The 54,164-nt window shown below is 67.1% G+C and carries 57 protein-coding genes (1 of these 57 running past the window's edge); 32 read left to right on the plus strand and 25 right to left on the minus strand.

The features are described 5' to 3' along the window. Together QYL93_RS04780 and QYL93_RS04785 are read right to left on the minus strand one after the other, a co-directional pair. Positions 1–65, minus strand: partial view of a PepSY domain-containing protein gene (locus QYL93_RS04780; protein ID WP_305742582.1) — the 5' end (the start) only. It extends 1,069 nt beyond the left edge of the window; only the first 65 of its 1,134 coding nucleotides appear in the window; its start codon is at positions 63–65; its stop codon lies off the left edge, out of view. 25 nt (positions 66–90) lie between these two features. Beyond that, on the minus strand, positions 91–2,268 hold the full coding sequence (locus tag QYL93_RS04785; RefSeq protein WP_305742583.1) for a TonB-dependent siderophore receptor: 2,178 nt from the start codon (positions 2,266–2,268) through the stop codon (positions 91–93). A gap of 454 nt (positions 2,269–2,722) precedes the next feature. On the opposite strand from QYL93_RS04785, the gene QYL93_RS04790 reads away from it, so the two are divergent. Further along, a complete protein-coding gene (locus QYL93_RS04790; RefSeq protein WP_305742584.1) occupies positions 2,723–3,817 on the plus strand; it encodes a hypothetical protein in 1,095 nt (364 codons plus the stop codon). A 230-nt stretch (positions 3,818–4,047) separates the two neighbouring features. On the opposite strand, the gene kefC is transcribed toward QYL93_RS04790, so the two are convergent. After that, positions 4,048–5,931, minus strand: a complete 1,884-nt coding sequence (gene kefC / locus QYL93_RS04795) for a glutathione-regulated potassium-efflux system protein KefC (protein WP_305742585.1) — start codon at positions 5,929–5,931, stop codon at positions 4,048–4,050. Positions 5,932–6,098: 167 nt separating this feature from the next. On the opposite strand from kefC, the gene QYL93_RS04800 reads away from it, so the two are divergent. The 4 genes from QYL93_RS04800 (at position 6,099) to QYL93_RS04815 (ending at position 8,993) form a co-directional block, all read left to right on the plus strand. Next, positions 6,099–6,737: a LysE family transporter gene (locus tag QYL93_RS04800; protein WP_305742586.1), complete on the plus strand. Its 639-nt coding sequence runs from the start codon at positions 6,099–6,101 to the stop codon at positions 6,735–6,737. Positions 6,738–6,846: 109 nt separating this feature from the next. Then, on the plus strand, positions 6,847–7,464 hold the full coding sequence (locus tag QYL93_RS04805; protein ID WP_305742587.1) for a ParA family protein: 618 nt from the start codon (positions 6,847–6,849) through the stop codon (positions 7,462–7,464). A 75-nt stretch (positions 7,465–7,539) separates the two neighbouring features. Further along, entirely contained in the window at positions 7,540–8,004 is a 465-nt protein-coding gene (locus QYL93_RS04810) for a MaoC family dehydratase (RefSeq protein WP_305742588.1), read from the plus strand. 47 nt (positions 8,005–8,051) lie between these two features. Beyond that, positions 8,052–8,993, plus strand: coding sequence for a LysR family transcriptional regulator (locus QYL93_RS04815; RefSeq protein WP_305742589.1), 942 nt, complete (start codon positions 8,052–8,054; stop codon positions 8,991–8,993). Here the strand turns inward: QYL93_RS04815 and QYL93_RS04820 are convergent. Then, the gene (locus tag QYL93_RS04820; RefSeq protein WP_305742590.1) at positions 8,981–9,496 is read right to left on the minus strand and encodes a tRNA (cytidine(34)-2'-O)-methyltransferase; all 516 of its coding nucleotides are present in this window, start codon (positions 9,494–9,496) and stop codon (positions 8,981–8,983) included. The two genes, QYL93_RS04815 and QYL93_RS04820, sit on opposite strands and share 13 nt — an antisense overlap. A gap of 52 nt (positions 9,497–9,548) precedes the next feature. After that, positions 9,549–10,343, minus strand: a complete 795-nt coding sequence (locus tag QYL93_RS04825) for a phosphoribosyltransferase family protein (RefSeq protein WP_305742591.1) — start codon at positions 10,341–10,343, stop codon at positions 9,549–9,551. 55 nt (positions 10,344–10,398) lie between these two features. Here QYL93_RS04825 and QYL93_RS04830 point away from each other — a divergent pair, with 55 nt between their 5' ends. The 8 genes from QYL93_RS04830 (at position 10,399) to QYL93_RS04865 (ending at position 16,790) form a co-directional block, all read left to right on the plus strand. Continuing rightward, positions 10,399–11,307, plus strand: coding sequence for a biotin synthase (locus QYL93_RS04830; protein ID WP_305742592.1), 909 nt, complete (start codon positions 10,399–10,401; stop codon positions 11,305–11,307). Between the two features lie 149 nt (positions 11,308–11,456). Continuing rightward, the gene (locus tag QYL93_RS04835) at positions 11,457–11,933 is read left to right on the plus strand and encodes a DUF2244 domain-containing protein (protein ID WP_305742794.1); all 477 of its coding nucleotides are present in this window, start codon (positions 11,457–11,459) and stop codon (positions 11,931–11,933) included. Between the two features lie 60 nt (positions 11,934–11,993). Continuing rightward, complete coding sequence (coxB, locus tag QYL93_RS04840; protein WP_305742593.1) at positions 11,994–13,163, plus strand: cytochrome c oxidase subunit II; 1,170 nt, start codon at positions 11,994–11,996, stop codon at positions 13,161–13,163. A 30-nt stretch (positions 13,164–13,193) separates the two neighbouring features. Further along, the gene (gene ctaD / locus QYL93_RS04845; protein ID WP_305742594.1) at positions 13,194–14,828 is read left to right on the plus strand and encodes a cytochrome c oxidase subunit I; all 1,635 of its coding nucleotides are present in this window, start codon (positions 13,194–13,196) and stop codon (positions 14,826–14,828) included. Positions 14,829–14,839: 11 nt separating this feature from the next. Then, positions 14,840–14,953, plus strand: coding sequence for a cytochrome oxidase small assembly protein (locus tag QYL93_RS04850; RefSeq protein ID WP_218885856.1), 114 nt, complete (start codon positions 14,840–14,842; stop codon positions 14,951–14,953). A gap of 24 nt (positions 14,954–14,977) precedes the next feature. Further along, on the plus strand, positions 14,978–15,610 hold the full coding sequence (locus tag QYL93_RS04855; RefSeq protein ID WP_305742595.1) for a cytochrome c oxidase assembly protein: 633 nt from the start codon (positions 14,978–14,980) through the stop codon (positions 15,608–15,610). Then, positions 15,607–15,846 (plus strand): DUF2970 domain-containing protein, encoded by a 240-nt coding sequence (locus tag QYL93_RS04860; RefSeq protein ID WP_305742596.1) that lies wholly within the window; start codon positions 15,607–15,609, stop codon positions 15,844–15,846. Before QYL93_RS04855 ends, QYL93_RS04860 begins: the two co-directional genes overlap by 4 nt. 62 nt (positions 15,847–15,908) lie before the next feature. Further along, positions 15,909–16,790, plus strand: coding sequence for a cytochrome c oxidase subunit 3 (locus QYL93_RS04865; RefSeq protein WP_179683597.1), 882 nt, complete (start codon positions 15,909–15,911; stop codon positions 16,788–16,790). 63 nt (positions 16,791–16,853) lie between these two features. On the opposite strand, the gene QYL93_RS04870 is transcribed toward QYL93_RS04865, so the two are convergent. Continuing rightward, positions 16,854–17,087, minus strand: coding sequence for a twin transmembrane helix small protein (locus tag QYL93_RS04870; RefSeq protein WP_305742597.1), 234 nt, complete (start codon positions 17,085–17,087; stop codon positions 16,854–16,856). Positions 17,088–17,102: 15 nt separating this feature from the next. On the opposite strand from QYL93_RS04870, the gene QYL93_RS04875 reads away from it, so the two are divergent. From QYL93_RS04875 to QYL93_RS04895, 5 genes are read left to right on the plus strand one after another with little or no spacing between them, the layout of a single operon-like run. Continuing rightward, complete coding sequence (locus QYL93_RS04875) at positions 17,103–17,870, plus strand: SURF1 family protein (RefSeq protein ID WP_305742598.1); 768 nt, start codon at positions 17,103–17,105, stop codon at positions 17,868–17,870. Next, a complete protein-coding gene (locus tag QYL93_RS04880; RefSeq protein ID WP_305742599.1) occupies positions 17,812–18,564 on the plus strand; it encodes a hypothetical protein in 753 nt (250 codons plus the stop codon). Before QYL93_RS04875 ends, QYL93_RS04880 begins: the two co-directional genes overlap by 59 nt. After that, the gene (locus tag QYL93_RS04885; protein WP_305742600.1) at positions 18,561–19,751 is read left to right on the plus strand and encodes a heme A synthase; all 1,191 of its coding nucleotides are present in this window, start codon (positions 18,561–18,563) and stop codon (positions 19,749–19,751) included. Before QYL93_RS04880 ends, QYL93_RS04885 begins: the two co-directional genes overlap by 4 nt. Then, a complete protein-coding gene (gene cyoE / locus QYL93_RS04890) occupies positions 19,748–20,647 on the plus strand; it encodes a heme o synthase (RefSeq protein WP_305742601.1) in 900 nt (299 codons plus the stop codon). The genes QYL93_RS04885 and cyoE overlap by 4 nt, the downstream gene beginning before the upstream one ends. Before the next feature lie 11 nt (positions 20,648–20,658). Next, positions 20,659–21,267 carry an SCO family protein gene (locus QYL93_RS04895; RefSeq protein WP_305742602.1) on the plus strand — a complete coding sequence of 203 codons (609 nt, stop codon included), beginning with the start codon at positions 20,659–20,661 and terminating at the stop codon, positions 21,265–21,267. Positions 21,268–21,333: 66 nt separating this feature from the next. Here QYL93_RS04895 and QYL93_RS04900 read toward each other — a convergent pair whose 3' ends face one another. From QYL93_RS04900 to QYL93_RS04910, 3 genes are all read right to left on the minus strand, one after another. Then, entirely contained in the window at positions 21,334–22,371 is a 1,038-nt protein-coding gene (locus QYL93_RS04900; RefSeq protein ID WP_305742603.1) for a tripartite tricarboxylate transporter substrate binding protein, read from the minus strand. Positions 22,372–22,492: 121 nt separating this feature from the next. Continuing rightward, the gene (gene rpoH / locus QYL93_RS04905) at positions 22,493–23,434 is read right to left on the minus strand and encodes an RNA polymerase sigma factor RpoH (protein WP_305742604.1); all 942 of its coding nucleotides are present in this window, start codon (positions 23,432–23,434) and stop codon (positions 22,493–22,495) included. A 285-nt stretch (positions 23,435–23,719) separates the two neighbouring features. Continuing rightward, the gene (locus QYL93_RS04910; RefSeq protein ID WP_305742605.1) at positions 23,720–24,685 is read right to left on the minus strand and encodes a GlxA family transcriptional regulator; all 966 of its coding nucleotides are present in this window, start codon (positions 24,683–24,685) and stop codon (positions 23,720–23,722) included. Positions 24,686–24,782: 97 nt separating this feature from the next. Between QYL93_RS04910 and QYL93_RS04915 the strand changes: the two genes are divergently transcribed. Further along, positions 24,783–25,421 carry a cysteine hydrolase family protein gene (locus tag QYL93_RS04915; protein ID WP_305742606.1) on the plus strand — a complete coding sequence of 213 codons (639 nt, stop codon included), beginning with the start codon at positions 24,783–24,785 and terminating at the stop codon, positions 25,419–25,421. An 8-nt stretch (positions 25,422–25,429) separates the two neighbouring features. Here QYL93_RS04915 and QYL93_RS04920 read toward each other — a convergent pair whose 3' ends face one another. Both QYL93_RS04920 and QYL93_RS04925 read right to left on the minus strand, forming a co-directional pair. After that, positions 25,430–26,887 carry a TIGR01777 family oxidoreductase gene (locus tag QYL93_RS04920; protein WP_305742607.1) on the minus strand — a complete coding sequence of 486 codons (1,458 nt, stop codon included), beginning with the start codon at positions 26,885–26,887 and terminating at the stop codon, positions 25,430–25,432. A 5-nt stretch (positions 26,888–26,892) separates the two neighbouring features. Then, positions 26,893–27,546, minus strand: a complete 654-nt coding sequence (locus QYL93_RS04925) for a DUF4166 domain-containing protein (protein WP_305742608.1) — start codon at positions 27,544–27,546, stop codon at positions 26,893–26,895. A gap of 188 nt (positions 27,547–27,734) precedes the next feature. Between QYL93_RS04925 and QYL93_RS04930 the strand changes: the two genes are divergently transcribed. Further along, positions 27,735–29,549: a HAMP domain-containing sensor histidine kinase gene (locus tag QYL93_RS04930; protein WP_305742609.1), complete on the plus strand. Its 1,815-nt coding sequence runs from the start codon at positions 27,735–27,737 to the stop codon at positions 29,547–29,549. Then, the gene (locus tag QYL93_RS04935) at positions 29,533–30,921 is read left to right on the plus strand and encodes a sigma-54 dependent transcriptional regulator (protein WP_305742610.1); all 1,389 of its coding nucleotides are present in this window, start codon (positions 29,533–29,535) and stop codon (positions 30,919–30,921) included. Before QYL93_RS04930 ends, QYL93_RS04935 begins: the two co-directional genes overlap by 17 nt. Positions 30,922–30,936: 15 nt before the next feature. Here the strand turns inward: QYL93_RS04935 and QYL93_RS04940 are convergent, their stop codons facing one another. After that, positions 30,937–31,839 carry a LysR family transcriptional regulator gene (locus tag QYL93_RS04940; RefSeq protein ID WP_305742611.1) on the minus strand — a complete coding sequence of 301 codons (903 nt, stop codon included), beginning with the start codon at positions 31,837–31,839 and terminating at the stop codon, positions 30,937–30,939. 107 nt (positions 31,840–31,946) lie between these two features. Here QYL93_RS04940 and QYL93_RS04945 point away from each other — a divergent pair, with 107 nt between their 5' ends. Together QYL93_RS04945 and QYL93_RS04950 are read left to right on the plus strand one after the other, a co-directional pair. Next, the gene (locus QYL93_RS04945; protein ID WP_305742612.1) at positions 31,947–33,215 is read left to right on the plus strand and encodes an SGNH/GDSL hydrolase family protein; all 1,269 of its coding nucleotides are present in this window, start codon (positions 31,947–31,949) and stop codon (positions 33,213–33,215) included. A 76-nt stretch (positions 33,216–33,291) separates the two neighbouring features. Next, the gene (locus tag QYL93_RS04950) at positions 33,292–33,513 is read left to right on the plus strand and encodes a hypothetical protein (protein WP_305742613.1); all 222 of its coding nucleotides are present in this window, start codon (positions 33,292–33,294) and stop codon (positions 33,511–33,513) included. A gap of 43 nt (positions 33,514–33,556) precedes the next feature. On the opposite strand, the gene QYL93_RS04955 is transcribed toward QYL93_RS04950, so the two are convergent. Beyond that, the gene (locus QYL93_RS04955) at positions 33,557–35,425 is read right to left on the minus strand and encodes a diguanylate cyclase domain-containing protein (RefSeq protein WP_305742614.1); all 1,869 of its coding nucleotides are present in this window, start codon (positions 35,423–35,425) and stop codon (positions 33,557–33,559) included. Positions 35,426–35,524: 99 nt separating this feature from the next. Next, on the minus strand, positions 35,525–36,925 hold the full coding sequence (gene ftsY, locus QYL93_RS04960; protein ID WP_305742615.1) for a signal recognition particle-docking protein FtsY: 1,401 nt from the start codon (positions 36,923–36,925) through the stop codon (positions 35,525–35,527). A gap of 27 nt (positions 36,926–36,952) precedes the next feature. On the opposite strand from ftsY, the gene QYL93_RS04965 reads away from it, so the two are divergent. The 4 genes from QYL93_RS04965 to coaD all read left to right on the plus strand — a co-directional run bounded on the left by QYL93_RS04965 (position 36,953) and on the right by coaD (position 41,182). Further along, entirely contained in the window at positions 36,953–38,431 is a 1,479-nt protein-coding gene (locus QYL93_RS04965; protein ID WP_305742616.1) for a pitrilysin family protein, read from the plus strand. A 20-nt stretch (positions 38,432–38,451) separates the two neighbouring features. After that, positions 38,452–39,798: a pitrilysin family protein gene (locus QYL93_RS04970; RefSeq protein WP_305742617.1), complete on the plus strand. Its 1,347-nt coding sequence runs from the start codon at positions 38,452–38,454 to the stop codon at positions 39,796–39,798. Continuing rightward, on the plus strand, positions 39,795–40,520 hold the full coding sequence (gene rsmD, locus QYL93_RS04975; protein ID WP_305742618.1) for a 16S rRNA (guanine(966)-N(2))-methyltransferase RsmD: 726 nt from the start codon (positions 39,795–39,797) through the stop codon (positions 40,518–40,520). The genes QYL93_RS04970 and rsmD overlap by 4 nt, the downstream gene beginning before the upstream one ends. Positions 40,521–40,678: 158 nt before the next feature. Next, the gene (coaD, locus tag QYL93_RS04980; RefSeq protein WP_305742619.1) at positions 40,679–41,182 is read left to right on the plus strand and encodes a pantetheine-phosphate adenylyltransferase; all 504 of its coding nucleotides are present in this window, start codon (positions 40,679–40,681) and stop codon (positions 41,180–41,182) included. A 176-nt stretch (positions 41,183–41,358) separates the two neighbouring features. On the opposite strand, the gene QYL93_RS04985 is transcribed toward coaD, so the two are convergent. The 6 genes from QYL93_RS04985 to QYL93_RS05010 all read right to left on the minus strand — a co-directional run bounded on the left by QYL93_RS04985 (position 41,359) and on the right by QYL93_RS05010 (position 46,209). Then, on the minus strand, positions 41,359–42,102 hold the full coding sequence (locus QYL93_RS04985; RefSeq protein WP_305742620.1) for an alpha/beta fold hydrolase: 744 nt from the start codon (positions 42,100–42,102) through the stop codon (positions 41,359–41,361). A 64-nt stretch (positions 42,103–42,166) separates the two neighbouring features. Further along, positions 42,167–43,294: a putative zinc-binding metallopeptidase gene (locus tag QYL93_RS04990; RefSeq protein ID WP_305742621.1), complete on the minus strand. Its 1,128-nt coding sequence runs from the start codon at positions 43,292–43,294 to the stop codon at positions 42,167–42,169. Between the two features lie 165 nt (positions 43,295–43,459). Next, the gene (locus QYL93_RS04995) at positions 43,460–43,777 is read right to left on the minus strand and encodes a BON domain-containing protein (protein WP_057201860.1); all 318 of its coding nucleotides are present in this window, start codon (positions 43,775–43,777) and stop codon (positions 43,460–43,462) included. A gap of 170 nt (positions 43,778–43,947) precedes the next feature. Beyond that, on the minus strand, positions 43,948–44,337 hold the full coding sequence (locus tag QYL93_RS05000) for a hypothetical protein (protein WP_305742622.1): 390 nt from the start codon (positions 44,335–44,337) through the stop codon (positions 43,948–43,950). Positions 44,338–44,392: 55 nt separating this feature from the next. After that, complete coding sequence (locus tag QYL93_RS05005) at positions 44,393–44,557, minus strand: DUF1328 domain-containing protein (RefSeq protein ID WP_305742623.1); 165 nt, start codon at positions 44,555–44,557, stop codon at positions 44,393–44,395. A gap of 278 nt (positions 44,558–44,835) precedes the next feature. Next, complete coding sequence (locus QYL93_RS05010; RefSeq protein ID WP_305742624.1) at positions 44,836–46,209, minus strand: CHASE3 domain-containing protein; 1,374 nt, start codon at positions 46,207–46,209, stop codon at positions 44,836–44,838. Positions 46,210–46,333: 124 nt separating this feature from the next. On the opposite strand from QYL93_RS05010, the gene QYL93_RS05015 reads away from it, so the two are divergent. Beyond that, the gene (locus tag QYL93_RS05015; RefSeq protein WP_057201863.1) at positions 46,334–46,966 is read left to right on the plus strand and encodes a response regulator transcription factor; all 633 of its coding nucleotides are present in this window, start codon (positions 46,334–46,336) and stop codon (positions 46,964–46,966) included. 115 nt (positions 46,967–47,081) lie between these two features. Here QYL93_RS05015 and QYL93_RS05020 read toward each other — a convergent pair whose 3' ends face one another. The 4 genes from QYL93_RS05020 to gpmA all read right to left on the minus strand — a co-directional run bounded on the left by QYL93_RS05020 (position 47,082) and on the right by gpmA (position 50,806). Then, positions 47,082–47,498 carry a response regulator gene (locus tag QYL93_RS05020; RefSeq protein ID WP_305742625.1) on the minus strand — a complete coding sequence of 139 codons (417 nt, stop codon included), beginning with the start codon at positions 47,496–47,498 and terminating at the stop codon, positions 47,082–47,084. A gap of 111 nt (positions 47,499–47,609) precedes the next feature. Next, positions 47,610–48,359 (minus strand): molybdopterin-synthase adenylyltransferase MoeB, encoded by a 750-nt coding sequence (locus QYL93_RS05025; protein ID WP_305742626.1) that lies wholly within the window; start codon positions 48,357–48,359, stop codon positions 47,610–47,612. Positions 48,360–48,497: 138 nt separating this feature from the next. After that, positions 48,498–49,934, minus strand: a complete 1,437-nt coding sequence (locus QYL93_RS05030; protein ID WP_305742627.1) for a S41 family peptidase — start codon at positions 49,932–49,934, stop codon at positions 48,498–48,500. Between the two features lie 128 nt (positions 49,935–50,062). Continuing rightward, positions 50,063–50,806, minus strand: coding sequence for a 2,3-diphosphoglycerate-dependent phosphoglycerate mutase (gene gpmA / locus QYL93_RS05035; RefSeq protein WP_305742628.1), 744 nt, complete (start codon positions 50,804–50,806; stop codon positions 50,063–50,065). A 72-nt stretch (positions 50,807–50,878) separates the two neighbouring features. On the opposite strand from gpmA, the gene QYL93_RS05040 reads away from it, so the two are divergent. The 4 genes from QYL93_RS05040 to QYL93_RS05055 all read left to right on the plus strand — a co-directional run bounded on the left by QYL93_RS05040 (position 50,879) and on the right by QYL93_RS05055 (position 53,260). Further along, entirely contained in the window at positions 50,879–51,286 is a 408-nt protein-coding gene (locus QYL93_RS05040; protein ID WP_305742629.1) for a rhodanese-like domain-containing protein, read from the plus strand. A gap of 69 nt (positions 51,287–51,355) precedes the next feature. Continuing rightward, positions 51,356–51,616, plus strand: coding sequence for a glutaredoxin 3 (grxC, locus tag QYL93_RS05045; RefSeq protein WP_305742630.1), 261 nt, complete (start codon positions 51,356–51,358; stop codon positions 51,614–51,616). Positions 51,617–51,741: 125 nt separating this feature from the next. Beyond that, the gene (gene secB, locus QYL93_RS05050; protein ID WP_057201869.1) at positions 51,742–52,200 is read left to right on the plus strand and encodes a protein-export chaperone SecB; all 459 of its coding nucleotides are present in this window, start codon (positions 51,742–51,744) and stop codon (positions 52,198–52,200) included. Positions 52,201–52,249: 49 nt separating this feature from the next. Beyond that, entirely contained in the window at positions 52,250–53,260 is a 1,011-nt protein-coding gene (locus QYL93_RS05055) for an NAD(P)H-dependent glycerol-3-phosphate dehydrogenase (protein WP_305742631.1), read from the plus strand. Between the two features lie 113 nt (positions 53,261–53,373). Here the strand turns inward: QYL93_RS05055 and QYL93_RS05060 are convergent, their stop codons facing one another. Beyond that, positions 53,374–54,060 (minus strand): long-chain N-acyl amino acid synthase, encoded by a 687-nt coding sequence (locus QYL93_RS05060; RefSeq protein ID WP_305742632.1) that lies wholly within the window; start codon positions 54,058–54,060, stop codon positions 53,374–53,376. Between the last annotated feature and the right edge of the window lie 104 nt (positions 54,061–54,164).

Consider the following 54,164-nt stretch of genomic DNA (forward strand, 5'->3'; position numbering starts at 1 on the left):
CCCGTGACGATGCCCGCCCACGAGTGCAGGACGAACAATCGGTTCAGGGTGCGCTGGCTGGTCATGTCGGCTGGCTGGTGGGGCGCCAGGTCAGAAGAAGTACGTCAGCCCCAGGCTGAAGTTGCGCGGCAGCGCTGGCGAGACCACGTTGGCGTTGATCGCGCCGTCGTAGTAGGCCTTGTTGAACAGGTTCTTCACCCCGGCCGTCAGGCGGTAGTTCTCGCCCGCGTAGCTGATGGAGGCGTCGGCCACCACGTACGAGGGCAGGGTGAAGGGGTACGAGCCGATCTGCTCGCTCACATAGCGCCCGCCCAGGCCCAGCGTCACGCGCTGGTACTGCGGCAGCTTGTAGGTGGCCCAGGCCGTGAGCGTGTGGCGCGGCGTGAGGTTGAGCGGCAGGCCCACGATGGCTGCGTTGTTGTCGCGCGTGACCTTGGTCTGCGTGTAGGTGTAGGCGCTGGTCAGCTTCCAGCCGTTCTTGAGGTCAGCGCCCAGCTCCACCTCCAGGCCGCGCGCACGCTGCTGGCCGGTCTGCACGCTGAAGCCGGTGTTCACCGGGTCGGCGGTGGTCACGTTCTCGCGCACCAGGTCGAAGATCGCCAGCGCACCCGTGAGCTGGCCGCCCGGGGCCTCGTACTTCAGGCCCGCCTCCCACTGCTTGCCCGTCTCGGGCACGAAGGGCCTGCCGTTGAACGCCAGGCCCGAGGTGGGCAGGAACGACTCGCCATAGCTCCCATACGCGGCCCAGCCGGGCGTGAACTCGTAGACCAGGCCGGCCGACAGCGTGGTGGCGCTGTCCTTTTGCTGCGTCTGCACGCGCGTGACGCGGTTGTCGATGTCGTTGGTGGACCAGTCGCGGCGCAGGCCCACCAGGGCCGTCCAGCCCTGGCCGAACTTGATCTGGTCCTGCGCATACAGGCCCGCCACGGTGAGCTTGCCGGGCGCGTCGCTGGTCAGCGCCGCAGGGCAGTTGGCTTGCACGCCGTAGGCCGGCGCGAACAGGTCGAGCGCGGCAATGGAGCAGGTGCGGCTGGCCAGCAGGCTGTGGCCGCTGCGCAGATCCAGGCCCGTGACGAGCTGGTGCTTTGCGCCCAGCGCCTCGAAGCGCGTGAGCAGCGAGGTGTCGGTGGCCAGCAGGTCGTAGTCCATGTACTGGCGCGAGGCGCTGCGGTTCTGCAGCCGCTGGTTGGCCTGCAGCGCCTGGTTCGAGACAAAATTGCCCGTGCCCTTCTCGGTCTCGTAGCGCACGTTCTGGCGGAAGCTCATCGCAGGCGAGACCTGGTGCTCCAGCGCATAGCCCAGCGTGGTGCTCTCCACGTCGTACACGCCGAACGCCGGCTCGCCGGTGAACAGCGTGCGTGACAGCGTGCCGTTGCGGTTGGGCAGCAGCGTGCCATAGGGCGTGATGCCCTGCTGGCGCATCCACTCGCTGCGGCTGTAGGTGGCGAACAGCACCAGGTCGGTCTGCGCACCCAGGTCGATGGACAGCGAGGGCGCGAACCACCGGTCCTTGCGGTAGACGAACTGCGTCGGATCATCGGCATCGGACACCTGGGCGTTGATGCGCAGCGCCGTCTTTCCCGATTCGGACAGCGGCCGGTTCACGTCGGCCTGCAGCGTGCGCTGGCCGAAGCTGCCCACCTCCACGCCCACCTCGTTCAGCGGCTCCTTGCGCGGGCGCTTGCTCACCGCGTTGACGATGCCGCCCGGCTGCACCTGGCCATACAGCACCGAGGCCGAGCCCTTGAGCACCTCGAAGCGCTCATACCCATAGGGCTGCAGCTTGGCCCACATGCCGGGGCTCTGCACCAGGCCATCGACGAGGATCGATTCGGTGGAGCGAAAACCGCGGATGTTCAGGTCGTCGAACCCCCGGCGGCCAAAGTTCACGGGGCTCACCCCCGCCACCGTCTGCAGCGCCTGCTGCACATTGGTGATCTGGCGCGACTCCATCTGCTCGCGCGTCACCACGCTGACGGACTGCGGCGTCTCCAGGCGCCGCATGGGCGCCTTGCCTGCCGTCTGGGCCTCCACCGGGGCAAAGCCCATGTCCTTTTCGGTGCTGGCGTTGATGCGCACTTCCTGCAGCTGCGGGGCGGTGGTGGTAGCCGGGGCATCGGCGGCAGCTTGTGCAAAGGCGGACTGTGCCAGGCACAAGGCCAGTGGGGTCAGAGCGAACAGGCCTGCGGTGCGTGCGGGCGAGAGGGCTGGGCGTGGTGCGGCGGTCGCGCGCAGGCGCAGCGCTGCGCGTTGGTGCAGGGTGTGCATGGAAAGGGTCCGAGACAGGAGAAGCGGCGGGCGCTGGCGGGCATCCTGGCGGGACACGTGGCTTGCTTGAGGTATGGATTGTAATGCGAATGAATCTTGTTTGTGAATATTTTGTCAAACCGTAGACGCTTTTGATGAATTGTGGATAGTGGTTGCAAGTAGTTCTTTTGAAGGCCATGGCGCTTAGGTGCAATCCGGCATGGCTTGATAGCTGGGGCAAGCGTGCGGTTCCGCTCTGATTCGGCAATGACACGTGATTGACCCCCCTTGTATAGAGTAGTTGCTAATGCGATTTGCTGCACAATGTTCCGCTTGTGGCCAAGTTCCGCTTGTGGGAGGAGCTGCAAAAATTTATTTAGCCTCGTCTTCGCCTCGTTGGAATCAGTGAGTCTTGCACGTGCCTGAGTCGAAAAGCGAGAATTGCAGACCATTTATAGGCTTCGAAAAGGAAATTATGCCAAGCCCCTCCCAAATGCCTTTTTTTGCTGCACCAGAGAACTTGGAAGCGCTTCGGCATTACTCCAGAATACTCCGTGGGATCGCGTCCGCGTCAGAATCAAATCAAATTGCAAAGTCGCTATTGCAAATTGTAGAATTGATGATCGCAAATGCTGATCGATTTGATGAGTACAGCGCATCGAACATCGAATGGATTGGTAGCTCCTTTATGAGCCAGGTGCGAGATTTTCCAGAGCTATCAGAGGAGAAGAGGCTTGAATTGATCGTTCCGACCTTCACTATGGCATTTCGATTTTTGTGCGAGCTAGAGTTTACTCAGCCCTCAGAGCCTAGCTTTGATGTTCGTCGAGTGGGTATTTTTGTTGACGAAAATCTTGAGTTGTTCGATGCGCGCGACCGGCAACAAATCACATTCGCCAGGTATTCAATGCCTATTCAGGTGGCAAAAAAGCTGCTTAACGACCCATCAATTGCTGAGTTTCGCCGATTTTCACAGACGGTTGAGGCGGCAAAAAAGCTCAAAGCAGACTGGGATGTCGAACTCAATGATAGGCAGGCGCATGTCAACGCTCTCAAGGATGGATTGAAGGGAGTAACTTCATCCTATAATTTTGTTGGTCTAGTTGATGGATTTCGTCAGCTGGCGGCCGTAAAAATTATAGAGCGACGAGTGGCATTCTGTTCGCTTATAGTGCTTGCTTTTCTGATGATCACTCCACCCTTTGTTCAAATTTTTTATGTGCTTGATCATATTGATGTGGTTGATTCAAAAAAGGGGGTGCTGCTATACATTCTCCCAACAGTTGTTGCAATTGAAGTTATATTGATATACTTCTTTCGAGTCGTTCTCGGTCAGTTCAGGTCCGTCAAAGCCCAAGTTCTTCAACTCGACCTTCGAATCGCCTTGTGTCAGTTTGTGCAAAGCTACGCTGAATATTCTGCAAAGGTAAAGAAGGACGATCCAAATGCCCTGGCCAAATTCGAAGCGCTGGTGTTTAGCAGTCTTGTCCCAGATAGTGAGGGCATCCCGTCAACGTTTGATGGTGCTGAACAGCTTACAAAGCTAATCCAGAGCATCCGAGGAAAGTAGCGTGCTGCCGCGCGACTAGCAAGCTGAAGAAATACCTCCAGGCAAGCGTTTTCCAAGAATCTTCGACCTCGTAGAACGCGCTACAAGCGACTATTTGACTTTGGCAAGTGGTATGGCACCCTCGAATCGAGCAAATTTATGATCCGAAATCAGTATTTCTTCAGCCTGCTAGGCTGGCTCCAGCGGCTCCCTGCTTGGTCTGTGCAAATGCCACGGCTTGTCGGCGATCTTTACAGCGGTGGCGGTTTTCTTTCTGCCTCGCCCTTACCCTCTTCCACCCCATACCCCGGGTACGCCCCGCCATCCCCCGCAGCCGCAGCTTCCTGCCGCTCCCGCGCCATCTGCTCTGCCAACTGGCTGCGCCCCTCGCGCGCCACGGCGATCATCTTGGCGCGGTCGCGGTGGTGCGGGTACATGCGGTCGGACAGGGCGATGTTGTGCTCCCTGAAGCGCCGGGTCATCTCGGCGGCCTGGTTGGGTGGCAGGCCCATGAGCTCCAGCACCGTGCGGGCGCTGTGCATGCTCGACTCGAACAGCTCGCGCTGCACCAAGGTAACGCCCGCGTCGCGCAGGTTGTTCCAGTGCGTAATGTCGCGCGCCCGGGCCACCACCGTGAGGTGCGGGAAGTGCTTGCGCGCCAGCTCGGCGATCTTCACCGACTGCTCGGGGTCGTCCACCGCGATCACCAGGATGCGCGCCTGGCCGGCGCCCGCGATGCGCAGCAGGTCGAGCCGGGTGGCGTCGCCATAGTGCACGCGGTAGCCGAAGGTGCGCGCCACCTCCAGCATCTCCACGCTGTGGTCGAGCACGGTGGTGCGAATGCCCTGCATCAGCATCACGCGCGCCACGATCTGGCCGTAGCGGCCGAAGCCGGCGATCACGATGGGAGCCTCCTGCGGCTCCGAGATCTCGTCGGCCTCGGGCGCCTTGACGTGCGCATAGCGGCGCAGCAGCACGCGGTCCAGCACCACCAGCAGCAAGGGGCTCGCCAGCATCGACAGCGCCACCGCGCCGATGAGCAGTGAGGCAGTCTCGGCGGGGAACACCTGGGCGCCGGCGGCGGCCTGGAACACCACGAAGGCGAATTCGCCGCCCTGGGCCAGCAGCAGCGTGAACACGGGGCGCTCCTGGTAGGGGATGCCCACCGCGCGCGCCAGCGCATAGATCACCACCGCCTTGCAGGCCAGAAAGCCCAGCAGGATGCCGGCCATGAGCCAGGGTGAGCGCATGAGCACGCCGAAGTCGATGCTCATGCCCACGGCAATGAAGAACAGGCCCAGCAGCAGGCCCTTGAAGGGCTCGATGTCGGCCTCCAGCTCGCGCCGGTACTCGCTGTCGGCCAGCAGCACGCCGGCCAGAAAGGCGCCGAGCGCCATCGACAGCCCGACCATCACCATCAGCATGGCGATGCCCACCACCAGTAGCAACGCGGCGGCGGTGAATACCTCGGGCGTCTTGCTCTTGGCGATCCAGCGCAGCACGGGCCGCAGCAGCAGGCGCCCGCCGAGGATGATGGCGGCGATCACGCCGACGATCTTGGCCACCTCCAGCGCGACCTCGCCCGGCGAGTGGCTGTTTGCATCTGCACCGGCCGCAGCGCCCAGCAGCGGCAGCAGCGCCAGGATGGGGATGGCTGCCACGTCCTGGAACAGCAGGATCGAAAAGCCTGCCTGCCCGCTGCTGGTGCGCATCAGGTTGCGCTCGGCCAGGGTCTGCAGGGCGATGGCCGTGGACGACAGCGCCAGCCCCAGCGCCCCCACCAGGCCCACGCGCCAGGGCAGGCCCACCAGGCTGGCCAGCACGAAGAGCACCGCCGCGCAGCCCAGCACCTGGGCGCTGCCCATGCCGAAGATGGGGCGGCGCAGCGCCCACAGCCGGCTGGGCTGCAGCTCCAGTCCGACGAGAAAGAGCATCAGCACCACGCCGAACTCCGCGAAGTGCAGTATGTCCTGCACATTGCTGACCAGTGCGAGGCCCCAGGGTCCGATGGCGATGCCGGCCGCCAGGTAGCCGATGATGGCGCCCAGGCCCAGGGCCTTGGCGATGGGCACTGCCAATACGGCGGCCGTGAGGTAGAGAAAACCGTAGGTGAGCCAGGTGGGTGCGTGTTCCATGGGAGGGTCGGGCGGCTTGTTGTGGTTGGCGATTTGCTGCAGCCTCGCCGTTCATTCTGGCATCGCTTGCGGCGCTCTGCTTTTGGTAGCGCAATAGGCCCGAAAACTGTGCAGGTGAAGCTCTATTGATAAGATACGCGCCCTTGCTTTTGTGTGGTGCTTGCTCCATGGATTTCCAGACCTGGTTGGCTTTTTTCGCGGCCTCGTGCCTGATTGCGGTGTCGCCCGGTTCGGGCGCGGTGCTGTCGATGAGCCATGGGCTGTCGTTCGGCGTGCGCAAGACCGGTGCCACCATCCTGGGCCTGCAGCTCGGGCTGCTGCTCATCCTGCTGGTGGCGGGGGCGGGCGTGGGTTCGCTGCTGCTGGCGTCCGAGCTGGCCTTTAGCGTGGTCAAGGTGCTGGGCGCCGGCTACCTGATCTATGTGGGCTTTTGCCAGTGGCGCTCGGGCGATGCCTCGCCGCTGCAGGGCGACGAAGAGGTGCCTGCGGGCACCTGGCAAAAGCGCTGCCTCACCGGCTTTCTGACCAATGCCACCAATCCCAAGGGCATCATCTTCATGGTGGCTGTGCTGCCGCAGTTCATGACCGATACCCGCCCGCTGTGGACGCAACTGCTGGTGATGGCCGCCACCACGGTGGCCGTGGACGTGACCGTGATGCACGGCTACGCCGCCGGCGCCAGCGCCATGCGCCGCCTGATGCGCAGCGCCAGGGCCCTGCGTGTGCAGAATCGGGTCTTCGGCGGGATGTTGATGGCGGTGGGCGCGGGCCTGTTCTTTGTGAAGCGCGGCGGCCAGCACGCATGAAGCGCTTGCGCTGTGCTATCAATTGGGTAGCATGGCGGCATTTCCCGTCCACGGTGTGCACTTCTTTCCGGCTGATTTCATTGCCATACCCAACGCAAGGAGTTTCGTGATGCCAGTGATCGTCGTTGCCAACCCGAAGGGGGGCGTGGGCAAGTCCACGTTGTCGACCAATGTGGCGGGCTACTACGCCAGCCACGGCCACCCTGTCCTTCTGGGCGACACCGACCGCCAGCAATCCGCGCGCCTGTGGCTGGGCCTGCGCCCGCCCGCAGCGCGAGCCATCGGCGTGTGGGACGTCAACTCCGACCTGATCACCAAGCCCCCCAAGGGCACGACGCATGCGGTGCTCGACACTTCGGCCGGCCTGCACGGCTGGCGCCTGAACGACGTGCTCAAGGTGGCCGACAAGGTCATCGTGCCGCTGCAGCCCAGCGTGTTCGACATCTTCGCCACGCGCGAATTTCTGGACCAGTTGGCCGAGCACAAGCGCTCTGCCGGGGTACAGGTGGGCATTGTGGGCATGCGCGTGGATGCGCGCACGCGTGCTGCCGACCAACTGCACCAGTTCGTGGACAACCTCGGGTTTCCGGTGCTGGGCTACCTGCGCGACACGCAGAACTACATCCACCTGGCGGCGCACGGGCTCACGCTGTTCGACGTGGCGCCGGGCCGCGTGGCGCGCGACCTGGAGCAGTGGCAGGGCATCTGCACCTGGCTCGATTCATGAGCGCTGCATGCATGAGGGTTAGTACCTGTCACCCGGCCGACAAGAGGGCGTGCGACCCGGCGCTACATTGGTGCCATGAAAATCTTCCGCTCCTACTCCGAAGTCAGCGCCTGCGTGGGCCAGGAGGTCGCCGTGACCGACTGGATCACCATCACGCAGGAACAGGTCAACCTGTTCGCGGAGGCTACTGGCGACCACCAGTGGATCCATGTGGACCCCGAGCGTGCCAAGGCCGGTCCCTTCGGCGCGCCGATTGCGCATGGCTTTCTCACGCTGTCGCTGATTCCGCGCTTCTTCGAGTCGGGCATTGCCATCGAGGGCGCGCGCATGGGCGTGAACTACGGCCTGAACAAGGTGCGCTTCACCTCGCCAGTGCCGGTGGGCAGCCGCGTGCGGGCACGCCTGACCCTGCAGGCCGCAGAACCGTTGGCGCCGGACGGCATGCAGATGACCTGGCTGGTGACCGTGGAGCGCGAGGGCAGCGACAAGCCTGCCTGCGTGGCCGAATCGCTCGCCCGCAACTACGGCGCAGCGCCTTGAGGGCAGGGCGCCCGGCGCCCTTTCACCACCTGCAGGAGGACTGACCGATGGACCGCCTGCAAGCCATGAAAGTCTTCGACCGCGTGGTCGACGAGGGCGGCTTTGCCGCTGCCGCGCGCGCGCTCGACATGTCGCCCCCTGTGGTCACCCGCATGGTGGCCGAGCTGGAGCAGCACCTGGGCACGCGGCTCTTGCAGCGCACCACGCGCAAGGTGGCGCTCACCGATGCGGGCGAGGTCTACCTGCAGCGCGTGCGCAGCATCCTGGGCGAGATCGACGATGCCGAAGCCGAGGCGGTGGCCAGCACGCGCGACCTGCGCGGCACCATCCGCATCGTGGCGCCGCCGGTGCTCACCACCAACTTCCTCGCGCCGCTCACGGCGCTGTGGCATGCGCGCTACCCCAAGCTGATGCTGGACATCAGCGTCGATTCGCTGGCCCTGCGCCGCATCGACGAGTTCGATGTGACCATCATGGTGGCGGGCGAGGACTTCGATGCCAACATCGTGGCCCGTGCGCTCATGCATGGCGAGGCCATCGTCGTGGCGTCGCCCGAGTACCTGTCGCGCAAGGGCGTGCCCCAGGTGCCCATGGACCTGCTGCAGCACGAGTACCTGCGCGACACCGGCGCACCCGCACGCTCGGAAATGGGCGGCGGGCGCAAGCTGCGCCTGTACCCGGCCACGGGCGATGCGCCCTCGCAGGAGGTGGATGCGCCGCCGGTGCTGCAGTCGGACAGCAATGGCGTGCTGCTGCGCGCGGCCATCGACGGCGCGGGCGTGGCGGTGACCGCGCGCCTGTTGATCGAAGAGCAATTGGCCAGCGGCGAGCTGGTGCATGTGCTGCCTGAGTGGATCGTGTCACGCTACACGGTGTATGCCGCGCTGCCCTCGGGCCGCATGCTGCCGGCGCGCACCAAGGTGTTTCTGGACTTCATGTCCGAGCAAGGGCCCCAGGCCATCGCCGACCAGCGCTATCAGCCCGGCTGAACCACGGCCAGCTCGGTCACGGCAGGGGTAGCGGCGTTGGCAGCGCCAAAGCTGTTCTGGCGCCAGGCCTCGAACACCGACACCGCCACCGCGTTCGACAGGTTCAGGCTGCGCTGCCCGGCGATCATGGGCAGGCGCAGCCGCTGGGCCGGCGGGAAGGTCTCGCGCAGTTCGGGCGGCAGGCCGCGCGTCTCGGCGCCGAACACCAGCCAGTCGCCGGGCAGAAAGCAGTTGTCGAAGAGGTCCTGCGATCCGTGCGTGGTCATGGCGAACATGCGCGCCGGGTCGGGCTGCGCATCGCGCAGAAAAGCCGTCCAGCCCGCATGGCGCAGCACGGCCGTGTACTCATGGTAGTCCAGGCCGGCGCGGCGCATCAGCCGGTCTTCCATGGAAAAGCCCAGCGGCTCGATGAGGTGCAGCGTGCAGCCGGTGTTGGCCGCCAGCCGGATCACATTGCCGGTGTTGGGCGGAATCTCGGGCTCGACCAGGACGATATGGAACATGGGCGGTATTTTGCTGCGAACCGCGCCCCCTGCGGCCGGGTTTTGTAACAAATCATGGGTGGCTCGCGGCGCTGCTGCGGTGCGGTTCCGTGCGGGCCAACACCGCGGCGCTGATGGATGCCGCGCCCGCCTCGCGCAACGTGGCGGCGGCGGCATGCAAGGTGGCGCCGGTGGTCATCACATCGTCGATGAGCACGATGCGCAAGCCCCGCAGGCCGGCGGCCTGCGCGGGCTCCACGGCAAAGGCGCCGCGCAGGTTGCGCAGCCGTTCGGCGCGCGTCAGTTGCGCCTGGTGTACCTTGGTATCGCCCGCTTGCAGCCGCAGCAGCATGGCGGGGTGTGCTTTGTGGGGTGACAACTGCCGGGCCAGCAGCAGGGCCTGGTTGAAGCCCCGCTCGCGCAACCGCTCGGGCGACAGCGGTATGGGCAGCACCAGGTCGGCAGCGTCGAGTGCCGGCGCCAGCCCAGGGCTGCCGCGCATCAGCGCTGCCAGTGTGGCGGCCCAGCCGGGGTCGGCGCGGAACTTGAAATCGGCCAGCACGCCGGACCAGGGATAGGCGTAGTCCACGGCGGCCAGGCAGCGCTCGAAGACCGGTGGCGCGCGCAGGCAGGCGCCACACACCGTGACACCGTCGGGCACGCGCAGGGCGCAGTGGGTGCAGCGCGGCACCGGCTGGGCAAAGCGGGCTGTGCAGGCCGGGCAGATGCGCGTGGCGGGCCAGGCATGGCAGACGGCGCACTGGCTGGGCAGGGCGCCGGCCAGCGCAAACCGGTTGGGCAGGGCGCCGGCCAGCGCCCTGAGCCTGCGCCCCACCCCCGATAGCCCTGTGAACGCCTTGAACTGCATGAGTCAATATACTCGTTGGGCCCCCGGTTCCTGCGTGGGGCCCGGTTCCTACGACATGCCCACAGAGCGCCCCCCCACGATCGATCCCCTTGCTGCTGCCCGCTGGCATGCCGCCGCGCCTGCCATGGCCCCCTGGCTCCACGAAGAGGTGGCCCGCCGCATGGAGGACCGCCTGCAGTGGATACGCCAGGCCCCCGCGTCCTGGTGCCACTGGGACCCCGTGCGCGGCGGCCTGCAGGGCCACGCGCTGGTGAGCGCCCGCTACCCCAAGGCCGCCTGCCAGGTGGCCGAGACCGCCGCACACCGCGTACCGCTGGCCGAGCAGGCGCTGGCGCGGCCCTGGTGGAACCCTGCGCGCTGGACCGGGCCGACACCGCAGTTCGGCCTGCCGCCCGATGCCAGCGTGCAGATGCTCTGGGCCAACATGGCGCTGCACATGGCGGCCGACCCGCAGGCCCTCATCGGCCAGTGGCACCGCGCGCTGGCGACGGACGGCTACCTGATGTTCTCGTGCCTGGGGCCCGACACCGTGCGCGAGCTGCATGGCGTGTACGCCGCGATGGGCTGGCCACCGGCCGGCCATTCCTTCACCGACATGCACGACTGGGGCGACATGCTGGTGCATGCCGGCTTTGCCGAGCCGGTGATGGACATGGAGCGCATCACGCTCACCTTCGCCACGCCCGAACGGCTGCTGCAGGAGCTGCGCGAGCTCGGCTGCAACCTGCACCCTGACCGCTTTGGCGCACTGCGCGGGCGCGATTGGCGCAAGCGCCTGCATGCGGCCCTGGTGGAGCACCTGGCCGACCCTGCGCGAGACGGGCAGTTGGCACTGACTTTCGAGATCATCTACGGCCATGCCTTCAAGCCTGCGCCGCGCCTGAAAATGAGCGCCAGCAGTGCGGTTTCGCTGCAGGACATGCGGGCCATGCTGGCCACCGGTACAGGTAGAAGTACCGGGTAGGCTCGTGTCAATGACATGGAACAAGGCACGCTACAATTCAGGGTTATTGGGATTTCGGGCATCTTCCCGCGCAACGTGGCAGGCTGCGCATGCCGCACCAGTGGCTTTTCTGGTGTGGTCTGCAGCCGGCAGTCTTGTGGGCACCTCCGGTGACAGGCTTGGTTTTTCGTTTTGCCACTGTCTCGGGTCAGCGCATCGATTGGCGCCTGGCCCGCAACTGCTCGGTCACCCCTGCGCAGATGGGCTGGATGTACCTGTCGCTGTGTTCGGTTTCACTGGGCATTGCAACGTTCTTCTGGATGCTCGGAGCCCGTCTGGTCATGCCCTTCGCGTGGCTGGAGATGGTGGTTGTTGGATGGGCATTCGCCATGTACGGACGTCATGCGGCCGATGGCGAGAGGATTTCACTGCAGGGCTCGCGCCTGGTGGTGGAGTTGGAGACAGCGGGCAAGCTCGAGCGTGCCGAATTCGACCGGAGCTGGGTTCGCGTGGAACCCAAGACCGGCGACCGGTCGCTGATCACCTTGTCTGCACAGGGCCGATCGGTGGAAGTGGGGCGCTACGTGCGCCCCGAACTTCGGCCGGCCCTGGCATCGGAGATACGCATGGCCTTGCGCGCAGCCTGACCCCACGCAGGCGCGCCAGCAGGGATTGGTTAATTTGAGGCTTAGAAGTAAATGAGAACTATGAAGAGCATTTCCAACAAGCTGGCTTCTCTGCTCCTGATCGCCGGTGCATGGGTGGGTGGCGTGGCCCATGCCGTTCAAGACCTGCCTGGCGGTCCTGCAGTCAACCAGCTCAATCTGCACCCTCCTGTCACCAGGATTGCAGAGGAGCAGCATTTCCTGCACTGGATGATGCTGGTCATCTGCACGGTGATCTTCGTAGCCGTCTTCGCCGTGATGTTCTATTCCATCTGGAAGCATCGCAAGTCCAAAGGCGCCAAGTCGGCCAATTTCCATGAGTCCGTGACCGTGGAAGTGGTCTGGACCATCATCCCCTTCATCATCGTGATCCTCATGGCCCTGCCCGCCACCAAGGTGCTGGTGGCCCAGAAGGACACGACCAATGCCGACCTGACCATCAAGACCACGGGCTACCAGTGGAAGTGGGGCTACGACTACATCACCGGCGAGGGTGAGGGCCTGGCCTTCATCTCCACGCTGGACAGCAGCCATCGCGTGATGTCCGACAGCGGCAAGGTCGCCGACGCGCCCGCCGACTACCTGCTCAAGGTGGACAACCCGATGGTGGTGCCGGTCAACAAGAAGGTCCGCATCATCACCACCGCCAACGACGTGATCCACGCCTTCATGGTGCCGGCCTTCGGCATCAAGCAGGATGCGATCCCCGGCTTCGTGCGCGACACCTGGTTCCGCGCCGAGAAGATCGGCGACTTCTACGGCCAGTGCGCCGAGCTGTGCGGCAAGGAACATGCCTACATGCCCATCCACGTGAAGGTTGTGTCTGCAGAGGACTACACCGTCTGGGTGGCCGAGCAACGCAAGAAGGCCGCCGCCAAGCTCGACGACCCGACCAAGGTCTGGACGCTGGAAGACATCACCAAGCGCGGCGAGAAGGTCTACGCGGCCAACTGCGCCGCCTGCCACCAGGCCAACGGCAAGGGTGCCGGTCCCATCAAACCACTGGACGGCTCGGCCATCGTGCTCGACACCGACCATGCCAAGCAGATCCAGATCCTGCTCAAGGGCGCGGCCAACGGCGCCATGCCATCGTGGGCGCAGCTGAGCGATACGGACCTTGCGGCCGTGGCCAGCTACACCAAGAACACCTGGTCCAACAAGACCGGCCAACTGGTGCAGCCCGCTGAAGTCCTGGCCCAGCGTGGCAAGTAATCACCGCCCCATCGCATTGAGGAATACAAAATGAGCGCAGTTCTCGACGACAAGCATGGGCACGCAGGCGACCACGCACACGACGACCATGGCCACCACGGCCCCACCGGCTGGCGCCGCTGGGTGTACGCCACCAACCACAAGGACATCGGTACCCTGTACCTGCTGTTCGCCTTCACCATGCTCATGGTCGGCGGCGTGCTGGCCCTCTTGATCCGCGCCGAGCTGTTCCAGCCCGGCCTGCAGCTGGTGAACCCCGAGCTGTTCAACCAGCTGACCACCATGCACGGCCTGATCATGGTGTTCGGCGCCATCATGCCGGCCTTCGTGGGCTTTGCGAACTGGATGATCCCGCTGCAGATCGGCGCATCCGACATGGCCTTCGCACGCATGAACAACTTCAGCTTCTGGCTGATGATTCCTGCCGCAGCGATGCTGGTGGGCTCGTTCTTCATGCCCGGTGGCGCACCCGCTGCCGGCTGGACGCTGTACGCCCCACTGACCCTGCAGATGGGCCCCTCGATGGATGCCGGCATCTTCGCCATGCACATCCTGGGCGCTTCGTCCATCATGGGCTCGATCAACATCATCGTGACCATCCTGAACATGCGCGCCCCCGGCATGACGCTGATGAAGATGCCCATGTTCGCCTGGACCTGGCTGATCACCGCTTACCTGCTGATCGCCGTGATGCCCGTGCTGGCCGGCGCCATCACCATGACGCTGACGGACCGCCACTTCGGTACCAGCTTCTTCAACCCCGCCGGCGGTGGTGACCCGGTGATGTACCAGCACATCTTCTGGTTCTTCGGCCACCCCGAGGTGTACATCATGATCTTGCCGGCCTTCGGCATCGTCAGCCAGATCGTGCCCGCCTTCGCGCGCAAGAAGCTGTTCGGCTACGCCTCCATGGTGTATGCCACCTCGTCCATCGCCATCCTGTCGTTCATCGTGTGGGCCCACCACATGTTCACGACCGGCATGCCCGTGACCGGCCAGCTGTTCTTCATGTACGCCACCATGCTGATCTCCGTGCCCACGGCCGTGAAGATCTTCAACTGGATCGCCACCATGTGGCGCGGCTCCATGACGTTCGAGACCCCCATGCTGTTCGCTGTGGGCTTCATCTTCGTGTTCACCATGGGTGGTTTCACCGGCCTGATCCTGGCCATGGCCCCCATCGACATCCAGCTGCAGGACACCTATTACGTGGTGGCCCATTTCCACTACGTGCTGGTGGCCGGCTCGCTGTTCTCCATGTTCGCTGGCGTCTACTACTGGCTGCCCAAGTGGACTGGCGTGATGTACTCCGAAACGCGCGGCCAGATCCACTTCTGGGGCTCGCTGATCACCTTCAACATCACCTTCTTCCCGATGCACTTCCTGGGCCTGGCCGGCATGCCCCGCCGCTATGCCGACTACCCCATGCAGTTCGCGGACTTCAACGCCATCGCTTCGGTGGGTGCCTTCGGCTTCGGCCTGATGCAGGTGTACTTCTTCCTGGCCGTCGTGCTGCCCGCGATGATGGGCAAGGGCGAGAAGGCCCCCGCCAAGCCTTGGGAAGGCGCCGAGGGCCTGGAATGGGAAGTGCCATCGCCCGCACCGTTCCACACCTTCGAAACCCCGCCCAAGCTGGACGCCACCGCGACCCGCGTGATCGGTTGATCACCATGCCCATGACCCCCGAACAGAAGAAGAGCAACCTGCGCCTGGGCTTGATCCTGGCGTCCGTGGCTGCGGTGTTCTTCATCGGGTTCATGGTCAAGATGGTTCTCCTGTCGTCCCGCTGAAGAGAAGACACAGGGCCCCATGCCATGAACCTGCGCCGCGAGAACGCCAAGATGGTGGGTAAGCTGGTCGTGATCGCGGCCGGCATGTTCGCCTTCGGCTATGTGCTGATCCCGATCTACAAGCACATCTGCGAGATGACGGGGATCAACATCCTGTCGCTGTCAGAGCGCCAGGTGCCTGGCAACGGCGTGGCCGGCAAGGACGTGAAGGTGCCCGCCAACACGCAGGTGGACAAGAGCCGCACCATCACCGTCGAGTTCGACGCCAATGCGCGCGGCCCCTGGGACTTCAAGCCCGCCCAGCGCTCGGTGCAGGTGCACCCCGGCGAGCTGACGACGGTGATGTACGAGTTCCAGAACGTGCAGAACCGCCGCATGGCCGCCCAGGCCATCCCCAGCTACGCACCCCGCCAGGCGGCAGCGCATTTCAACAAGCTGGAGTGCTTCTGCTTCAACCAGTACATTCTGGAGCCCGGCGAGAAGAAGCAATGGCCCGTGGCCTTCGTGATCGACCCGCGCCTGTCCAAGGACGTCACGACGATCACGCTGTCCTACACCTTCTTCGAGGTGGGCGGCAAGACGCCCGCAGCGCCCGAGTCCACGGCTGCAGCGCCTGCGCTGCAGCACCCTGCCGCCGTCGAAGGAGCCGGATCATGACCGACAAGCCTGTCCCGCATCCCGCTGCGCCCGTGGCACCCTCGCCGGTGCAGCGCAAGGGTTCGCTGCTGCGCACCATCCGCGCGGTGGCCTGGTCGTTCATCGGCCTGCGCAAGGGCAGCGAATATGCACAGGACGTCGAGAAGCTCAACCCGGTGCACATCATCGTGGTCGGGCTGGTGGCGGTGTTCCTGCTGGTGATTTCATTGATCACGCTGGTGAACGTCATCGTCTGACGTCGCCAGCCCAGTGTTCCCGCGATTACGATAACAAAAGATTTTGAGATTCAGGAGCTGAAATGAGTGCATCGACCCACGGAACGACCCCGTACTACTACGTGCCCGCCGAGTCGCGCCACCCGGTGATGGCGGCCATCGGCCTGTTCTTCGTGATCCTGGGCGCGGGCCAGTGGATCAATGGCCACGACTGGGGCAAGTACTCCCTGCTGCTGGGCATGGTCTGGTGGCTGTTCGTGCTGTACCAGTGGTTCGGCGACGCCATCCGCGAGAGCCAGGGCGGCCTGTACGGTCACAAGATCGACCTCTCGTACCGCTGGAGCATGAGCTGGTTCATCTTCTCCGAAGTGATGTTCTTCGGCGCTTTCTTCTCGGCCCTGTGGTGGGCGCGCGCGCACTCCGTGCCGGCCCTCGGCAGCCTGGACAACGCGCTGCTGTGGCCCGACTTCAAGGCAGTGTGGCCCAGCCTGGCCGCTGGCGTGACGGCATCGCCCGCCGGCATCGTCGAGCCCTTCCAGACCGTGGGCCCCTTCTGGCTGCCCACCATCAACACCGCGCTGCTGCTGACCTCGGGCGTGACGCTGACCATCGCCCACCACGCCCTGCGCGAAAACCACCGCGGCAAGACTATCGCCTTCATGTGGGCAACGGTACTGCTGGGCTTCGTCTTCCTGTGCGTGCAGGGCTATGAGTACTACCACCTGTACACCGACCTGAACCTGAAGCTCAATTCGGGCGTGTTCGGCTCCACGTTCTTCATGCTGACCGGCTTTCACGGTTTCCACGTGTTCCTGGGCATGCTGATGCTGCTGTTCATCACCCTGCGCCTGCAAAAGGGCCACTTCACCCCCGAAAAGCACTTCGGCTTCGAAGGCGCTGCCTGGTACTGGCACTTCGTGGACGTGGTCTGGCTCGGCCTGTACGTGCTGGTCTACTGGATGTAATGTCCGGCACCAACGAAAAAAGCGCCGCGAGGCGCTTTTTTTGTGCCGGCTGCGCTGATCGGATCAGCGTGTGCTGGCAGGCAGCCCGGTGGGCTGGATGTAGCCCAGTTGCCAGGCCACCAGAATGCACAGGAACAGTACGATGGACAGCCCCACCCGCAGGGCCAGCGCCCACGCCATTCGGTTGCCTTTGGCCTTGTCGGCGCCGGCATCCTCGCCGCCGCGCATCATGAAGAACAGGGCCGAGGCCAGGCTGGCCAGAATGGCGATGAAGGCCAGGACAACGAGGTATTTCATGGAGCACATTATCCTGTGACAAGCACGCGACGCGCCCTGGGCCCGCTTTTCTGGCTGATTCTGATCGCGGCCCTGGCCTCCATGCTGGCCACGGCCTCGCTCGGGCGCTGGCAGCTGTCGCGCGCCGCCGAGAAACAGGCGCTGCAGGCCCGCATCGACGAGCGCACGCGCCAGCCGGCCATCGACGGCCGCACCCTGCTGGCCCCGGTCGGGCCCGAGGCAGAGCAGTCGCTGGTGCACCGCTCCGTGGCGCTGCAGGGCCGGTGGCTGTCCCAGCACACGGTGTACCTGGACAACCGGCAGATGCAGGGGCGGCCCGGTTTCTTCGTGCTCACGCCCCTGCAACTGGTCGATTCCAATGCCGTGGTGCTTGTGCAGCGCGGCTGGGCGCCACGCAATTTCCAGGACCGCATGCAGCTGCCGCCGGTGCAGACGCCTGCTGGCACAGTGCAGGTCACCGGCCGCGTGGCGCTTCCACCGTCGCGCCTGTACGAGTTCGAGGGCGGCGATAGTGCCAAGGGGTCTTCCCGCATCCGGCAAAATCTCGACCTGGCTGCCTTTCGGGCAGAGACGGCCCTGGCACTGGCGCCCCTCACGGTCTTGCAGACCGGGGATGCCGGTGAGGGGCTGTCGCGCGACTGGCCCGCCATCGGCGCGGGCGTCGACAAACACTATGGTTACGCATTTCAATGGTTCGGGCTCTGCGGCCTGATTGCACTTCTCTATGTCTGGTTCCAAATCGTCCGACGCTTCATTCGCCCACGCAGCCAGCCAGGCACCTGAGCAGCACAGCAACGGCGGGGCCCACCCGCTGGGCCTTACGGTGCACAGCCTGCCCGAGGCGGGCGATGCCGTGGCCGGCAGCCAGCGCACCCGCCATGGCCGCCTGAAGATGCTGGGCGTGCTGCTCATCTGCGCGGCGCCCGTGGTCGCCTCGTACTTTACCTACTACGTGATCCGGCCCGAGGGCCGCCGTGTCTACGGCGAACTGGTCAACCCCCAGCGCCCCATGCCCGACCTGGTAGGCACCGCGCTGGACGGCAAGCAAATGCCCCTGGCCTCGCTCAAGGGCCAGTGGCTGCTGGTGAGCGTGGCCGGCGGCGACTGCAACGAGCCCTGCCAGAAGCACCTGTACCTGCAGCGCCAGCTGCGCGAAACCCTGGGCCGAGAGAAGGACCGCGTGGAGTGGATCTGGCTCGTCAACGATGCCGCCCTGCCGCCCCCGCTGCTGGCCCCGGCCTTGCAGCAGGCCACCGTGCTGCGCCTGCCCCCCGAGGGCGTGGCCGCCTGGCTAAGCCCCGCCGAAGGCCATGCGCTGCCGGACCACCTCTACGTGGTCGACCCCATGGGCAACTGGATGATGCGCTTTCCCGCCGCGATGGACAGCAGCGGCGCGGCCAAGGCCAAGCGCGACCTGGATCGCCTGCTGCGCGCCTCTTCGTCGTGGGACGAGGCCGGCCGGCCCGCCAAGCCATGACCGACGCCCAGCCCCTGTACGACCTGGCACCCCTGGCCCGGCTCATGCTGCTGGGCGTGCTGATCGCGCTCGGCCCGCTGGTCTGGGTGTGGCTGCGCAACCGCAACAGCACGCCCCTCAAGCGCCTGCAGGCGCTCACCGTGCTCACGCTGTTCCTCACCTTCGACCTGGTGCTGTTCGGCGCCTTCACGCGGCTCACCGATTCGGGCCTGGGCTGCCCCGACTGGCCCGGCTGCTACGGCAATGCCAGCCCGGTGGGCGCGCACGCCGACATCGCGGCCGCGCAGGACGCCATGCCCACGGGCCCGGTCACCCACGGCAAGGCCTGGGTGGAGATGGTGCACCGCTACCTGGCCACGGGCGTGGGCGTGCTCATCATCGTGATCACCGTGTCCTCCTGGGTGCAGCGCCGCCAGGCAAGGCGGCAAGGCGTCGCCGAGCCGCCCATCAGCCCCTGGTGGCCCACCTTCACGCTGTTCTGGGTGTGCCTGCAGGGCGCGTTCGGGGCACTCACGGTCACCATGAAGCTCTTTCCGGCCATCGTCACCCTGCACCTCATCGGTGGCCTGGTGCTGCTGGCGCTGCTGTGCGTGCAGGCGGTGCGCCATGCCCACTGGGCGCAGGGCAGGGTGGCCGAGCGCATCGCGCCCGCGCTGCGCCAGGGCCTGGTGTGGGCCACCGTGCTGGTCACCGTGCAGATCGTGCTGGGCGGCTGGGTAAGCACCAACTACGCCGTGCTGGCGTGCACCAGCTTCCCCACCTGCCAGGACAGCTGGTGGCCAGCCATGGACTTTGCCCAGGGCTTCCAGGTCTGGCGCCAGCTGGGCCTGCTGCAGGACGGCAGCCACATCAGCTTTGCCGGCCTCACGGCCATCCATTACGTGCACCGGCTGATGGCCTATGTGGTGCTGGCCGCGCTGCTGGCGCTGGTCTGGCGCCTCTACAAGGCGGCCGTGCTACCTGTACAGGCGCGCTGGCTGCTGGCGCTAGCGCTGGCACAGCTGGCCACCGGCCTGTCGAACGTGGTGCTCGGCTGGCCCCTGCTGGCGGCCGTGCTGCACACCGGCGGCGCTGCCGCCATGGTGGTGGTGCTGACCTGGGCGCTGGCGGCCAGCCGCGCGGCCACCGCGCCGCAACGAGACGAAACCCCAGCGCCTTCGCGCGCATCGAGAAGAGTGTCCGCATGAGTGTCGCCCCCGCCCTTTCCTCGCCGCCCTCGCGCGTGGCCCAGTTCTATGCCCTCACCAAGCCGCGCGTGGTGCAGCTCATAGTGTTCTGCGCGCTCATCGGCATGGTGCTGGCCGTGCCCGGCATGCCCACCGCGCCGCAGTTCGGCCTGATGGTGATCGCCTGCGTGGGCGTGTGGCTGGTGGCTGGTGCCGCCGCCGCCTTCAACTGCATCGTGGAGCAGGGCATCGACGCCAAGATGAAGCGCACCGCCTGGCGCCCCACTGCCAAGGGCGAGCTGTCCAACACGCAGACCCTGCTGTTCTCGGCCGTGCTCTGCGGCGCCGGCTCGGCCCTGCTGTATTTCGCCGTCAACCCGCTCACGATGTGGCTCACGTTCGCCACCTTCGTCGGCTACGCGGTGGTCTACACCGTCATCTTGAAGCCTCTGACGCCCCAGAACATCGTGATCGGCGGCGCATCGGGCGCCATGCCGCCGGTGCTGGGCTGGTCGTCCATGACGGGCGACGTGGGCCCCGAGGCGCTGATCCTGTTCCTCATCATCTTCCTGTGGACGCCGCCGCACTTCTGGGCCCTGGCGCTGTACAGGGTCGAGGACTACCGCAAGTCCGGCCTGCCCATGCTGCCCGTGACGCACGGCAACGAGTTCACGCGGTTGCAGGTGTTTCTCTACACGCTGATCCTCTTCGCCGGCTGCCTGATGCCCTTCATCTACGGCATGAGCTCGTGGATCTACCTGGTGGCTGCGGTGGTGCTCTCTGCGGGCTTCTGCGGCTATGGCTTTGCGCTGTGGCGCAACTACTCGGATGCGCTGGCGCGCAAGACCTTCCGCTTTTCCCTCATCCACCTGAGCGTGCTGTTCGCCGCGCTGCTGGTGGACCACTACGTGCTTTGAACGGCCACACCATGCACAAACGACATGCTCTCCGAATGATCGCCATGGGCGCAGCCGCGCTCGCCGGCAGTGCGCTGCTGGGTGCCTGTACCGAAAAGAAACTGGAGTTCCGTGGCGTGGATGTCACCGGCGCCGACTACGCCCGCGACCTGCCGCTGACCGACCAGAACGGCCAGGCGCGCAGCATGAAGGACTTTGCGGGCAAGGTGGTGGTGGTGTTCTTCGGCTTCACCCAGTGCCCCGACGTCTGCCCGACCTCCATGCAGGAGCTGGCCGAAGTCAAGAAGGCCCTGGGCAAGGACGGCGAACGCCTGCAGGGCATCTTCGTCACGGTGGACCCTGACCGAGATACCCCTGAGGTGCTCAAGGCCTACATGGCCAACTTCGACCCCACCTTCCTCGCGCTGCGCGGCACGCCCGAACAACTGGCCGCCGTGGCCAAGGACTTCAAGATCTACTACAAGAAGGTCGAGGGCAAGACCCCCACCAGCTACAGCATGGACCACTCGGCCGGCAGCTACATCTACGACCCTGCCGGGCGGTTGCGCATCTACAGCCGTTATGGCGGCGGGGTGCAGGCTCTTACGGAAGATGTGCGCGCGCTGCTGAACGCCGCCTGAACGCACCCGTAAAAAAGCCCTCCGTCGCCTTTGTGGGCGAGGGGAGGGCGGTGGGTTCTGCTGGGCTTACTCGGCCTTGATACCCCGCATCGCGATCACGCCGCCCAGCAGGTTGGTATCCGCCTTGATGCGGTTGGCCAGGCCCTCGGGCGAGGTGCCCACCACCTGCCAGCCCTGCTGGAACAGCTTGCTGCGCACGTCGGGGCTGCGGGCGATTTCGCTGATCAGCGCCGCCACCTTGGCCTGGATGGGCTTGGGCATGGTGGCCGGCGCCGCGAAGGCGTTCCAGATCTCCAGGTTGTAGTTGGTGATTCCGGCTTCCGCCAGGCTCGGCACGTCGGGCACCAGCGGGCTGCGGCCCGAGGAGGTGACGCCGATGGCGCGCAGCTTGCCCGCCTTGATCTGGGCCTGGGCCAGGGCCGGCGGCAGCAGCGCCATCTGCAGCTGGCCACCCAGCATGGCCGTGGCCACCTGCGGGTAGCCGGGGTAGGGCACATGCACGGGGTTGATGTTGCTGCGCGACTTGAGCAGTTCGGTGCCGATGTGGCCCACGGTGCCCACGCCAGGCGTGCCATAGCTCCACTTGTCACCGCCATTGCGCGCGGCCACGAAGAATTCGCGCGCATCGGCCGTGGCCGGTACGCCCGGCTGGCTCACGGGCGCGGTCAGCACCAGCGGCGAGGTGCCGATCAGGCTCAGCGGTGCCAAGTCCTTGACGGGGTCGTAGGGCACGGCGGGGTTGAGCATCTTGGCGATGGTCATGTTGCCGTTGATCATCAGGCCGATGGTGTGGTCGTCGCGCGCCTTGGCCACGGCGTCGGCGCCGATGTTGCCGCCCGCGCCCACCTTGTTCTCCACGATCACCGGTTGGCCCAGGGCCTTGGACAAGGGCTCGGCAATGGTGCGCGCCGTGAGGTCGGGCGAGGAGCCCGCCGGGAAGCCGACGATGATGCGCACCGGCTTGGTCGGCCAGGCCACGGGCGCCGCCGCAGCAGGTGCTGCGGGCTTTGGGGCCGGTTTCTGTTGGGCAACGGCCCAGGGGGACAGGGCGGCGAGCGCCAGGGCCAGTGCGGCGCGGCGTGGAACAGAGCGTGACAAAAGCATCTCCTTCGGATTCGTGGTTCAGGAGGCTGAAACGACAAAGGGCCCCAACGGGGCCCTTTGAGGGGGTTCGGCCGCGAAGCTGCGATATTAACGCGCTCCCTGTGGCGGCCCGAGGCGTCGCTCAGGCGTATTCGGCCAGCGTTTTCTTCATCTTCTTCATCGCCGCGACCTCGATCTGGCGGATGCGCTCGGCGCTCACGCCGTACACGGCTGCCAGCTCGTGCAGCGTCATGCCGCCCGAACCGTCGTCGTTCACCTTGAGCCAGCGCTCTTCCACGATGCGGCGGCTGCGCTCGTCCAGGCTGGACAGGGCGGTGGCAATGCCATCGGTGGCCAGGGAGTCGCGCTGGCGCGACTCGATCATGGCCGTGGGCTCGTGCGCGGCATCGGCCAGGTAGGCGATCGGGCCGAACGCCTGCTCGCCGTCATCCGAGGGGGCCGGGTCGAGCAGCACGTCGCCGCCCGACATGCGGGTTTCCATCTCGATGACTTCCTCGCGCTTGACGTTCAGCTGCTGCGCCACCGAGTCGATTTCGCTCTCCGAGAGGGTGTCGCGGTGCGTCGCAGCGTCGGCGGCTGCCGCGTCGGCCTTGAAACCCTGCTTCATGGACCGCAGATTGAAGAACAGTTTGCGCTGGGCCTTGGTGGTCGCCACCTTGACCATGCGCCAGTTCTTGAGGATGTACTCGTGGATCTCCGCCTTGATCCAGTGCATGGCGTAGCTCACCAGGCGCACGCCCTGATCGGGATCGAAGCGCTTGACGGCTTTCATCAGGCCCACGTTGCCTTCCTGGATCAGGTCGCCGTGCGGCAGGCCATAGCCCAGGTACTGGCGCGAGATGGAGACCACCAGGCGCAGGTGCGACATCACCAGCCGGCCTGCGGCGTCCAGATCGTTGTTGTCCTTGAGCGCGCGTGCATAGGACTGCTCTTCCTCGTGGGTGAGCAGGGGCAGGCGGTTGACGGCCGAAATATAGGCGTCCAGGTTGCCCAGCGGGGGCACCAGCGCCCACGGGTTTGCGGGCGCCAAAGACGTCGTAGCGGTTCCAGATTGAATGTTCATTCCGGGAATCCTTTCCTCTAAGGCATGATATTAGCACTCTCTTGGAGTGAGTGCTAAGGCCGAAGTTCCTTCTGCTTTTTCTGTGTCCTTTGGAAGGGATTACGATGCCCGGACAGTCTCTGGGCAGGGGGGCACAGGGTGCTTGCCCTCCCTTGAGGGGCTTTGCACTTGACAATGAGTTTAGGTGGGTCGACGCGTGTCACCTGTAGGAGCCGAGGCCGGACGCTTGTGGTGAACCAGAGGCTGATGGCGCTTGCTGCCCAGCCGTTTCCGCGGCCCCCACCCTCAGGTCGCGCGGAACTGCCTGCGGTACGCCAGGGGAGAGAGCTTGAGGGTCGCCGCGAAGTGCTGGCGCAGCGAGGCCGGGGCGCCGAAGCCCGCCTTGTCGGCCACTGCGTCGATGGATTCCTCGGTGGTCTCAAGTAGGCGCTGGGCGAGGGCCAGGCGCTGGTGCAGCAGCCACTGTCCGACCGTGGTCACCATGGCCTCGCGGAAATTGCGGGTGAAGCTCCGGCGGCTCATGAGTGCGCGCTGGGCCAGGGCATCCAGGTCGTGCGGCTGCTGCAGGTTGTGCAGCATCCAGTCGACCACGGGGCCCAGGCGGTCGCGTTCGGGGGCTGCGCGCACGGGGGTCTCGATGTACTGTGCCTGGCCACCCTGGCGGTGCGGGGCCACTACCATGCGGCGGGCTGCGCGGTTGGCCACGTCTGCACCGTGGCGCACACGCAGCAGATGCAGGCAGCAGTCGATGCCGGCTGCGGTGCCTGCGGACGTGAGCACGTCGCCGTGGTCCACATACAGCACCTCGGGCTGCAGCACCACCTGCGGGTAGCGCTCGGCAAATCGTCCGGCCAATTGCCAGTGGGTGGTGGCCGTGCGCCCCTCCAGCAGGCCCGCCTCGGCCAGCACGAAGGCCCCCAGGCACAGGCCGACGATGGTGGCGCCGCGCCGGTGGGCACGGCGCAGCGCGTCCAGCAGCTCCGCAGGTGCCGCCCGGGTGTCGTCGAACCACGAGGGCACGACGATGATCTGCGCCCGGCGCAGTATCTCGAGCCTGTGCGCGACGTGGATCGCGAAGCCCGCATTGGTGCGCAGTGCGCCGGGCGTTGCGGCGCAGACCGAGAGCGCGAAGCGGTGGCTGCGGTCCTCGTCGCGGTCCTCGCCGAAGACCAGGCACGGCACCGACAGGTGGAAGGGGCTGATGCCGTCGAAGGCGACCACGGCGACGGTTTCAGGCTGGGGGGCGATCATGGCCCGATTCTATCGATGATTGGCATTCGGGCCGCTATCGGCCAGGGGCACCGGTGCCTAAGATTCAACCCATCGCAACCCCATGGAAACACCGACCATGTCCAACCCACCCCGCCGCGCCCTGATCGTCATCGATGTGCAGAACGAATACTTCGAAGGCGGCCTGCTGCCCATCGAGTACCCGCCCGTGGCGCAAAGCCTGCCCAATGTCCTGCGCGCCATGGACGCGGCCCATGCGGCCGGCCTGAAAGTGGTGGTCGTGCAGCACCATGCCCCCAAGGGCGCGCCGGTGTTCCAGGCCGATGCCCACAACGGCCAACTGCACCCCGAGGTGGCCCGCCGCCACCGCGACCATCTCATCACCAAGGCCACGCCCAGCGCGTTCACGGGCACCGACCTGGCGCAGTGGATCGCCGACAACGGCATCGACACGCTGAGCATCGCCGGATACATGACGCACAACTGCGATGCGTCCACCGTCTTCGAGGCCATGCACCGCGGGCTGGCGGTGGAGTTCCTCTCCGATGCCACGGGTGCGCTGCCGTACGAGAACGCGGCCGGTTATGCCAGCGCCGAGGAGATCCACCGGGTCTTCAGCGTCGTCTTCCAGAGCAATTTCGCGGCGGTGGCCAGCACCGAGGGCTGGCTGGCGGCGGTGCGCGATGGGCAGGCCCTGGCCAAGGACAATGTCGTGGTGTCGAACCAGCGCGGCCGTGCACGCGCAGCCCGCGCCTGAGTTCTCCTTCAACCAGCCAGGTCGCGCAGCGCCCCGGCCAGGGTCGGGTGCTGGAACCGGTAGCCGGCCTGCAGCGCGGCCCGGGGCACCAGGTTCTGCCCGTCCAGCAGCAGCGTGGCCATTTCCCCCATCAGCCAGCGCAGGGGCGCCCCGGGCATGCGCAGGAAAACCCTGCGGCCGAAGGACTGCGCGAGGGCGCGGCTGAAGCCTTCCTGCGATGGGGTGTCCGGCGCCACGGCGTTGACGGCACCCTGCAGCGCCTGGTGTTCCAAGCCGAAGCGGATCAGCCCCAGCGCATCGTCGAAGTGGATCCACGGGGCCGGTTGCCGCCCGGAGCCGAGCACGGAGCCCATGCCAAACCGAGCCGCCAGAGCCAGCATGGGGTAGGCCCCATCGCCCCGGCCGAGCACCACGCCCAGGCGCAGCCGGACCACGCGCACGCCCAGCGCCTCCGCGCGCCGGGCCTCGTGCTCGATGGCCACGCACAGGTCGGACTGGAACTGGCCAGGCTGGGGCGGGCCATCCTCGGCGAGTGCCTCGCCAGACACAAGATTGGCCGCACCGTAGTAACCCACCGCCGATGCGCTGACCAGCACCTCGGGCACCTGCTGCAGCCGCCGCATCAGCTGCACGAGGGCCTGCGCCACCTTCACCCGGCTGTCCAACAGCTCACGCCGCCGTGCCGCCGTCCAGGGCCGGCCCACCACCCGCGCGCCGGCAAGGTGGACCACGGCATGGATGCGGGTCTCGCTGGGGATCTGGTCCAGGTGGTCCACCACCCAGACGCCCTTGCCGAACAGGGCCTGCGCCTGCCGCGCATCGCGCGACAGGGCGATGACGCGCCGGCCATCGGCCTGCAACTGCCGCACCAGGGCACTGCCCACAAAGCCGGTGGCGCCGGTGACCAGCACCGTCGGTCCCTGGGGCGGTGTATCGGCCATGGGGGAGGGTGATGATTCCTGCAGCGTGGCCGACTGCCCCAGCCGACGCACGGCGCGCACATTGCGCACGCTCCAGGCGAGAACGCCCAGGCCATACAGCGTGAAAAGCCAGGAGATCCAGCCATGCGGGCGAAAGTGAAATGCGGTGTTCATGGTGGCCCAATCATGCAGCACCGGCACCATGAGTGCCACGAAGCCCCCATAGCTGATGGTCAGCACCGTGTGCAGCAGGCGTTCGAGCGGCGGCAGCCGGCGCGTTCGGTCTTCTTCCAGAAAGTCGGCCAGGGTGATCAGCACTTCCGCAGCCAGGATGAGGGCCAGCAGCCCCGCCATGGCGCCGCGCCATTCGAACCAAGCCAGGCCCAGGAAGACCAGGCCATACAGCGCCTCGCGCGCCGCGTGCAGCGCCAGTTCGCGGCGGGCTGACACGCGCTGGGGCAGGCGGGCCTGCCATTCGTGGTGCCAGAGGTTGTCGAAGGCGCCCAGCACCGACTGGAAGGACAGGAGGATGAAAACGGCCTGCATGGTGGTCATTCGACTTGGAGGGGATCGGAAAAGACGCCCGACTGGTGGAAGGTCTCGCCCCACAACGGGTGCCGCATCGACAGCGTGAAGCGGAAGTCGCCACCGCCCAGGTCGGTGTGGGTCACGCGGCACTGGCCGGGCGACAGCCATTGCGGGACGGGGACGCGCAGCGGGCCCAGCGCCAGGAAGAAGCGGCGGCTCTGGAAGACCAGCGTGCCGTCCTCCTCGAAGACATCGAGCGCCATGGCCAGGCCGCCGTCCGTGCGCTCGGTCAATTGACCTTCTGCTCCGGGTTCCTTGGTCGAGCGCACGATGGCCGCCCCGGTGGCGCCATTGGCGGCCTCGCCGAACACCCGCTCCCACACCACCCCGCCCTGGCCATTGCCCCGCACCCGCACGGTGGCCGCCAGGCCCCGGGCCTGCAGGCCAGTCAGCGGGCTGCCGAAGGCGCGCGACAGGCCGGCGTAGATGCGGCCGATGCCCGAGCAGCGCAGGTCCATGCGGCCGGTGTAGTCCACGTCCGGGTGGCCAGCACCGAAGCGCCGGCGCACGGCCGCCGGCAGGCGGGCCCAGCCTGCGGCGCCCACGTAGTCGGCCAGGTCGAGGTGGCGGGCGGCGTGGGCCCCGGGGGCGAAGGAGGTCAGGGCGGTGGAGGGCATGGCGGGTTTCCTGTAGGGGCTGCTTGATCCCTCTTCTGCGAAAACCGGGCCAGCCCTCCACACCACCGCAAGTCCTTGATTCATTGGACTTTTCACCAATGGCCTGCATACTTCGTTTACAGTGCGCGCAGGCTGTGTTGTCAACGCTGGCAACAGGTCACCCCCACGCCGGCTTCGTTTTTCATCCCATGCTCATCCGCGCCGTCCTCGGCTTCTCCATCGTCGAAACCCTGGCCCTGGCCGGCATGCTGCTGTGGTGGGCCGACCGGGTGGCCGGCGCCCGGCTGCTGGCCGCCTTCCTGAGCGGCATTGCGCTGTGGATGGCGGGCAACGAACTGCCCAACTGGCTGGGCCCGGGCAGTGGCGACATCGCCATGGCGATGATCGGCTTCTCGCCGCTGACGTCGGCGTTCTTCTTTCACTTCTGCGTGGTGTTCTGCGGTGTGCGGCTGCCGCGCTGGGGAGTGGTGGCGGCGTACCTGCTGGGGGGCTCGGCCACCCTGGCCGTGCAGCTGCTGACGCCGGGCGCCCTGGTCTGGCGCGAGCACGTGGGCCTCATCGCCATCGCCAACACCGTGGGCATGGTCGCCAGCATGGCCTGGGTGCTGCTGGGCCTGGGCGGCATCGCCGTGCTGCTGACGGCGCTGGCACGCGCCCGGCGCCCGGCCTTCAACCAGATCGCGGCGGTCACCGCGTCCTGCCTGTGGGGCGTGGGCTGCCTGTCGGGCTACGGCATTGTGGTGCTCGACTTGCCGCTCTACCCCTTCCCCCTGCTTGGCTTGCCGCTGTACCCGGTGATCCTGGTCTACGGCATCCTGCGCTACGGCGTCTTCGTGTCAAACGCCTGGGCGCGCCGCGCGCTGGCCTGGGCCCTGCTGCTGGCGCTGGGGGCCGTGGTGGTGGCGCTCACGCCGCTGCTGCCCATCGAGTCGCGCTGGATCGGCGGCTTCGTGGTGGCCATCAGCTGCATCGCGCTCAATGGCCCCGTGCGCCAGTTTGCCGAGCGCCTGGTGTACCCGGGCGGCGCGGTCTCGGCGGCCGATTTGCAGTCCTGGCGCCAGGCGCTGCAGTCGGCCGACAGCATGCAGGCACTGGAAAACGAGGCCGGCGCCTTGCTCAGCCTCCGCACGGGCACCGGGGTGCGGGTGCTGCTGGGCGAGGGCGGCGCGCAGGACCCCGGTGACATGCCCAGCCTGCGGGGTACGCGCGCGGGCCCCGGCTGGGCCATCACCCTGCACGGCTGGGAGGCCGCGCCCCCCGGGCCGCGCCGCGTGGCCGAGCTCTTCGGCACCGTAGTGGCCGACGCCGCCGAGCGCGTGGCCCAGGGTGAGCAGATCGCGGCGCGCGAGCGCGAGCGCCAGCTGCAGGCGCGCCTGGCAGAGCTCGGCTCCCTGGCCGCCACGGTGGCGCACGACATCCGCAACCCGCTGAACATCATCGCCATGGCGGTGGCCACGGCCTCGCCCGAGGTGCGCCGCGAAGTGGCCGGCCAGGTGGGGCGCATCGCCCACCTGAGCAGTGACCTGCTCGACTACGCCAAGCCCTGGAAGCTGGTGCCCCAGCGCTACGACCTGGCCGCCCAGGTGCGCGCCGCCGCCGCCAGGCTGCCGCACTGCACGCTGGGGGCCGCGCTGCAGGCGCCCCTGCTGATCGACGGCGACCCGCGGCGCGTGGAGCAGGCACTGACCAACCTGCTGGAGAACGCGCGCGCCGCATCCGGGGCCGGCACCGACACCGCAGTGGCCGTGCACATCGACGCCGAGCAGCGCGCCGATGCCGTGCTGCTGCATGTCTGCGACGACGGCCAGGGCGTGCCCGAGGAGATCCGCCACCGCCTGTTCGAGCCCTTCGCGTCGCGCAGCCCCGGTGGCACCGGCCTGGGCCTGGCCATCGTGGCGCGCACCCTGGCCGCCCATGGGGGCTCGGTGGCGCTCACACAGCGGCCGCCGTGGACCACCTGCTTCACCCTGACCTTCCCCCTCAAAGATGCAAACCCCTCCTGACGCTGCAGACCGTGGCCGCATCCTGCTGGTCGACGACGAGCCGGCCTTCCAGCGCCTGGGCGCCAACTTTTTGCGCGGGTTGGGCCACGAGGTGGTGGTCGCCGGCGACGCCGAGCAGGCCCTGGCCGCATTCGCCGCGCAGCCGGCGCCCGACCTGGTGCTGCTGGACCTGGCCATGCCCCCATCCATGGACCCCGAGGCCGGGCTGGCGCTGGTGCCGCGCTTTGCGCGGGTGCCGGTGATCGTCTGGTCCGGCCATGGCGACCACGAGCTGGCCCTGCGCGCGGCCGAGCTGGGCGCCTGGGACTTCCTCACCAAGCCCATCGACCCGGACATGCTGCGCTTCGTCATCGCGCGCGCCATGCGCAAGGCCAGGCTCGACGCCGAGCTGCGCAGCCTGCGCGCGGCGCAGGCCGGCGACGACGACATGGGCCTGGCCGGCCAGGCTCATGCCACCGTGCAGCTGCGCGCCATGGTGCGGCGCGTGGGGCCCACGCGGGTCAGTGTGCTGGTGCTGGGGCCCACCGGCAGCGGCAAGGAGCTGGTGGCGCGCGCCCTGCACGCCTGCAGCCCGCAGTCGGCCAGCGCCTTTGTCGCCATCCACTGCGGCGCGCTGTCGGCCGAGCTGCTGGAGAGCGAGCTCTTCGGCCACCTCAAGGGCAGCTTCACCGGGGCCTACCGCGACCAGCCGGGCCTGGTCGAGGTGGCCCATGGCGGCACCCTGTTCCTGGACGAGGTGGGCGAAATGCCCCCGCCCATGCAGGTCAAGCTGCTGCGCTTTCTGCAGGAGGGCACTTTCGTGCCCGTGGGCGGGCGCAGCCAGAAGAAGGCCGAGGTGCGCGTGGTGGCCGCCACCCACCGCGACCTGGAGGCCATGGTGCGCGACGGCAGCTTTCGCGAAGACCTGTACTACCGCCTCAAGGGCGTGGTGCTGCGCACCCCCGCGCTCAGCGAGCGGCCGGCCGACGTGCCGCTGCTGGCCACCCGCTTCCTGCACCGCGTGGCGCCCCGTGCCGGCCTGTCGGGCGATGCCCTGGCCTGGCTGGCAGCGCGCGAGTGGCCGGGCAATGTGCGCGAGCTCAAGGCCCTGGTCGAGGCCGCGGGTGCCCTGCTGCTCAAGGACCAGCCCGAGGTCGATGCGCCGCTGCTGCGGCTGGCCGCAGGCGAGGCGGGCGAGGACCACGGCGCCACCGAATCCGCCGCGCCGCTGGAAGGCTTGGGGCCGCTCGATGCAGCGCTGGCCGAGCTGGAGCGCCGGTTGGTCCGCGATGCCCTCCAGTCGGCCGGCGGCAACCAGTCCGAAGCCGCGCGGCGCCTGGGCATTTCGCGCGTGGGCCTGATCAAGAAGCTGGCGCGGCTGGGCTTGCGTTAGGGCCAACGCCGCGTATCAGCCCGGCTTGGCCTTGCCCGGCAACCGGCCCACCCGCTCGGCCAGAAACTCCACCAGCACCCGCACGCGCTGCGGCTGGTAGGGGCGGGCCGCGTACAGCAGGTGGACCTGCTGCGCCGGGCCCGTGTACTTGGGCAGCACGCGCACCAAGCGACCGTCGGCCAGCAGCTCGGCCACCATCCAGGTAGGCTGCAGCGAGATGCCGGCGCCGGCCAGCACGCTCTCGAGCAGGGCCACGGCGTTGTTCACGCGGTAGCGGCTGTGCACCGGCACGTTCACGGGGCCGGCAGGGCCTTGCAGCAGCACACCGTCATCACCCGCCGCATAGCGCAGGTAGTCGTGCGCCAGCAGGTCCTGCGGCTGGCGCGGCCTGCCGTGTGCGGCCAGGTAGGCGGGCGAGGCCACCAGCACGCGCGGCCAGGTGCCCAGGTGGCGGGCGACCAGGTCCGGGGGCAGGGGGCCGCCCAGGCGCAGCGAGACGTCGATGCGCTCCTCCAGCGGGTGGATGAAGCGGTCGTCCAGCACCAGCTCCAGCGCGATGTCTGGGTAGGTGGCGAGGAACTCGCCGGCCATGGCGTTGAGCCGGCACTGGCCCAGCGCCACCGGCGCGCTCACGCGCAGCAGGCCCCGGGGCTGCGTGATGCGCTGGCGCACATCGGCCACCGCCTCGTCGTAGCCCTCCAGCGTGCGCCGAGCATGCTCGTGAAAGCGCTGGCCTTCTTCCGTCAGGCTCAGCCCCGCCGGGGCGCGGCGCAGCAGGCGCACGCCCAGCGACTGCTCCAGCCCGGCCACCAGCTTGCTCACCGTGGGCTGGGTGGTGTCCATGGCCCGCGCCGCGCCCGACAGGCTGCCCAGCTCCACGCTGTGAACGAAGGCCGCGAGCGCGCGCAGGGTGTCCATGGATATTCCGATATCGAATGAATGGCATGCCATTTTGCCGTCTGTTCATGGATCGTGGAATGCAAGACAGTGGGCCCTTCTTTCAGCCCCCACGAGGATCGACCGACATGAACAAGCCCTGGAATCTCACCGCGCACCTGCGCCGCGCCGCTCTGGCGCTGGCGCTGGCCATGGCTGCTGCCGCGCTCCCCGCCGCCGCAGCCGCCGAACACTGGAGCCCGAGCTGGATGGCCGCCACCCAGCCCCTGTGGGGTGGCGACTTCGTGTTGCCGCTGGGCCTGCCCCTGCGGTACCAGCAGCACACCATCCGCCAGGTGGCGCGCTTGAGCGTGGGCGGCACGCAACTGCGCGTGGTGCTCAGCAACGAGGGCAGCACCGTGCCGCTACACATCGGCGCGGCCCGCGTGGCAAGGCATGCCCGGGGATCGGCCACCGTGCCGGGCACGGACCGCCCGCTGCTCTTCGGCGGCCAGGCCGCCACCACGGTGCCGCCTGGTGCGCGCTGGGTAAGCGACCCGGTGGACCTGCCCCTGCCCGCGCTGGCCGAGGTCGCCGTGTCGCTGTACCTGCCCCGGCCCAGCCAGCCCGCAGGCTTTCACTTCGATGCGCGGCAGACGGCCTATGTGGCCAATGGCGACCACACCGCCGCCCTGCAGTTGCCCGCATCGGCCACCGAATGGAGCACCCGCGCCTACGTGAGCGGCTTGCTGGTGCAGACCGCAACGCCGCCGGCAGCCGTGGTCGTGCTGGGCGACTCCCTCACCGATGGCAACGGCGCCACGCCCGGCGCCCACGCGCGCTGGCCCGATGTGCTGGCCGAGCGCCTGGCGGGGCAGGGCGTGGCCGTGCTCAACGCCGGCATCTCCGGCGGCCGGCTGCTGCGTGACGGCATGGGCCGCGCGGGACTCACGCGGGCCGCGCAGGACGTGTTCGGCCAGCCCGGCGTGCGCGCCCTCTTCGTGCTGCTGGGCACCAACGACATCGGCTGGCCCGGCGGCCCCTTCGCACCTGGGGAGCCTGCGCTGCGCGCCGAGGAACTGGTGCAGGGCTACCGCCAGCTCATCGCCATGGCCCGCGTACACAACGTGCGCGTGGTGGCCGGCACCATCCCGCCGTTTGGCGATGCGTTGGCCGGCACGCCGCTGGCCGGCCACTACTCGCCCGAAAAGGACGCCGTGCGCCAGGCTGTGAACCGCTGGATCCGCGAGGGCGGCGCCTTCGATGCGGTGGTGGACTTCGATGCGCTGCTGCGCGACCCGGCCCGCCCCTCGCACCTGCGCGCGGCCTTGGACTCGGGGGACCATCTGCACCCGGACGATGCGGGTTACCGGGCCATGGCCCAGGCCATCGACCTGGAGGCACTGCTGGGCTGGTGAGGGTTGCCCCACCAAGAACCTGCTACAACCCCTGGACGGCCTGCGTTCTGGTCGCGGCGTTTTTCTGGAGGAGCCGATGTCCCACCACCCCCGCTTCAACGTCTTCGGCCGCATCGTTGAAGTGCAGCGCCAGGGCGTGCAGTGGCAGTCCTATCTGATCGGCACGGACGGCAAGCGCGCACCGGCCGGATGGGTGGTGCCAGATTTCATCGAGGTGGACGAGCTGGCCCAGTACCTGGCCGACCTGTTCCATGAAAGCGCCATGCCGCACAACGGCGAGGTGCACCGGATCAGCTAGTCCACCGAAACCGAGAAATCGGCTGTGGGACTTGGGCGCGGGATCACCCTGCGTCGGCAAGGTACACATACAGCCGGTTGCGCCCCATGGTCTTGGCCTGGTACATCGCGTTGTCGGCCTGGCGCAGCACCTCGTCCACCGTCTGGGTATGGCCGGACACCAAGCTCACCCCGATGCTGGCTTCGCATTGGTAGGGCTCGCCTGCAAGCGCGTACGGTTCGCGCAGCGCTGCCAGCATGTTTTCGCCCACGGCCCGTGCCTTGGCCGTGGCCTCGGGGGCTTCCTTGCCCAGGCTTTGCAGCAGCACGACGAACTCGTCCCCGCCCACGCGGGCCACGGTGTCCTGCTCGCGCACGCAGGTGCGCAGGCGCGTTGCCACCTCGCGCAGCAGCAGGTCGCCCATGGCGTGGCCCCGGCTGTCGTTCAGGGCCTTGAAGTGGTCCAGGTCCACGAACAGGGTGGCGGCGATCTGGCCGCTGCGGCTGCTGGCGGCCATCACCTGCTCCAGACGGTCGGTCAGCAGGCGCCGGTTGGGCAACTGGGTGAGGGTGTCGTACAGGGCCAGGTGGCGTGCCTCCTCCTCGGCGGCCTTGCGCCGGGAGATGTCGATGTCGATGCAGAACATCTCCGGCTCCTGGCCTGGCACATGCACATAGGCGTGGCTCGAAAACACGTCCACCGGTGAGCCATCCTTGCGCTTGAGACGCAGCTCCCCCGCGGGGATGGGCTCGCCCGAGCTGAACATGTGCGCGACCTGGGTCGTCACGGCATCGTGCATGGGGGCGGGGATGATCAGCTCCAGCAGGTTCCTGCCCAGAGCCTCCTGCTCGGTGTAGCCGTACAGTTCTTCCGACGCCTTGTTCCAGTACGTGGTGGTGCCGTCGGCCCGGTAGCCCTGCACCGACACCGAGGGGATGCCCAGCAGCAGCGAGCGAAAGCGCAGCTCCGATTCGTGCAGTGCCTGTTGTGCCTGCCAGCGCTCGGTGATGTCGCGCGCCAGAAAGAGGGCGGCTGCCTGCCCATCCACCTTCGTGCCCAGGGGCTGTGCCCGCCCTTCAAAGTACCGAATTCCCGATGCGGTGTACACCGTGTACTCGAGCTTGCGCGGCACGCCCGAAGCCAGCGTGTCCTGCAGCAGCTGCACCAGCCGCTGCGCTTCGCTGGAGGGCAGTACATCGTGCATGCGCTGCCCGACACGCTGGGGGGCCCCAGCGGCATGCATGCCGTCGTTGCGCGAGAACAGCTCCATGCAGCGGCCGTTGCTGTCGAGCACCATCAGTGCATCGGGAATCGCCAGGGTGATGGCCCGCAGGCGGGCGGCACTGCCGGCCAGCGCGAAGTCGGTGGCCTGGCGCTGCTCCACGTCGCGCAGCAGCACGCCCAGCAGGGCGGTGGCTACCGGAAAGATCATCAGGTAGGGGACGGCGACGGTGTCGTTGATGCGCGCCGCCACCTCGGCCGGCAGCCCCTGGAACAGCCCCACCACGGCCAGGTGCAGCAGCACGCCGAAGACCAGCAGGGGCCAGATGCCCACGCCCAGGTGCCAGCGCTGGCGCGCATACCGGTAGGCCAGGCCGGCGGCCACGCAGGTGGTGATGGTCAGCACCCCGATGAAGGCCCCTGCGCCACCCAGCCACAGCCGCCAGCCGGCCGCCATGGCCCCGGCCACCAGGGCCACCGTGGTGCCGCCGAACAGGCCCGCCATGCACAGCACCACCGAGCGTGCGTCGATGATGACGCCCGGGGCAATGGTCAGGGGCGAGAGCATGCCCACGATGCAGATGCCGCCAAACAGCAAGCCCGAGAACGCCTTGCCCACCCGTGGCTGCCTGCGCCACAGCCGCAAGTTGGCCCCGTGCAGAAAGCACAGCGCCAGCAGCAGGGCTGCGCCTTTGACCAGTTCGACGAACAAGGAACCTCCCCGTAGCCTGTGGGCGACGTTCCATCATGTGGCAATTGCTGCCAGCGGTAAATGCAAATTTGGCCGGGTTTACTCCTCCCGGCGCCCCGATCAGGTCAGCAGCGCCTGGGCGAACTCGCGCGCGTTGAAGGTTTCGAGGTCTTCGAGCTTTTCGCCCACACCGATGAAGTACACCGGGATCGGGCGCTCCTGCGCTATGGCGGCCAGCACGCCGCCCTTGGCGGTGCCGTCGAGCTTGGTGACGATGAGGCCGGTGAGCTGCAGCGCATCGTCGAAGGCGCGCACCTGGGCCAGGGCGTTCTGGCCAGTGTTGCCGTCGATCACCAGCAGCACCTCGTGCGGGGCGGTGGCGTCGGCCTTGGTCACCACGCGGCGGATCTTCTTGAGTTCTTCCATCAGGTGCAGCTGCGTGGGCAGGCGCCCGGCGGTATCGACCAGCACCACATCCTTGCCGCGGGCCTTGCCGGCCGTGACGGCGTCAAAGCTCACGGCGGCGGGATCACCGCCCTCCTGGCTGACGATTTCCACGGTGTTGCGGTCGGCCCAGACGCCGAGCTGCTCGCGCGCCGCTGCGCGGAAGGTGTCGGCCGCCGCCAGCAGCACGGCCGCACCCTCGCCAGACAGGTGCCTGGTCAGTTTGCCGATGGACGTGGTCTTGCCCGCGCCGTTGACCCCCGCCACCATGATCACGGTGGGCGTGTACTGGCCGATGACCAGTGCTTTCTCCAGCGGGCGCAGCAGGTCGGTCAGCGCATCGGCCAGCAGGCCCTTGACCTGGGCCGGGTCGGTGGTCTTGCTGTCCTTGACGCGGCGCTTGAGGTCGGCCAGCAGGTGCTCTGTGGCCTTGACGCCGGTGTCGGCCATGAGCAGGGCCTCTTCCAACTCCTCGTACAGCGCATCGTCGATCTGCGTGCCCGTGAAGACCGTGGCGATGCTGCTGCCGGTCTTGCGCAGGCCCAGCTTGAGTCGGTCCAGCCAGCCCTTGCGCTCGGCCACCACGGGGGGCGCAGGCACCGGGGCCACCACGGGCGGCGGTGCGGGAACCGGCGCCGGGGGGGGCACCACGGGGGCGGGGGGGGGCACGGGAGCCGCCACTGGGGCTGCAACCGGAGCTGGCGACGGGGGGGGCGGGGAGGCGGGGCCGGTCGGGGCCGGCGGCGGAGCAATGATTACGGGTGGTGTCCAGGGTGCCGGGGCCGCAGGCACTGGCGCTGCAGTGGGGGCGGGTGCAGGGGGTGGTGCGGGGGCCAGTACCGGTGCGATGGGCTGCGCTGGCGCGGGCTCCGCCTTCCCGCCAAAGGGATTGCGCAGCCAGCCCAGGCCGGGGATGGCCGGTGCCGGTGCGGGGGCCTGGGCCGGCTGCGGCGCAGGGGGCTCGGGCTGGGCCGCGGGTGAGTAAGCAGGTGCAGGGGCTCCGGGCGCGGCCACCGATGAGGGCTCATCGGCAGGGGCGGGCGAGGTGGGGGGCTTTTTCTTGAAAAAACTGAACATTGGCGGGTTCTTAGAATCAGCCATTCTATGAAACGCGCTTTCACCCTACTGGGCCTGCTGGCCTGCCTCGGCGCCGGAGCCACCACAACCGTGGTTTCTCCGGCATCCCTTCCATCGTCTGCAGCGGGTGGGGCCGTCGCGGCGCCGCCCGGGCCGGGAGGTGCGGGGCCGCGTGCCACGGCCTCCGGCGCGCAGCAATTCACGCTCGCCAACGGCATGCAGCTCATTGTGCAACCCGACCACCGGGCCCCCACGGCGGTGCACATGGTCTGGGTGCGGGTGGGCTCCATGGACGAGGTGGACGGCACCTCGGGCGTGGCCCACGTGCTCGAGCACATGATGTTCAAGGGTTCCAAGACCGTGCCGCCGGGCGACTTCTCACGCCGCGTGGCGGCCCTGGGCGGGCGCGAGAACGCCTTCACCAGCCGCGACTACACTGGCTACTACCAGCAGATCCCGGCCAACCGGCTGGAGGACGTGATGCGCCTGGAATCTGACCGCTTTGCCCACAACCAGTGGCCCGACGAAGAGTTCAAGAAGGAAATCGAGGTGGTCAAGGAGGAGCGGCGCATGCGCACCGAAGACCAGCCACGTGCCGTTCTGGCCGAGCAGCTGTTTGCCGCCACCTTCACCGCCGCCCCCTACCGCCGCCCCATCGTGGGCTGGATGAGTGACCTTGATGCCATGACGCCGGACGACGTGCGCGCCTTCCACCGCCAGTGGTACACCCCGACCAATGCTGCGGTTGTGGTGGCCGGCGACGTGGATGTGGCCAAGGTTCGTGCCCTGGCCGAAAAATACTACGGCAAGCTGCCCACGCATGTGCTGCCCGTGCGCAAGCCGCGCACCGAGCCGGCCCAGCAGGGGCTGCGCCGCATTGCGGTGAAGGCGCCTGCCGAGCAGGCCTACGTGGCCCTGGCCTTTCGCGTGCCGGCGCTGGAGCGCCTGCAGGACCTGCAGGAGCCCGACCGCGATGCGCTGGCCCTGCTGATGCTGTCCGCCGTGTTCAGCGGCTATGACGGTGCGCGCCTGGAGCGCGCCCTGAGCCAGGGTGAGAACCGTGTTGCCGACAGCGTGGGCAGTTCGGCCATGGTGACCGGGCGCGGACCGGCGCTGTTCATGTTCACCGGGGTTCCCACGGGCGGCAAGACGGCCCAGCAGGTGGAAGACGGCCTGCGCGCCGAAGTGGCGCGCGTGGCGCGCGAGGGCGTGAGCCAGGCCGAGCTGGAGCGCGTGAAGACGCAGTGGATCGCCTCCACCGTCTATGAGCGCGACTCGGTCCACAGCCAGGCGCAGGAACTGGGCGGCAACTGGGTGCAGGGCTTTCCGCTGGATGCGGAAGAGCGCCTGCTGGACCTGATGCGCACCGTGACGCCGGCCCAGGTGCAGGCCGTGGCCGCCAAATACTTCGGCGATGACCAGCTCACCGTGGCCACGCTGCTGCCGCAGCCGCTCGATACCCCCCGTCCCCGCCCGGCCCCCAAGGCCGGTGCTGCCCGCCACTGAACCCCTGGGGTCTCCCTCTCATGATCAATTTCAAGAAACTGGCGGTCGGCACGTTACTGGCCAGCAGCAGCGCGCTGTTCTACTGCGGCTCCGCCTGGGCCCTGCTGCCCATCCAGCACTGGACAGAGCCCAACGGCGCCCGCGTATGGCTGGTGGAAAGCCCCGTCATCCCCATGGTGGACGTGCAAATCGACTTCGATGCCGGCAGCCGCCGCGACCCGGTGGTACAGGCCGGCCTGGCCAGTGCCACGGCCTCCATGGCATCCAAGGGCGTCAAGGGCCAGGGCACTGAGCCCGCGCTCGACGAAAACGCGCTCGGCGAGGCCTGGGCCGACCTGGGCGCCAGTTTCGAAGCCGGCGCAGACAGCGACGCCATGCATTTTTCGCTGCGCTCGCTGACCGATCCGCCGCTGCTGGACAAGGCCGCGCGCCTGGCGGCGCGCCAGATCGCCGAGCCGAGCTGGCCGGCCGATATCTGGGCGCGCGACCGCGCCCGCTGGAGCGCGAGCATCAAGGAGTCGAACACCCGCCCTGCTACCGTGGCCGAAAGAGCCTTTAGTGCCGCTGTTTACGGCAGCCACGCCTACGGCGTGCGCACCACGGAAGAGACGCTGGCGCGCGTCAACATTGCAGACATGCAAGCCTTTCACGCCAATACCATCGTGGCCTGCCGCGCCAAGGTAAGCATCGTCGGCGCGGTCACACGGGCCCAGGCGCAGACGCTGGTTGCCACGCTGCTGGCGCGCCTGCCCGCAGCGGCGGCATGCGCACCGCTGCCCGCCGTTGGCGAGATCGCCGCGCTGACCGCTCCCGAGGAAAAGAACATTCCCTTTGCCTCCGCGCAGGCGCATGTGCTGATCGGGCAGCCGGGCTTTGCGCGCCGCGATCCCGATTTCATTGCGCTGCTGGTGGGCAACCACATCCTGGGCGGTGGCGGCTTCGTCTCGCGCCTGACCGAAGAGGTGCGTGAAAAACGCGGCCTGAGCTACAGCGTCTACAGCTACTTCGCGGGGGGGCTGCATGCCGGGGCCTTCACCATCGGTTTGCAGACGCGCCCCGACCAGGCGGCCCAGGCCGTGAAGGTCTCGCGCGACGTGTTGGCCCGCTTCGTGGCCGAAGGCCCCACCGAGGCTGAGCTGCGCGCCGCCAAGGACAACCTGATCGGCGGCTTCGCGCTGCGCATCGACAGCAACAAGAAGCTCTTGGGCAACGTGGCCAACATCGCCTGGAACGACCTGCCGCTCGACTACCTGGACCGCTGGACCGAGCGCGTTGACGCCCTCACCGTGGCCGACATCCGCGCCGCCATGCAGCGCAAGCTGCAGCCTGAGCGCATGGTGACCGTGGTGGTGGGAGGCAAGCCATGAGCCGCTCCATACTGCGCACGGGCGCCATCAGCGCAGAGATCCGCAAGGCCCAGGCTGCAGCCGCTGTCGCGCCCGCTGCCAAGAACGCCAAGAAAGGCGCTGCCACCAAGGACAAGGCGGCCGCTGCGGCTGCGCCCAAGGGTGCGGGCGAAATCCGCATCATTGGCGGGCAATGGAAGCGCACCCGCCTGCCGGTGGCCCAGCGCCCGGGCCTGCGGCCCACGCCCGACCGTGTGCGCGAGACCCTGTTCAACTGGCTGGGCCAGGACCTGACGGGCTGGCGCTGCCTGGATGCCTTTGCCGGCACCGGCGCCCTGGGCCTGGAGGCCGCCTCGCGCGGCGCGGCGGCCGTGCAGCTGGTGGAGAGCGATGCCGCGCTGGTGGCGCAACTGCACACCCTGCAGCAGCGCCTGGAGGCAAGGGCCGTGCGCGTGCAGCGCGGCGACGGCATTGCCGCGCTGCGCCAGGCCGCCCCCGACAGCCTGGACCTGGTGCTGATCGACCCGCCTTTCGACAGCAAGCTGTTCGAATCGGCGCTGGATGCAGCTGGCAAGGCCGTGGCCGCCAGCGGCTACGTGTACCTGGAGGCCCCGGTCGCCTGGACCGATGAAGGCCTGGCCGCCAGCGGGCTGGTGGTTTACCGCCACCTCAAGGCCGGCGCGGTGCATGCACATCTGCTGCGGCCCGTGGGCGCCGCGGCTGTGCCTGGAGAGGCCGGCTGAGCTTCGTTCGCGCCCGGCCACATGTGCGTCCGGGCGGGCCAAAAAGGGAGGCGGGCACAACCATGTTGCAGTGCACTGCATAATGCGCCCAAGCGGCCCGGCAGGCCCACAAGAGGCCGGGGCCAGTGCCAATTCCGCCGTACAGGAGACAACCCGCCATGGCCCAGAACGTGCTCGCCGTCTATCCCGGAACCTTTGATCCCATCACCCTGGGGCATGAAGACGTGGTGCGCAGGGCCACCCAGCTGTTCGAACGCGTGATCGTCGCCGTGGCGGCGGGCCACCACAAGAAGACCTTGTTCAACCTGGAGGAGCGCATCGACATGGTGCGCGAGGCGGTCAAGGGCTACCCCCAGGTGCAGGTGGAAAGTTTCTCGGGTCTGTTGCGCGACTTCGTCGTGTCGCGCGGCGGCAAGGCCATGGTGCGCGGCCTGCGCGCCGTGACCGACTTCGACTACGAATTCCAGCTCGCCGGCATGAACCGCAGCCTGATGCCCCAGGTGGAAACCGTGTTCCTGACCCCCAGCGACAAGTACCAGTTCATCAGCAGCACCTTCGTGCGCGAGATCGCGGTGCTGGGCGGCGAGGTGACCAAGTTCGTCTCGCCCTCGGTGCAGGAGCGGCTGGCCGTGAAGGTGCGCAGCCTGGCGCCCCAACCCTGAGCTGGCCGGTTTGCGGACGGCTCGTGCGTTAGCAGCGAACCTTTGAACGGCGCGCTACCTAAGCCAGGACCGCCGCGCAAGGGCCGCCCCGCCGCGCTGGCGGTGTCCCCCTTCCCGAATGGCGCAGCCATTCGAGAGAAGGGGTGAAGGCGCGCAGCGCCTCAGGGGGTTGTACTCTATGCAATCCAGCCGCCGCGCTGCAGCCACTGGGTGAGCAGCGTGTTGACCACCTCGGGCCGCTCCATGGTCAGCATGTGGCCGCAGTCGGCCACCACTTCGAATTCGGCGCCAGGGACCAGGCCCGCGATCTCTTCGGAGCAGACCAGCGGCGTGAGCTGGTCCGCTTCGCCGCAGACCACCAGCACGGGGCATTTCACCTGGGGAAGGTGCGGGCGGGCGTCCGGGCGATCGATGACGGCGCGGTTCTGGCGCACCAGTTGCTCGGCGCCTGCGCGCAGCACAAAATCCAGGTAGTCCTGCACCAGGTCGGCTCGCGCCGCGCCGCTGGGGTGGAAGGCGAAGGCCACATTGGGTTCGATCACCTCGCGCACGCGCCCCTGCTCGAACAATGCGATGGCCGCTTCGCGCAGCGCCTGCATCTCGGGGGTTTCCGGCCGGGCGGTGGTGCCCAGCAGGGCCAGCCCGACGACACGGCCCGGTGCCTGCCGGGCTGCTTCCATGGCGATCATGCCGCCCATCGAGGCGCCGCACAGCAGCAGGGGGCCGGGGTATTGCGCGAGCAACAGGGCCGCCATGGACTGCACGGTAGTGGCCTCGGGCCGGGTGTGCACTTCGGTGATCTCCGGGCGCAAGGCCGCTGGCAGTACCGCGCGCTGAAAGCGCCACATGGTCGCGTCGCCTGCCAAACCTGGAATCAGCAGCAGTTGCGGCGCAGGGCTGGGAGGCGGATTGGTCGTCATGGCAGTCATCGTCGTCGGGGTCGTCATCATCGGGGACGGGGCAGGGGCGGGGCCTTCCTGCCGCTCATCCCACTGCGCTGGTGGCCGGGTGGGCTGGCGCGTTGCTGCTGCCGCTGGACTGTGCCCCCTGCACGATGTCGTGCACGAAGCGCAGCTTGACCATGGCCCCCGAAGACAGGGCAAACGGGTAGGCATCGTCCTGACCGAGGCTGCGGTTGAGGCTGTTGAGCAGCAAGGTCAGCGGCACCCATTGGCGCACCATGTCGTGAAAATCCGGATGGTTGGCCACGAACGGGTCGGTCACATGGTGGCGCATGGCCATGTGCGGATCGGGCACGGTCACGGCGGTCTGGTAGCTGGCGGCGGTCTCCAGCAGGTCCACCATGTGCAGGTAGTGGGCCCAGGTTTCTGCCCAGTCTTCCCACGGGTGGGCAGCGGCGTAGGCGCTGACATGGTTCAGGAACCAGTCGTTGCCGTTGCTGCCCTTGGCATAGTGGGCATCGAGCGCGGCGGAATAGTCCTGCCGCTCGTCACCGAACACTGCGCGGAACGCATCCAGCCGGTGGCCATCGCGCACCAGCTGGTCCCAGTAGAAATGGCCGGACTCATGGCGCAGGTGGCCGATCAGGGTGCGGTAGGGTTCGCCCAGGGCGATGCGTCGGCGTGCGCGCTCGTCGTCATCGGCTTCGGCCACATTGAGGGTGATGGTGCCTCCCTGGTGACCGGTGAGAATGGCGGGGCCCCCCAGCATATCGGCCAGAAACTCGAACACCGGCCCGTAGCGCCCCGGAACCGGCTCCAGCCCCAGGCGGGCGAGGGTGTAGAACAGCTGGCGCTTGGCGCCCTCGATCTGTTTCCAGCGGCGCAGGTTGGCCATGTCCGACAGATCGGGCAGCAGGCGCGTCTGCCGGCACGATACGCACAGCTGGGCATAGTCGTTGGACGGCACGGCGAAGTTGCATGCGTCGTAGGTGGTGTGGTTGTGGCACATGCGGTACAGCCGGCCGCTGTACTGCGCTGTACCCCGTTCGCCCAGGCGCCGCCACAGGTCCGGGCCATCCTGGGGGGCCGGCGTCAGCGCCGCCATCGTCTGCTGGTCTGGCAGAAAGGCCAGCGCGCTGCCACAGTGCAGGCATTGCACGCTGTCGAAAAACACCAGATGACCGCAGTGGTCGCAATTGAATACCCGCATGGGCTTAGCTTAAACCCAGACGCCATGCGACAGTGGACTCAATGGAGGGTCTTCCATGCAAATGGAGCTCCAAGCCATGCAGCAATGGCAAAAGCAGGCCAGGCGATGAAGCCGGGCCTGCTTTTGGGCCATCAGCGGTTTTCACCGGCCGATGGCGGGCGTCGTTCAGGGACGAACGACGATGCTGTTGCGCACTTCGCGCACATGCTTGGTGTTGCGGGCGATGTTTTCAGCCTGGTTCTTCTCGGAGGCGGACTTGGCGAAGCCCGACAGCTGTACCGTGCCGTTGAGGGTTTCCACGCTGATCGAGGTGGCGGAAACGGACTTGTCTTCAGCCATCTTGGCCTTCACAGCGGTGGTGATGCCTGCGTCATCGACGTAGGAGCCCACAGTTTGCTGGTCGCGCGCCACCGAGCAGCCTGTGGCGGTGACGATGGTGAGGCCGGCAACTGCGGCAAAGGCGAGGGCACGTGCGTATTTCATGGTTTTTCCTTCTTCAGTGGTATTGGGAACGCGGGTGCTTTGGCAATTTCAATCAACCGGTCTTTTGCACCCTCCATGACCGGCTGACTGTAGGTTCTGGAACACTGGCCTGTGGCCCCTGTTCCAGTAAATTCCGGGTTAGTCGGCGGGTGTTTTCCCGCCGGCTGGATTCAATAGCTGCGGCGGCGCGATGCCCACAGGATCAGGCTGGCGGTCAGGGCCCCCACGCCGGCAGCGATGACGATCGACTTGCCGGGCTGCTCGGCCACGTATTTGCTGGTCGCATCGGCCACGTCCTGCACCTGGCGGCGGGCGCGGGCGCTGGCTTCGGCCGCGTAGTCGATGCTGCGGCTGGCCAGCTCCTGGGCGCGTGCGGCCAGATCGTCGATGGCAGGGTCGGCTTCCCGGCGCAGCGCACGGACCTTGCTTTCTGCCTTGTCCAGCGATCCATTGGCGAGGTTGCGCGTGGTTTGCACCGCATCCTGGGCGCTTTGCAGCACGTCGTCGGTCAGGGTGCGGGCGCTCTCGGCAACCTTGTTGGTGGCGGATTGGATGGTCATTGGTTCACTCCTTGGTGTAGACGATGGGATGGTCGGCAAGCTTCGAGGGGGCTTTTCAGCCCCTTCGCAGCAGGCCCACGACGAAGGTGACAACGGCCATGATCACGAACACGAAGAACAGGATCTTGGCGATACCCACGGCACCTGCGGCGATGCCGCCGAAGCCGAAGACGGCTGCGATCAGTGCGATGACCAGAAAAACGACGGCGTAGTGCAGCATGTGCTTCTCCATTGGGGCCGGACATCCGGCGAGAGGTTCAGTCAGCGCCTTTCGTTGGCGCCTGACTCCAATGTAGGTGGCAGGTGTCGGGCAGGATGCCGGTGGCCGGCGCGCCGTTTTGTCGGTGGCTGGACGCCCGCCTTGTAGGACAGGGGCTTGCTGGATGGGGCGGGGCAGGTCATGGGCTGGCGAGCCGGGGATTGCCCTGGCCCCCGGCCTGCCGTTGCGGCAGGGGAAAAGGCCTTCAGAACGGAGCAGGTGCGCCTGCTGCGTGCCGGTCAGGCGGGGCTGTGCTGCAGCGGCAGAATGGCCGAGACCAGCGCGCCATTGCCAGGCCGCGAGGTGATGGTCAGGCGCCCGCCGGCGGCCTCCACGCGGTGGCGCATGCCGGCCAGGCCATGGGAGGATGGGCTCACGCTGGCCGGGTCGAACCCCTGGCCGTCATCGCGCACCTGCACGGCCACATGCTTGGGGTGGCTGTGCACCGAGACCAGCACCTTCTGCGCCTTGGCATATTTGCCGATGTTGGTGAGCGATTCCTGCACCAGCCGGTAGACGGTCAGTTGCGTGGTGTCGGGCAGCTGCACGGGCTCCAGGCTGGTTTCCACCTCGATGCCGGCGCGTTCGCCGTACTCGCGCGCAAGGATCTCGATGGCCGCCGTCAACCCCAGGTTGGACAGGGACGAGGGGCGCAGGTCTTCGATGATGCGGCGCTTGAGCGCAATGCCGCTGTTGAGCGTCTCGGTCAGGTGGCGCAGGCGCTCGGCGATCTCGGGCACCTGGATGTCGATCTTGGATTTGAGGCGCGCCACGTCGAGCTTGGCCGCCGTGAGCAGGGCGCCCAGTTCGTCGTGCAGTTCGCGCGCGAGGTGCCCTCGTTCGTCTTCGCGCACCTGCTGCAGGTGGCTGGCCAGCTCGGACAGCGTGGCTGTGCGCTCGCGCACCAGGCCTTCGAGCCGGTCGCGCTCGCGCTCCAGCAGCAATTGCTCGCGCAGGCTGAACTCCTGCAGCGCATGTGCCTGGCGCAGGTACATGAAGAAGGCCAGCAGCCCGATGGCGGTGACCGTGGCTATGCCGATGCGCGACAGCATCAGCGAGCGCAGCACCTGCGCCTGCCCCTGCTTGACAACGACGGCGCTGCGGTCGATGAGGGCCTGCGCATGCTTGCGGATGGCCTCCATGTTCTCCATGCCCACGTCGGTGTGCAGGATGAATTTCCAGGCGTCTTCGTTGCCCTGGCGGCGCAGCTTGAGGCTCAGCTCCATCTCGGCGAGCTTGCGCGAGATCTGGCGCGACAGCAGGGACAGCTCCTGCATGTCGTCGGGCGAGTCGAGGAACTGGTTGCGCAGGTTGTCGAGGTCCTGCTGCACACTGGCCAGCGCCTTGTCGTAGGGTTCCAGGTAGCGGTCGTTGCCGGTGAGCAGGTAGCCGCGCTGCCCGGTCTCGGCATCCAGCATGCTCTGCAGCAGGCGGTTCAAGGCCCCGTGCGTCACCTGGCCATGGGCCATCTGCGTGACGGCGCCCTGCGATCGCATGTGGCCGACCTCGTTGATCCCCACCAGCACCATGGCCGCCAGCAGCGCCATGGGCAGGCTCAGGGCCATCTTGCGGACTTTGGGAAGCAAGTCCTTGGAGATCTCATGCAAATTCATATGCGTTATTCTGGATAATGGCATCAGGCCGGCCTACGGCACTGCCCTGTGGCGGGAGATCGGAACGCAGGTGCATTCAACAAAAAATTGGGAGCGGGACGCCCCCTCCCCGAAAGAACGCTCAATGATCAAGATCGGCATTGTGGATGACCATGCAATTGTTCGCTCCGGACTTCGCCAGTTCCTGTCCGAGCATGTGGATCTGCGCGTGGAAGGCGAGGCCTCCAACGGCCGCGAAGCCATCGACCTGGTGCGCACCCACGAAATCGACGTGCTGCTGATGGACCTGTCCATGCCCGGCCAGAGCGGCCTGGATGCGCTGGCCATGCTGCGCGCCAAGGCGCCCGACATGGGTATTTTGATTCTCAGCGGCTACCCGGAGGAGCATTACGCCATCAATCTCATCCGCCAGGGGGCCAGCGGCTACCTGAACAAGGAATGCGACCCCTCCGAGATCGTGGAGGCCATCCGCATCATTGCCCTGGGCAAGCGCTACCTCACGCCCGCCGTGGCGGACCTGCTGGCCCAGCAGCTCAACCGCAAGGACGACGCCCCGCCGCACGAGCAGTTGTCGGAACGCGAGTTCCAGGTGTTCCTCAAGCTGGCCAAGGGCGAGACGGCCGGCGACATCGCCAAGTCGCTGTCGCTGAGCGTGAAGACGGTAAGCACCTACCGCACGCGCCTGATGGAAAAGATGAGCCTGTCGTCCAACAGCGACCTGACCTACTACGCGCTCAAGAACCGCCTGATCGATTGAGCGCAAGGCCGCCTGGCGGCAAGGTGGCTGCGGCTCCCGCGCCGCCGTTGCCCTGCCCAGGCAGGCGCGGTTCTTCATCAAGGCGAGTGTGCGTGCTGGCGGTGCGCCAGCGCGCTCAAGGGGTGCCGTACACGGGAGGGAGGGCGTCGGGGGCGGGGTGTACGCTGCCATGCTCTATGCAGTAGTCCACCAGGGCATCGATTTCGTTGGATTTGTCGAACACCGCATCCACGCCCAATTGGGCGCAGCGCATGCGGATGTCGGGGGTGGCATAGTTGCTCAGCACCACCATCTTCTGGTGCGGCCTGCGGTCGCGGCAGGCGGCCAGCACGCCCAAGCCACTGCCCTGGCGCAGGAACAGGTCGACGATGGCCAGGTCCCACTGCTCCTGGTGGCCGGTGAGCCAGCCCTTGCCCTCGTCTTCGGTCTCCGCCACTCCCACCGCCTCGACGGATGCCAGTTCTTCCAGAGTACCGATGAGGTTCTCGCGGATGGTGGCATTGTCTTCAACGATGTACGTGCGGAGTTTCACTACGGATCCAGGTGACGGTCGGTGCAGCCAGACGATGGCCTGGTTCTGAATTTAACCGAAGTGCCTCTGCCATTCTGACAGCGGCTGCACGCAGGCCATGTAGGAGCGCTCCTACGGTGACGCGCACACAACACATCCAGGCGCGCGCTCCACGTGCATGGTGCTCCATTCCATCGAGCGGCCGTCCAGCATCATCAGCCGCCCGGCCAGCGTGGTGCCCACCCCGGTGATCAGTTTCAGTGCCTCGGCCGCCTGCATCGTCCCGATGATGCCCACCAGGGGTGCGAACACCCCCATGAGCGCGCAGCTGACCTCCTCGAACTGTGCGTCCGGCGGGAAGATGCAGGCGTAGCAGGGTGCCTTGCCGTTGCGCGGGTCGATCACCGTGATCTGCCCGTCGAAGCGGATCGCCGCCCCCGCCACCAGCGGCACGCCATGGCGCACGCAGGCTGCGTTGACCGCATGGCGGGTGGCGTAGTTGTCGCTGCAGTCCAGCACCACGCTGGCGCCGGGCAGCAGTTCGTCCAGCAGGGCCGCATCGGCGCGGGCCTCGATGGCATGGACCTGGACTTCGGGGTTGATGGCTGCCACCGCCTGCGCGGCCGACTGCACCTTGGGCGTGCCCACGCGCGCCGTGGTGTGGGCGATCTGGCGCTGCAGGTTGGTCAGGTCCACCGTATCATCGTCCACCAGCGTGATGCGGCCCACGCCGGCGGAGCCCAGGTACAGCGCTGCGGGCGAGCCCAGGCCCCCGGCGCCGATGATGACGGCATGGGCGGCCAGCACGCGCTCTTGCCCCTCGATGCCGATCTCGTCAAGCAGGATGTGGCGCGAATAGCGCAGGAGTTGGTCGTCGGTCATGGGCTGGCGCGGTGCGGCGGGTGGGGTTGCGATTGTGCGGGAGCTGGGGCCGGCAGCGCAGGCAGGGCGTGAAAAAGGCCGGATTCCCTGGGAAATCCGGCCTTGGGGGCTGGGCGCTGAGCGTTTGCCTCAGGGGGCTCAGTTTTCCTTCTTGTCTTCCTTGCGCTCGGTCAGTGTCTTGCTGACCAGCACGGGACGGCCCTTGAGCTGGTTCAGGGCCTGCACCAGCTGAAAGTCCTTGTCGGTGCCGAATTCGGGCGCCTTGCGGTCGGCGGCCGGCTTCTTGGCCTCTTCTTCCAGGCGTTTGCGGGCTTCCTCGCGGGCCTTTTCACGGGCGGCGTCCTTCTTTTCCTCGCCCTGGCCGCTGCCCAGGTGCTTGTCCAGGTCGGCCTCGCGCATGCGCAGGGCGGCGAACACGTTGCCTTCTTCGGACTCGTCGATCATCACGTCGGGCACGATGCCCTTGGCCTGGATCGACTTGCCGCTCGGGGTGTAGTAGCGCGCCGTGGTCAGCTTGATGCCCGTGTCCGGGCCCAGGGGGCGTACGGTTTGCACCGAGCCCTTGCCGAAGGTCTGGCTGCCCATGATGGTGGCCCGCTTGTGGTCCTGCAGCGCGCCGGCCACGATTTCGCTGGCCGAGGCCGAGCCTTCATTCACCAGCACCACCATGGGCACCGACTTGATGGAGGCGGGCAGGCGGCGCAGGGGATCGCCGCCGCTGCGGCGCTGGTAGTACTCGGGTGCTGCCTTGTAGGTGGACTTGCTCTCTGCCAACTGGCCGTTGGTGGTGACCACCGTGACGTTCTCGGGCAGGAAGGCGGCGGAGATGGCCACAGCCGCATCGAGCAGGCCACCCGGGTCGTTGCGCAGGTCCAGCACCAGGCCCTTGATGTTGGGGTCCTGCTTGTACATCTCTTCCATCTTGCGCACGAAGTCGTCGACCGTGCGTTCCTGGAATTGCGACAGGCGGATCCAGGCGTAGCCGGGCTCGATCACCTTGCCCTTGACGGACTGGGTCTTGATCTCTTCGCGCGTGATGGTCACCGGGAAGGTGCGGCTCTCGTCCTTGCGGAAGATGGTGAGCGTGACCTTGGTGTTGGGCTCGCCGCGCATGCGCTTGACGGCGTCGTTGAGCGCCAGGCCCTTCACGGCCGTTTCATCGATCTGGGTGATCAGGTCGTTGGGCTTGAGGCCGGCGCGGAACGCGGGCGAGCCTTCGATGGGGGAGACCACCTTGATCAGCCCGTCTTCCTGCGTGATCTCGATGCCCACGCCGACGAAGCGGCCCGACGTGCCTTCGCGGAATTCCTTGAAGGACTTCTTGTCGAAATACTGGGAGTGCGGGTCCAGGCTGGCCACCATGCCGGAGATGGCATCGGTGATGAGCTTCTTGTCGTCCACCGGCTCGACATAGTCGGTCTTGACCAGGCCGAACACGGCCGACAGCTGCTGGATTTCTTCCAGAGGCAGGGGGGTCATGGCGCCGCGCGCGACGGTCTGCAATGACACCGTGGTGAGCGCTCCGGCCACCACACCTACCGATACCCATCCTGCAATTTTGAGTTTTTGGCCCATAGAACACCTTTTGCCGCGTCAATATACACCTTGGAAGGGCCAAACCCGCCGCAGTTCCGCGCCGGGACTCGCTTTCGGGCGTTTTAAGGGTTTTATCAGCGGGCTTTACACCCGCTTCACGCCCTTTGTTACGCCTTGCCTTGCGAAGCGACTGCCGCAGCGGCCTTGGCCGCCGCTTCAGCGTCACCCAGATAGTAGTGGCGGATGGGCTTGAGGTCGGCGTCGAGCTCGTATACCAGTGGAATCCCGTTGGGAATGTTCAGGCCCACGATGGCATCGTCCGAGATGTTGTCCAGGTACTTGACCAGGGCGCGGATCGAGTTGCCGTGCGCCGCCACCACCACGCGCTTGCCACCCTGGATGGCCGGGGCGATGGATTCGCTCCAGAAGGGCAGCACGCGGGCCACGGTGTCCTTGAGGCATTCGGTCAGCGGCACCTGGCCGGCGTCCAGCCGCGCGTAGCGCACGTCGCTGCGCTCGCTGCGCGGGTCCGTGACTTCCAGTGCTGGTGGGGGGGTGTCGTAGCTGCGGCGCCATACCAGCACCTGCGCGTCGCCGTACTGCTTGGCCATGTCGGCCTTGTTCAGGCCCTGCAGTGCGCCGTAGTGGCGCTCGTTCAGGCGCCAGCTGTGCACCACGGGCAGCCAGGTGCGGTCCATTTCATCGAGCGTGTGCCACAGTGTGCGGGTGGCGCGCTTGAGCACGCTGGTGTAGGCCACGTCGAACTCGTACCCCTCGGCCTTGAGCAGGCGCCCGGCGTTCTTGGCCTGGTCCACGCCGGTGGGGGTCAGATCCACGTCGGTCCAGCCGGTGAAGCGGTTTTCAAGGTTCCAGGTGGATTCGCCGTGGCGGATCAGTACGAGTTTGTGCATGGTTTCCCTTGGAGCAGCGGGTCAAAACCATACATTCTAAAATTGCGCTGTTCGCCAACCCAAGGAATCCCCGTGAAATTCATTATCGACAACTGGTATCTGTTCTTCGTTGCACTGGCTTCGGGCGGCATGCTGATGTGGCCTTTGCTCAAGAACGCCAGTAGTGGCACGCTTTCGCCCGCTGGGGCCGTGCAGCTCATCAACCGCGAAAAGGCCGTCGTCATCGACGTCTGCGAGACCGAGGAATTCGCGGCCGGCCACGTGGGTGGTGCCAAGAATGTCCCCCTGAACCAGCTTGAGGAGCGCCTGCCCACCATGGTGAAGAACAAGGCCCTGCCCCTGGTGCTGGTATGCGCTACGGGTGCGCGCGCCAACCGCGCCGTGGGCGTCGCCAAGAAGCTCGGCTACGAGAACGTGCAGGCGCTGGCCGGAGGCCTCAAGGCCTGGCGCGAAGCCAGCATGCCGGTTGAAAAGGCCTGAGATACCCATAGATGAAAGGGGCAGGCGCTTGGCGCCTACCCCGCCGCCACTCTACGAAAGATGCCCGCCATGCAACCCGTGAAGATGTACACCACCGCCGTCTGCCCCTACTGCATCCGTGCCAAGCAGATCCTCAAGTCCAAGGGCGTGGAGCAGATCGAGGAGATCCGCATCGACACCGACCCCGCCGCCCGCAACACCATGATGGAGATCACCGGGCGCCGTACCGTGCCCCAGATCTTCATCGGCGACACCCATGTCGGCGGGCACGACGACCTGGTAGCGCTGGACGGCCGTGGCGGCCTGATGCCGCTGCTCGGAGTCCAGTGATCGCGTAAGCCCGTCTTCGGGCGCTGCATAATGCAGCCCCATGTGCCCGCTGCGGGAGCTCTTCCCCGGCGGGTTTCGTTTTGTCACCCGCTCGTTGTTCGAGCACAAGAAGAGACCTGTCAACCATGGCCGACCAAGAAAATCCCGTTTTCCAGATCCAGCGCGTCTACCTCAAGGACATGTCGCTCGAGCAACCGAACTCGCCGGGCATCCTGCTGGAACAGGAACAACCCAGCGTGGACATCCAGCTGGGCGTGGAAGCCACTCCCGTGGCCGAAGGTATCTTCGAAGTGGCCGTGACCGCAACGGTGCAGACCAAGGTCAAGGACAAGACCGTGTTCCTGGTCGAAGCCAAGCAGGCCGGCATCTTCGAGATCCGCAACATCCCTGAAGACCAGATGGGCGCCATCATGGGCATCGCCTGCCCGCAGATCGTCTACCCCTACCTGCGCGGCAACGTGGCCGACCTGATCAACCGCGCCGGCTTCCCGCCCGTGCACCTGGCCGAAATCAACTTCCAGGCCATGTTCGAGCAGCAACAGGCTGCGGCTGCGGGCAATCCGTCGCCCATCATCACGCAGTAAGCGTGGTCTGCGGGGACGCAGCATGCCGTCCCCGCCGTCTCATTCCCCTATGAAAATCCTTGTTCTGGGCGCAGGCGCCTGGGGCTCTGCCGTGGCCATGGGCGCCGCGCAGCACCCCGCAGGCCATGCCGTCACGCTGTGGGCGCGCGACGCCGGGCAACTGGCCGGCATGCAGGCGGGCCGCGAGAATGCGCGCTACCTTCCCGGCATGGCTTTCCCGCCCACGCTGGCGCTGGCCGGCGGAGACTTTACTGCGCTTGCGGGCGCGGCCGATCTGGTCATCGTGGCCACGCCCATGTCGGCCCTGCGCGGCATGCTGCAGGCGCTGAGCGACTGCGCGGCACCCGTGGCCTGGCTGTGCAAGGGCTTTGAATCGGTGGCTGGCGACGCGCCTGGCCGTTTCGGCCTGCTGGCCCACGAAGTACGGGCCGAGGTCGCACCCCAGCTCAAGGCCGGGGCCCTGAGTGGCCCCAGCTTCGCCCAGGAAGTCGCCCGAGGCCAGCCCACGGCCCTGGTGGCGGCCAGCGAGCACGCCAGCGTGCGTGATGCCCTTGTGGATGCATTCCACAGCCCCAGCGTGCGCGTCTACGCCAACGAGGACATCGTGGGCGTAGAAGTGGGCGGGGCGGTGAAAAACGTGCTGTCCATCGCCACCGGCCTGTGCGACGGGCTGGAGCTGGGCTTGAACGCCCGCGCTGCGCTCATCACGCGCGGCCTGGCCGAGATGACGCTCCTGGGCCTGGCGCTGGGCGCGCGGGCCGACACCTTCATGGGTCTGTCGGGCCTGGGTGACCTGGTGCTGACTGCCACCGGCGACCTCTCGCGCAACCGCCGCGTGGGCCTGCTGCTCGCCCAGGGCCAGACCCTGGCGCAGGCCGTGGAATCGCTCGGCCACGTGGCTGAGGGCGTCTACAGCGCGCGCACGGTGGCACAGCGCGCCCGATTGCTGGGCGTGGACATGCCCATCACCAATGCCGTGGTGGCCCTGCTCGATGGCCGGCTGCAGCCTGCAGAGGCGGTGGCACAGCTGATGGGCCGAGATCCCCGCGATGAGGCCTGATACGGATTTGCCTTCAACCGTCTAACTTCGTTGGTCCGCCTTGCCGTGCTACAGCACTGTCTGCGGCCTCCCGCCTAGTTATACGATTGAATGCAAATCCGTATGAGCCCCGATTAACCGCCTGATAGACGGCGCAGCAGCCCCTCCTCGTCATCGGGGTGGAAGAAATAGGGGTAGAAGCTGCGCTCCTGCGCCGACAGGCCGGGCCTGCCGCCGAACTGGTCGATCAGGCGGCGCCCCTTGTTGCCATCCATGTGCAGCAGTACGGCCGGGGCGCCCACGCGCTGGCACAGGCGCGCCGATCCCACCAGGTCGAAGCGCAGCATGCGCATATAGAACGATGCATGGCGCGGGTTCACCTCGATCACGATGTCGGTAGCCCGGCGTGCGCGGAAGGCCACGATGAAGGCGATGTGGAAGATGGCGCCCAGCACCTGCTTGGAGCGCACGCCCGGGTCCATGGCGAGCTTGCCGATCTCGCAGACGCGGGCGCCGCGCCCGCGCATCTCGCCGATGAATTCGGGAAACTGCTCTGCCGCAGCCAGGTCTCCGTCATCGAACCGCACGGAGATGGTGCCTGCGGGCTGCCCGTCGATCTGCACCACCAGGCTGCTCAGGTCAAAGTCGTGCGTCAGTGTGGCCTGCATCTTGTAGCCCCGGCTGGCGTACATGCGCGCCAAAAGGCCCTGGCCCCTGCGCGACAGGCGGATCTTGCAGGTCTTGGTCTCGATGGTGCCCAGGCGGCTCAGGTACTCGCCCGGGTACTCGAGTTCGACAATGGTCCGTTCTTCCGCTTGCATGGCAGGCTCCTTGCGGTGTTTCCATGTCCCTTGTCTGACGCGCCGAAAGGGGTGGACCAGGGCATGGAAGCAACCAGCCTAGCGGCGACCGAGGCCATCGGCAA

This window comes from Acidovorax sp. A1169, from assembly GCF_030704685.1.
GTDB lineage: Bacteria > Pseudomonadota > Gammaproteobacteria > Burkholderiales > Burkholderiaceae_C > Acidovorax.

Bases quoted from the DNA above. Each gene is read 5' to 3' on its own strand.
- cyoE (WP_305742601.1), top strand. From the start codon at position 19,748: ATGAGTGTCGCCCCCGCCCTTTCCTCGCCGCCCTCGCGCGTGGCCCAG.
- QYL93_RS04865 (WP_179683597.1), top strand. From the start codon at position 15,909: ATGAGTGCATCGACCCACGGAACGACCCCGTACTACTACGTGCCCGCC.
- QYL93_RS04820 (WP_305742590.1), bottom strand. From the start codon at position 9,496: ATGTTCCATATCGTCCTGGTCGAGCCCGAGATTCCGCCCAACACCGGC.
- QYL93_RS04965 (WP_305742616.1), top strand. From the start codon at position 36,953: ATGAAACGCGCTTTCACCCTACTGGGCCTGCTGGCCTGCCTCGGCGCC.
- QYL93_RS04870 (WP_305742597.1), bottom strand. From the start codon at position 17,087: ATGAAATACCTCGTTGTCCTGGCCTTCATCGCCATTCTGGCCAGCCTG.
- rpoH (WP_305742604.1), bottom strand. From the start codon at position 23,434: ATGAACATTCAATCTGGAACCGCTACGACGTCTTTGGCGCCCGCAAAC.
- QYL93_RS04970 (WP_305742617.1), top strand. From the start codon at position 38,452: ATGATCAATTTCAAGAAACTGGCGGTCGGCACGTTACTGGCCAGCAGC.
- gpmA (WP_305742628.1), bottom strand. From the start codon at position 50,806: ATGCACAAACTCGTACTGATCCGCCACGGCGAATCCACCTGGAACCTT.
- QYL93_RS04990 (WP_305742621.1), bottom strand. From the start codon at position 43,294: ATGCGGGTATTCAATTGCGACCACTGCGGTCATCTGGTGTTTTTCGAC.
- QYL93_RS04830 (WP_305742592.1), top strand. From the start codon at position 10,399: ATGCCCACAGAGCGCCCCCCCACGATCGATCCCCTTGCTGCTGCCCGC.
- QYL93_RS04825 (WP_305742591.1), bottom strand. From the start codon at position 10,343: ATGCAGTTCAAGGCGTTCACAGGGCTATCGGGGGTGGGGCGCAGGCTC.
- QYL93_RS04995 (WP_057201860.1), bottom strand. From the start codon at position 43,777: ATGAAATACGCACGTGCCCTCGCCTTTGCCGCAGTTGCCGGCCTCACC.
- QYL93_RS05000 (WP_305742622.1), bottom strand. From the start codon at position 44,337: ATGACCATCCAATCCGCCACCAACAAGGTTGCCGAGAGCGCCCGCACC.
- QYL93_RS04985 (WP_305742620.1), bottom strand. From the start codon at position 42,102: ATGACGACCAATCCGCCTCCCAGCCCTGCGCCGCAACTGCTGCTGATT.
- QYL93_RS04810 (WP_305742588.1), top strand. From the start codon at position 7,540: ATGAAAATCTTCCGCTCCTACTCCGAAGTCAGCGCCTGCGTGGGCCAG.
- QYL93_RS04950 (WP_305742613.1), top strand. From the start codon at position 33,292: ATGTCCCACCACCCCCGCTTCAACGTCTTCGGCCGCATCGTTGAAGTG.
- QYL93_RS04855 (WP_305742595.1), top strand. From the start codon at position 14,978: ATGAACCTGCGCCGCGAGAACGCCAAGATGGTGGGTAAGCTGGTCGTG.
- QYL93_RS04920 (WP_305742607.1), bottom strand. From the start codon at position 26,887: ATGCAGGCCGTTTTCATCCTCCTGTCCTTCCAGTCGGTGCTGGGCGCC.
- QYL93_RS05015 (WP_057201863.1), top strand. From the start codon at position 46,334: ATGATCAAGATCGGCATTGTGGATGACCATGCAATTGTTCGCTCCGGA.
- QYL93_RS04800 (WP_305742586.1), top strand. From the start codon at position 6,099: ATGGATTTCCAGACCTGGTTGGCTTTTTTCGCGGCCTCGTGCCTGATT.
- QYL93_RS04930 (WP_305742609.1), top strand. From the start codon at position 27,735: ATGCTCATCCGCGCCGTCCTCGGCTTCTCCATCGTCGAAACCCTGGCC.
- QYL93_RS04860 (WP_305742596.1), top strand. From the start codon at position 15,607: ATGACCGACAAGCCTGTCCCGCATCCCGCTGCGCCCGTGGCACCCTCG.
- QYL93_RS04915 (WP_305742606.1), top strand. From the start codon at position 24,783: ATGTCCAACCCACCCCGCCGCGCCCTGATCGTCATCGATGTGCAGAAC.
- QYL93_RS04910 (WP_305742605.1), bottom strand. From the start codon at position 24,685: ATGATCGCCCCCCAGCCTGAAACCGTCGCCGTGGTCGCCTTCGACGGC.
- QYL93_RS04785 (WP_305742583.1), bottom strand. From the start codon at position 2,268: ATGCACACCCTGCACCAACGCGCAGCGCTGCGCCTGCGCGCGACCGCC.
- QYL93_RS04895 (WP_305742602.1), top strand. From the start codon at position 20,659: ATGCACAAACGACATGCTCTCCGAATGATCGCCATGGGCGCAGCCGCG.
- coaD (WP_305742619.1), top strand. From the start codon at position 40,679: ATGGCCCAGAACGTGCTCGCCGTCTATCCCGGAACCTTTGATCCCATC.
- QYL93_RS05055 (WP_305742631.1), top strand. From the start codon at position 52,250: ATGAAAATCCTTGTTCTGGGCGCAGGCGCCTGGGGCTCTGCCGTGGCC.
- ctaD (WP_305742594.1), top strand. From the start codon at position 13,194: ATGAGCGCAGTTCTCGACGACAAGCATGGGCACGCAGGCGACCACGCA.
- QYL93_RS04900 (WP_305742603.1), bottom strand. From the start codon at position 22,371: ATGCTTTTGTCACGCTCTGTTCCACGCCGCGCCGCACTGGCCCTGGCG.
- QYL93_RS05060 (WP_305742632.1), bottom strand. From the start codon at position 54,060: ATGCAAGCGGAAGAACGGACCATTGTCGAACTCGAGTACCCGGGCGAG.
- QYL93_RS04790 (WP_305742584.1), top strand. From the start codon at position 2,723: ATGCCAAGCCCCTCCCAAATGCCTTTTTTTGCTGCACCAGAGAACTTG.
- rsmD (WP_305742618.1), top strand. From the start codon at position 39,795: ATGAGCCGCTCCATACTGCGCACGGGCGCCATCAGCGCAGAGATCCGC.
- coxB (WP_305742593.1), top strand. From the start codon at position 11,994: ATGAAGAGCATTTCCAACAAGCTGGCTTCTCTGCTCCTGATCGCCGGT.
- QYL93_RS04925 (WP_305742608.1), bottom strand. From the start codon at position 27,546: ATGCCCTCCACCGCCCTGACCTCCTTCGCCCCCGGGGCCCACGCCGCC.
- QYL93_RS04805 (WP_305742587.1), top strand. From the start codon at position 6,847: ATGCCAGTGATCGTCGTTGCCAACCCGAAGGGGGGCGTGGGCAAGTCC.
- grxC (WP_305742630.1), top strand. From the start codon at position 51,356: ATGCAACCCGTGAAGATGTACACCACCGCCGTCTGCCCCTACTGCATC.
- QYL93_RS04850 (WP_218885856.1), top strand. From the start codon at position 14,840: ATGACCCCCGAACAGAAGAAGAGCAACCTGCGCCTGGGCTTGATCCTG.
- QYL93_RS04935 (WP_305742610.1), top strand. From the start codon at position 29,533: ATGCAAACCCCTCCTGACGCTGCAGACCGTGGCCGCATCCTGCTGGTC.
- QYL93_RS05025 (WP_305742626.1), bottom strand. From the start codon at position 48,359: ATGACCGACGACCAACTCCTGCGCTATTCGCGCCACATCCTGCTTGAC.
- kefC (WP_305742585.1), bottom strand. From the start codon at position 5,931: ATGGAACACGCACCCACCTGGCTCACCTACGGTTTTCTCTACCTCACG.
- secB (WP_057201869.1), top strand. From the start codon at position 51,742: ATGGCCGACCAAGAAAATCCCGTTTTCCAGATCCAGCGCGTCTACCTC.
- QYL93_RS05030 (WP_305742627.1), bottom strand. From the start codon at position 49,934: ATGGGCCAAAAACTCAAAATTGCAGGATGGGTATCGGTAGGTGTGGTG.
- QYL93_RS04880 (WP_305742599.1), top strand. From the start codon at position 17,812: ATGTCTGGTTCCAAATCGTCCGACGCTTCATTCGCCCACGCAGCCAGC.
- QYL93_RS04940 (WP_305742611.1), bottom strand. From the start codon at position 31,839: ATGGACACCCTGCGCGCGCTCGCGGCCTTCGTTCACAGCGTGGAGCTG.
- QYL93_RS04945 (WP_305742612.1), top strand. From the start codon at position 31,947: ATGAACAAGCCCTGGAATCTCACCGCGCACCTGCGCCGCGCCGCTCTG.
- QYL93_RS05010 (WP_305742624.1), bottom strand. From the start codon at position 46,209: ATGAATTTGCATGAGATCTCCAAGGACTTGCTTCCCAAAGTCCGCAAG.
- QYL93_RS04815 (WP_305742589.1), top strand. From the start codon at position 8,052: ATGGACCGCCTGCAAGCCATGAAAGTCTTCGACCGCGTGGTCGACGAG.
- ftsY (WP_305742615.1), bottom strand. From the start codon at position 36,925: ATGTTCAGTTTTTTCAAGAAAAAGCCCCCCACCTCGCCCGCCCCTGCC.
- QYL93_RS05005 (WP_305742623.1), bottom strand. From the start codon at position 44,557: ATGCTGCACTACGCCGTCGTTTTTCTGGTCATCGCACTGATCGCAGCC.
- QYL93_RS04885 (WP_305742600.1), top strand. From the start codon at position 18,561: ATGACCGACGCCCAGCCCCTGTACGACCTGGCACCCCTGGCCCGGCTC.